The sequence below is a fragment of the Moraxella caviae genome (assembly GCF_002014985.1).
GTDB classification, from domain to species: domain Bacteria; phylum Pseudomonadota; class Gammaproteobacteria; order Pseudomonadales; family Moraxellaceae; genus Moraxella; species Moraxella caviae.
In genome coordinates, this window is the sequence record NZ_MUXU01000048.1 from 1 (window position 1) to 43,270 (window position 43,270).

Below are 43,270 nucleotides of genomic sequence, written 5' to 3' on the forward strand. Positions count from 1 at the left end.
TGGTGGTGGGAGTATGTCAATATGCACTTTGACCCAGTGGTTAAACAACAATTTGCACAACTGACGGCGAATTATGGCTTGACCGTTGCTCAAGCATTCAAATTGTTTGCCAATCAGTCCATCAAAACAGGCGTTTTACCCCTGTCTTTTGACTGGCAAAAACCAATAGAAAACAATGAATTAAGCATAGATAATCTAAACAGCAAGTGTCAAATCCTTAAATAAATGTCATAATATCTCTTGATTTTGTTGGTTTTTACTGGCATTATTCCTTTAATTAATGTCTTTTTTATCCCGTAATTGATGACATTTTCTTATATTCTACCCGTAATAAGCGTCATAATATTTTATGCTAAAACAAGTCCGAAAAATCAAACCCAATTACCGCAGCGTTACAGGTTTTGTCACTTACAAAGGTGAGTCTATCGCATACGAGTCGACCTTGGAAAGGGATTTTCTACTTTATCATGCTGCGTTGCCTAATGTGATAGATATCACCCCACAACCAATCAGCATCCCTTTTATAAAAAATGGGCGAACCTACGAATACACGCCTGATTATTTTGTGCAATTTAAATTAAATGATAAATTTAAACCTCGCTCATTAATGGTGGAGGTCAAACCCAAGGAAGAATGGCAGGTGAATTGGCGTGATTGGTCAGATAAATGGAAAGCAGCCATCGCTTATTGTAACGAAAATGACTTTCGATTCTCAATTTATGATGAAGATAGGATTCGCCATCACGCTCTGGACAATGTCAATTTTCTGTCGAAATACAAGAATCTAGCCGTTGACAGAAAAGAAATTAATGCCATTTTGCAACAAATTGAGATGCGAGGTGAAACTACCGTTGAAGTCATTTTAGAACTGTTCTTCAAAGGTGACATATATCGCCCTCATGGTAAGCGTGTGCTTTGGCATTTAATGTCACACAACCTAATAGGATTTGATATCTGGGAAGATATCACAAGTGAAAAATTGGAGATATACCATGTCGATTTTTGAAGATAGAGAGCTTAAAAAGCAAGATGAATCAGATCTTACCAGTATGAATAACAAAGGCGTGGTTATTAACCGTGGCACGTTGCGTCTTAGTATTGGCGGTATTTATAAGAAACAAGATAGTGATGAAGAATACCAACTGATTGAATTTGTCGATGCCAACCAAGCCTTTTTTAAAAATCTAAAAACTCTTAAAGTACAGGTGCTTAGCATTCATCAGTTTGAAAATGTACATGATGCAGATCATGCGGTGATGCGACTAGACATTGATGCAATCAGTGATAAAGAATGGGAACGGGCACAGGCTAAACACGCGGCTATTGAACCCATTTTACGATATGATGATGACTACGATGGTTATGCAGGGCTCGAAAGGCGCGCTCAAGAGTGCGGTGTGTCCGTTAGAACTCTTCAAAGATGGCTCGCAAGTTATGTAAAAACGAACTCTATTGCATCATTGATTGATAAAAAGCGTGGTTGGCAAGAAGGTCGGCGCCGTATCGACGTTGTGCAAGAGCTGATTATTGATGAAGTAATACAAGATTATTACCTCACAATTCAAAGACCAACAATTCAAGCAACCATACAAGAGGTGTTTAAGCGTTGTCATCTTTCTGGTGTAAAAAAGCCTAGTAAAAATGCCATTCGCTATCAAATTGGCAAAATTGATGAAAAAGAATATCTCAAGGCTCGCGGTTATAGATCGAGAGCGAAGAATAAATTTACACCTAAGGTTGGTAGCTTTCCGAATGTCAATGCGCCTTTGTCGGTGATTCAAATCGACCATACGCCAGCAGATATTATTTTGGTGGACGATAAGCATCGAAAACCAATCGGCAGACCGTACATTACTGTAGCCATTGATATTTATAGCCGAATGATTACAGGCTACTACATCTCTTTGGATGCACCTTCGGTGACTTCGGTAGGCATGTGTTTAACACGCAGTATCTTGCCTAAAGAAGAATTGTTATTAAGCCATGGCATTCAAGATGTCACATGGGATGTCTTTGGCATACCTAAGAAAATCCATGTGGATAATGGTTCTGATTTTAGAGCGGAGTCACTTAAACGGTCATGCTCTTTATATGGTATTGATATTGAGTTTAGACCCCTTGCACGCCCTGAATACGGTGGGCATATTGAGCGGATTATTGGGAATCTTATGCATGAGGTTCATAAATTACCAGGAACTACCTTTTCCAATATTCGCCAAAAGGATGGTTATGATTCTGAAAAACATGCCAGTCTTACCCTTGGTGAATTTGAAACATGGTTTTTAACCTACATCACCAAGGTTTATCATCAAAAACCTCACTCTGCTTTGGGTTGTAGCCCAGCCCATCAATGGCGCATCGGGATTTTTGGGGATGATGAGCACGAAGGCATTGGTATCCCAAGTATTCCAACCAGTCCGCAAACTCTAGTATTGGATTTTATGCCAAGTGTTGAGCGCACCATTCAACATACTGGCGTTACCATTGATGGGTTGCAGTACTACGATACGATTTTGAACAGTTATATCAACACCACTGATAACAAGACGGACAAAAAGCGCAAATTTATCTTTAGGCAAGATCCTAGAGATATCAGCATGGTATGGTTTTTCGATCCAAATATTAAACAATATTTTAAGATACCTTGTGCTAATCAAGCTTTTCCACCGATGAGCATTTGGGAATATAACCAGCTTAAAAAACAGGTGAAACAGCGCAGTGGTACAGTAAATGAGTCATTGATTTATCAGGCATGGGAAGAAATGCGTACAATGATCGATGCTGCTCAAAGTACAACTAAGACAGCTAGAAGACAAGCACAGCGAAGAAAAACACACATCCATGAAAAATTTCGACATATCGCTCATCTTTCTGACAAAGAGCGACTGGAATTTATTGGCTCCCCGCGTTGGATTGGTTATACCGCTGCCAACAAAGCCATTGATATTATGCAAGGCTTGATGAACACAGTCCGCCAACACCGTATGCCAAATTTATTAATCATAGGTGAGTCAAATAATGGAAAAACCACAATCTTAAATCAGTTTTCTCGTAAATTTGGCGATACTTATTTAGAGGATGATTTAGATTTGGTGATCCCTGTTGTGTTTATACAGGCTCCCCCAGCCTCAACTGAAAAGGACTTGTATATTGCTTTACTTGCCACCTTTGCACTACCAATCAAAATGAGTGATTCTGCTAGCGCTCTGCGTTATCAAGTGATTCACGCATTTCGACAATGCCGCGTAAAAATCTTAATTATTGATGAAATCCATTCATTGCTCAGCGGTACAGCCCGTCAGCAACGCCAGATTATGAATTGCATTAAATTTTTATGCAATGAATTACAGATTCCTATTGTGCTATCTGGTACGCCTGATGCGGTGAGGGTCTTACACACAGACCCTCAACACATCAGTCGTTTTGATGTGTTGCCAATTCCGATTTGGCAAAATGATGGTGAATTTAAACGTCTCGTCGGTAGTTTCGAGAGAATATTACCATTGAAAGAGCCGTCTAATTTAACCGAACCGGAAAAGCTAAATCTGATTTATAGCATCACTGACGGCAGAATTGGCAATGTAAGGCGATTGCTTAATGAATGTGCTATTGATGCCATCAAACAAGGCAAAGAAACCATCAGTGTAGAAATGATCAAGGGAAAATCATGGTTGCGTCCTACTCTGGGCTTAAGAAATCTCATGTAAAGCCTTTGTTTTTTAGAACACCGATATTTGATGATGAAAGTATAGCATCATGGTTGATCCGCGCAGCCTTCCGTCAAGGATGTTCAGTCACTACCTTTGCCAGCTATTATTGGGAAGAATATCGACTGTGGACCTTGGATGTTGATAAAGGTTTTAATTTTGTGGACGAAACAATCCATGAAGATATGGCGATACTTGCAGAAACGACCAGGGAGCGCTTTGATTTCAAAAATTTGACTTGGTTGTCTAAAGACATGTCATCCACTACAGGAAAATATCGCACCACCCCGTGGGTGTTGCCTTTATTTAAAAGAAATCGTCATGCTTTGTATGGTTATCATTATTGCCCAGTGTGCCTAGAAGAAGACAAAGTACCGTACATGCGCCTTCTTTGGCGGTACAGTTGGTACACCTATTGCCATGTCCATGCGGTTAAGATGGAAAATCGATGTCATAGCTGTGATGCTTTGTTTCAACCTGGTTTGTTGTCACAAGAGCTGCAAACAATCAATCATTGTCACAGTTGTCATGAAGTGGTCACAAATGACTACTTAAGCAACCTTTTGTTGATACCTGAAGTATTTGAATTGCAGAAACAAGCGATGCAGGTTTTAGAAGATAAACAAGCTGTTGTTTTTGGGCAGATAGTTAACGGTGTTGATTGGTTTGATCTGATTGGGTTTTTTATTACATTAACCAAAATTGCTGCGCGACATGCCGACAATCAATACAAGATGTTTAGATTGTTTAATGAGCTAGGTTTGGATACCTCAAGAGTATCGGCTTTTTCCTTAAAAGAAAGCGAGACAGGTCTTGTTTTTGAAAGCTTGCCGATCCATGAGCGCATTCGTTATCTAAGATATGCCAAAATGCTGCTAGATATACCGCTTGATAAGTGGGTTTGTGCTTGTCTGGCTGTTGAAGCCAACCAAAATAGTTTTATGTTTAATGGTAAAAAGTCTGTTCTACCTCGAGCGTTTATGCCGGTTATTAATCAACTTCCATTGGTTGAAGAACAGAAACGAGAAAAAAGACAGTTTGACAAACCAGCGACTTTGAATGCAGTGAAGAAATCTTGGGCTAGGCTTCAGAAAAAAGCAAATGCATGGGCGGAATATGAGCAACACCTCACTAGAAAATAAACAACTGACATATTGCGATGGTTGTGGCAATCTTAAGCCAGACATTCATCGCCGTTATTTAAACAAAGCCTATTGTACAGCATGTTATGTACGTTGTTTTGTCAAAAAACCATGCCCTAAGTGTGGTAAAGATGCACGCTTGCTTAAAAATGATACACACAATGTTTGTGAACGCTGCTTACGCAGTGTTCCTTGTATTCGTTGTGGGAAAGTAGCAAAAAGTACGGCCAGAACCCCGTATGGGATTGCTTGCCAATCTTGCTATCAGCGATATTTTACTGAAAAAAAGACCTGCTATGAGTGCAACAAACAAGCGGTCAATGTTTCAAGATATTCAGCCGTACCCCATGATGAACCAATTTGTGCACCATGTGCTCAAAAATACACCCATAAAACCTGCCCTTGCTGTGGTCGGTACCGAAAGCTTGTCCAAACTGATAAGGGTGAGATGTGCCAAAAATGCCATGATTTAGGGCAAATACCTTGCTCTGGTTGCCAAAAGCCAATGTGGGCGGGGCGTGGTCAGCGGTGCCATGAATGCTATCTTCGTGAACGACTGACACGAGAGATCGAGTTAAATAAACATCTGTTTAGAAATCCAAATATCAAAGAATCGTACGCCAATTTTATTGAGTGGCTTGCTGAAACTCGTGGGTATGGTTGGACGGTTGAGAAGCATTTAAAGTATATAGACTTCTTTGCACACTGTGACAAAACATGGGGTGAGATTCCAAGTTATAAAAAACTTGTCATTGAGTTTAAACCCGATGGACTAAGAACCTATCTTAATGCCCTAAGATGGCTTATCGAAACCAATCAAGTTAAGGTTGATAAGCAACTAAAGACCGAGATGGCTGAGGAACAAAGAATTGAGCAGTTGCTTGCTAAACTTGGCAAAACCACGCCACCAATCATTTTGAAATATCTTGATTATTTGCATACAAGAAGATTAGAACGTGGAACGTCCATAACAACGCTTAGATTGAGTTTACAGCCTGTGGTGGATATGTACCACCAATTTGAGCTTAAAGACGAAAATACGCCATCTCAGGCGCAATTAGATGCATATTTAGCTATCAAAAGTGGCCAGCGTGCATCTTTAATGTCATTTTTGCCATTTTTACGCAATAATTATGGCGTTGAGCTACGAGCCAAGGTTAAAGATACAAAAGACGAGTTATCCATCCAATCCAAACGCAAAGAAGTGGAAAAAAGGTTGATGGCTTTAATAAACTCGGAAAATCCCCTATCAAAGAAAGAACAGATAGAGTGGTTCATGCTCAGCATGTTATTTTTTCATAAGAAAGAAATCACCAAGAAAGCCTTAAAGAGTGCCACAATCACCGATTACACAGAGGAGGATATGTTTTTATTAGTTCATGAAAGTAAAGAGTATTGGATTCCAAAATACAAAGCTTGAAGTTGGCGTGCTATCAGATTTACTCAGCTTCGCTTAGCTTGCACACAAACTCTGTCGCCGCTCTGTTCAGCTCGTCTAGACTATCAAAAATTTCAAAATCACCACGTGCAAACTCGAGTTGTGACTGTTGTAGGCGAAGTTTGGCATACTCAGTTAAAACTTGATTAGCGCAGAGGTTGTTTTGTTGTTCCATAGTTCTATTCCCATAAAGTATTGTTGATTTATTATAACATCTTAGAAGAAAAGGTGAATAGGTCGAGGCGTGGATTGGTTTCCCTTTGTATTTAGTGAACCGCTTGACCCCACCCACCTTTTCATATATGATAACCGAAACCTTTTTCAAGACACCACCATGACCCAATCAGATGACACCCAACCCGAATCTCGTCCCAAATCCACTCATGGCGGTCGCCGTGCAGGCAGTGGGCGTAAGCCATCACCTTTTGGTAGTCCTGTGGCGAAGAAGATTCCCAGAAACTTATTACCGATGGTAGAGTCTTTAATTCAAAAGAATAAAGCAGGGAAATTGGGTGTGGTATTGACTACAGGCTCTGTACCATTAGATGCGCTTGTCGTACATCCTAATCCAACTAAGCTTGACTTACCCATCGCCACAGAGAAAATCCCTGCAGGCTTTGCTTCCCCTGCTGAGGGTTATATCGAAGATTATTTGGATTTTAATGAGTATTTGGTACGCAATCCTTCGTCCACCATCATTGCTCGCTGTGGCGGTTATTCGATGCTGGATGCTGGGATTGATAAAGATGATTTACTCGTCATTGATCGTGCCATCACCCCAAGCCATCGAGATATCGTCATGGCTGATTTGGGTTCTGAATATACCATCAAGCGATTGCATATTCTAGATGATGGATGTGTCGAACTACACTCTGAAAACAGTCGTGGTGATGAAAGCTATCCTAATTACACCTTTAGCGATGGTGATGAACTTGCTATTGTTGGTGTAGTGATGCATGTGATTAAGGATGTGCGTAAGCGATAAGCCATCAATATCACTTAACTTGTTCATATTGAAAAGAGTTACCAATTTCAAATTGCAATCTGATAAACTTTACAGTATCATATCGGTAACTTTTTTCAAGATGATACTTCATGTACGCACTGATTGATGGCAATAGCTTTTATTGCTCTTGTGAGCGGATTTTTAACCCTAAGCTTAAAAACAAAGCTGTGGTCGTTCTATCAAACAATGATGGCTGCGTGGTGGCTCGCACGGCTGAAGCCAAAGCACTTGGCATTAAAATGGGTGTGCCGTATTTTCAGATCAAAGAGCTGGTTCATCGCGGTAAAGTCATCGCCTTTTCAAGTAATTATGAGCTCTATGGTGACATCTCTGCTCGGATGATGAACACCATTGCAAGCCTTGTGCCAGCCGTTGAGATTTATTCGATTGATGAATGCTTTGCAGATTTAACAGGGATTGACCAGCATCAACTATCTGATTTAGGCAAATCCATCAAAGACAGAGTCTGGCAATGGGTTGGTATCCCTACTTGTGTCGGCATTGCACCAACTAAGACACTGGCTAAATTCTGCAATCACCTTGCCAAAAGCTATCCACAGCACTTTGGCGGCGTCGTGGTTTGGGATGATTGGTCAAAAGACATTCAACACAGAGCCTTAGCAAGCCAAAGCGTGGATGAAATATGGGGCATTGGCAGCCAAACGGCACTACAGCTTAAACAGTTAGGCATCAAAACCGCCAAAGACTTCGTCGATGCTGACAGACATCTTATCAAGCATCATTTTAGCGTCACCACCCAAAGAACTTGGCAAGAGATGAATGGTAAACCCTGTGCAGGACTTGAGATTGAAGAGCCAAAGAAACACATCATTAGAAGCAGAAGCTTTGGCAAAGCAATCACTGAGATTGAGCCATTGCAATCAGCCATCGCTTATCATATCGCTAGCGGTGCCCAAAAACTCAGAGAACAAAACACTCTGGCTCATACACTGACAGTCATTATCCGAACCAATCCATTTGGCAATCATCAGCAGTACTATGGCAAAAAGACCATTACCCTTACCAAAGGTAGTAACGATACTCGAGTATTGAACCAACATGCCCAAAAACTGCTTAAAATCCTATACAAACAAGGCTATCACTACAAAAAGTGTGGCATTGAACTTGGCGGGATTGAATCCATCCATCGTGTGCAGTATGATTTATTTGCACAACAAGATGAATTTGAGCATTTAGAAAATCAACATCTGATGCAAACGCTAGATGCCATCAATAAGCAATTTGGCAAAGGCAAGCTGATTTTAGGCTCGCAAAAGCTGTCTGATGACTGGCAGATGAATCGGGGCTTTATGAGCCAAAGGTTTACCACGCGTTGGGATGAGTTGCTGCCAATTCATTAAGTGCTTTAAAATGGAGAAGAATATGCCAAACAACAGCATGAGACCAATTCATGCGGGCGAGATACTACGTGAAGAATTTTTAAAACCTTTAGGGTTGTCAGTAGCGACTTTGGCTGAGTTTTTGGGCATTGTGCCTGATCATGTTCATGATATTATCAGTGGACGGTGTGGTATTATTGCAGACACTGCCTTGCGTTTAGCACAGTATTTTGGCAACAGCCCTAGATTTTGGTTGGAATTGCAAAATACCTATGAGCGACAACTTACTAAAACCGCCCATTTCAAATAACCTTAGAACCATCACAGCATAAAAAAGGAAACTCATATGGAACAAGCAAGCACCCAAAAGCTGACACTTCAAGACTACGCACCCAAACACTACATCGAACTATCAGAATTAGAAGAGAACTTTAATTACTGGATGGAAGTTGTTCAAAAAGATGTGATTGCTATCATAAAAGATGGAGAACCTAAATTTTGTATGATGCCTGAATTTATTTATGCACAAATAACAGCTTATACATCTTTAGATGATTGAGATGACTATCAAATTTATGACAATCTAAAACCCATGAAAGACCTACCAACGCGTATCTTTGATGCCTTTTATGAAGGGATATTGGATACTGCTGTGTTTTATAGCAGTGATGATGCGTATTTGTATCGATTGGATGAATATAGACAAGTCTTTGAAAGACTGGCTAAGGAGCAGGGCGTTTGTGTGGTTTATTATGATTTTAAAACCGCGCCTGTTGATGTGTATCCGCATTTTATGGCGCATTTGGTTCAGATAATAGATCCTTGTCAATCAAAGCCGTATAGCTTTTTAAGTGATGTCTTTAAAACCATCGCACAAGGCGAGCAAGCTTATTTTCTAATTTTGGATAACATTGAATATCTGTATCAACTTGCAGATACCCGACCTTTGACTGGATCGTTGCGCACTTGTCTTGATATTTATAAGAACAATATTTGCACCTCCGTATTTTGCCGCGATCGAACAGATTTTAACAAACTGTATTTTAGTTACAACGAGCCGTTTTATCGCTTTGGGCATTTGATTGATGTGGCAGACAAACACCCCTAAATGCAGCAAATGCAACTTCATTTAACACAACTCAAATCAAACAATCTGCCAACTTCTCAATCACCATAAATCATTATAAGCCAGTACTTCTGCCATCGTTTTTTTTGGTTCAAATGGCGGTGGCTTGGTGGGTGCCATAATTCTTGACATATCATCCAAAATCAGCCAAAGCCGTAAGAAGTTCTTCATGGAAATATGTCCAGCATCCTCAAATCGACGAATCGTTGGTGCTAGAAGCCTGATTTTTGCCGCCAAGATGCGTCGTGACATTATTTGCTCTTTTGCGTTTTTGTTTCAAATAAGCAGCTAAATCACGGCGTGCATCAAAGTCATCATATAGCTGCAGCACTATAACCTCTCTTCATCCAATGATTTTTGGATTGATAACATATTATCAAAAATGAGCGATTTTTGCCATTTTTTGATCATATATTACCAAAAAGCTGATTATGCTGTTTAGGCATTGAATGTTTTGCATTGAGGAAAGTGTATGAATTAACTAGGGCTTATGGGGTTGCATTGATATTCTATAAGCCATGCTTTAGACCAAAACACTCTGCAGGGTTTCAATTCAGCCCCTCATGGGCAATTAACTTCAAATAGAAGTATTTAAAAAAATCTTTGAAAAAACAATTAACCAAAAGAAATAAGAAATAACATTAGGAAGGATGGATAAAACCTGAAACCAAAACAGTCCAATGGATAAATTATTCACTTGTATTAAATAATCAAAATATTTAATAATGCCTGTCGTGATTTATTTGATGTGCATGCTCCATGAAAGAAGATATAGTAAAGGGGATCATTTCACGCAGGCTAAAGTGATAATTAACAACAACGCCCTTGTGGACGCCATCCACTACATCCCCCGACCCACTGCTTCTACGAAATTGTCTAACATTCCCAGAATGATCAAATATACCTTTAAATACATCAATATGATTATAGTAGAATTTTGTACCTTCCCCTGTTATACAAGGCCTATTTGATACCACCCACATAATAAAGATCGGTGCTTCCTCAATATCGCTTTGATCAATATAATGTTCCAGATCGGACCGGTTTAAAGCTACAGTCTCAGACGGTAGCAATCCGCTGTATGGTAAGTGCTTTTCGATAGTCATAAAAGTCCTTCTCTGCGCCTTAACCTCTAGAAAACACAGCAACTTCCCACCTTCTCGGTCATAAACCTCAATATCAGGGTATTGATCCCTTTCCGTTTCTACTGCATAATACCCACAATCATTGAGCTTTTCCCTAATTTTCTTTTCGTATTCTTTAGAATAATCCAGATCGCTTAAAAAATTATAAACCCCCTTTGACCTGCCATCACATTTTGTTGGACAGGTTGCGCAATTATACAAATAACTCATAGTCAACTCATCTCAAATTTTTGCCAGTTGGAAAAAGTTCAGATCTTAATTCTCTATACCTGTTATCATCAGACATTAATTTTTTGTACAGACGTGGCTCGTTTGCTTTAAGCTTACATAAGGCAGCGTAAATCTCATTGCTTGTATCGAAATCTGGAATTTGCAGTACATCTTGAGATCTTTCTATTTTGTTTCTTAATAAATAAGCGTAAATCTCCTCCCATACTTCTGGCCGATTAAATACTTCTATGAAAAGAGCACTACCATATTTGATTTCGGCAACAACATCTTTTGGCATATCATTAAGCATTTGCTCCTGGTAGTACCGTCTATTTTTAACTAAACTCTCGTCGACAAACCACATGACCGCAATAATCTGCTTACCAGGGTACTTTTCCTTTAAACAATTAACTTTTTTCTTAAAATTTAAGAATTGACCACGTTTTTTCGTACTATCGTGATCATCTCTAATTTTCTGTTCAATTAGATAAATTACATCGTCGCGTTGAAAAACTTGATCCGCACTCAAAGGGAAGCCATCTTCATCATTTCCAATATTTTTAAGGAGATTTGTGTATCCCATGTGCTCAATGTACTGAGTGATGATTTCTTCCATAAAATCCCCAAATTTAATCTCTTGACTCTGCGTGACATTCTGAATTATTTTGGTTTTTGCATTAGTTAGCCTGAAGACGCCAGTGTATCTGGTTGGGTTATTTATAATATTTATCAATAGGTTATAAATAAAATCATCGCCGAAATTACCCACTCTTTTTCTTAATATATTTGAAAACTCTTCATAAGGTTTAATCATTGTCTGCATCCGTAAAGAAATCAGCCACCTTGATTTGTAAGGCATCCGCTAATTTGTACATATTAATTAAACTAATATTCCTCTCACCTCTCTCAACACCTCCGATATAAGAACGATCGAGCCCACTATTAAAAGCAAGCTGCTCCTGACTTAGACCCTGTTTTTTTCTATGGGAGGATAGGGCTTGTCCGAACCTGATTTGATGAGGGTGTTTATTCATTTGAAGATTAAATCAAAATTATTGTGAGACATCTACGGACTTTAAGTACCATAACACTACTTTGTTAAGGAATAAAATACATGTTCCTTTATTTGGCATATAGCCACTTTATGATCATTAGTGGGTTGAGTTGAGTTGCCCTATGTCATATAATGAACCCTTTATCAAGAAAAGCTGGTTCCAACTATTTTCAGCTTCTAAATTAATAGAGAATAAAATGATCCTAAACCAAATAATAAACGGTGATGCCATCCAGAAACTCAATGAACTGCCCGAAAACTCAGTAGATCTCATTTTTGCAGACCCTCCCTATTGGATGCGCGTGGATGGTGTATTGCAACGCGTAGAAGGTACTGATTTTGATGGCTGTGATGATGAATGGGACCAATTTGATACACTTGAGCAATACGAGCAGTTTACTAAAGATTGGCTTTCTGCTTGCTATCGCGTTTTAAAGCCCAATGGTTCTATTTGGGTCATTGGTGGCATGCAGTGTGTCTATTCCATTGGTGCGATTATGCAGCAACTAGGCTTTTGGCTAATTAATGATGTGGTGTGGCATAAGAAAAACCCTACTCCTAACTTCAAAGGCACACGACTAAATAATGCTCAAGAAACCTTGATATGGGCCACTAAATCAAAAAAATCCAAATACACTTTTCACTATAAAACCGCCAAAGAGCTTAATACCGATACAGTAACTCCAGAAGAATATGCTGCTGGCGTACGCAAACAAATGGGTTCTGTTTGGCGCTTCGCAGTTTGTTCTGGCAACGAGCGCCTTAAAAATAGCTCGGGGGAGAAGTTACACACTACACAAAAACCGCAAGAACTGCTTGAGCGTATTATTGCTATTAGTAGCAATAAAGGAGATGTAGTGCTTGATCCGTTTGGTGGAACAATGACTACTGCAGCAGCAGCTAAAAAACTAGGGCGCAATTACATCACTATCGAACGCAGCTTAGAGTACTGTCACTATGGGAAGCACCGCTTAGATTCTGTTGTGTTTGATTCTTTTGAAAACCAAAATATTGCCAATGCTGTTTTTGATATCAAGCCTCTCAAGGTAACTATGAAAGATATGATTGGAGATGGCTATTTTATTGAGGGTGAATGGTTCTATTTAAAAACAGGAAACAAAGTTGCCACTCTACTCGCCGACGGCAAGCTTTTATACAACGATGAGGCAATTAATATGCATACATGTGCAGCACTAGCCAAAAAAGCAAAAGCTGAACGCTTAAATGGCTTTGACCACTGGTATGTGATGCGCGATAACGAACTAATATCCATCAATGAGATACGAAATTCTTATAGGTCTAAGCAGGCCATATAGATGCAAGGCTTGGCTTGGCCTACTTATCACCTCTAAATACCTAGCTCTTCACCATACAAGCAGAATGACACCTGTTTGTATGGTGTCATATCTCACTTAAAACCCTTATAGCAACCTCAAATCTTTCGGAACGGCTATATTCTTTGCAGTGTAAAGCGATTTTGATTACTCCCTCGCCATCCTTCTTCGGGATTAAAGAGTAATCCTCTATTCTTACACATTCTTCATGCATTAACTCTTTGAGATTGATGACGATTTTATTACCTTCTGTATAGTGCAAAAAATTAGGATTTGGTATTTTCTTCAGTACATGCATAGACTCATTGACTACCATATTAGGTGCCTTTACTGTTTTAAATACATCCATGACAGAGCTGTTTAAAATATCCAATGAACTAATTACGCTACCAGGATAAGACCTTTTACTCCTTTCATATTTCTCATAAGCTAAATCAATTGGATTTTTTATATTTTCAACCTGTTCTAACTTGTAATTCCAATCGGCGATAAGGGTGTTAATATCTTCATCCTCCTTAACGCTCACAATATCTGGGAATTCGATAATCACCTTCGTCTTTTCAGCCAAACAACTTCCTATGTTGGCCAAATCAATCACTAATGGTAAAGATTCATGGGTGTGTTTATGTAGTTCAGTCTTTAAAGCATCGTATTCATCGTAGTTAATACTTCCAACCTTATCATTGTACTCATCCACCATCTTTTGGGATAAAAAATCTTGGAGATACTCCGGGATTTCTGTTATCAGGTGGTGTCTAACAACAGTTTGATTGCAAGGCAGAGTTTTTAAGGTAATATCCTCCCCCTTATTGATCTTTAGCTCTAGTTTTGGTGTGCGCGGTGCTGGCTCGTTACATGGTGCTATTTGCGTGCCATCAGCTCGGATCCAGCCAACTAATTCATTTTCAAAATTCTTTTCAATATAGCGCAAACTTTTAAAAACAGCATTCTGTAGCTCGGTAGAATTTTTAAAAAATTCGACCATATTGTTAGTAACTTCCTGTCTGAAACCCTGTAGGAGTTCAGGATTGTCGCGCTCAATATCCTTTACAGCAAGGTTTGGGAGTAATGTCTCGTCCATAACGATGCAAAATGAAGGCTTTCCTAGCTTTTTAGCGTACTCATATTCAAGGTGTGTGTAACTCTTTCCAGTACTTGGATCAACCGAACCGTAACGACCGCCCAATATCAACATATAAATATCGGAGTCGTCAATCCATTTCTTGATTATTTCCCACTGACTTTGATTAGAGGCAGCAAATAATTCCATTCCTGCAGGAATATGTCCTTCTGTCAAAATTGCCTCGACAGCCGCTTGTCTTTGTTCTATTAGGTCAGTATATGTTGAACTAACAAACACTTGGTAACGTTTTTTCATCTCAAACCCTTAAACTTCCCCAGTCCACTCAACACCCAATCACTTGTTTCCTCATTCATGTGCTTATACTTGCCCACAACAATATTGCTTGCTTTTACCCCGTTAACACCAAACTCATCATAAATGCTTTGTTCAAGACGGCCCTTATTATCTTCGAGTATATTTACCAGCATTTTAAGCGTATAACCTCTGTCCCAATCAAGTAGAAACCTCTCTTCGTCCAAAACCTTAACAACAACTCCACTTGAGCTTTGTTTGTCACGAGATTCGCAATCCAGGAAGTAGTAAATAGAACTATCAATCTGCAATCTAAGAATGTACACAGACCGCGGAAAACTACCTTTGTTAAGAACAATCGGTTCAACTATCTCGCCTTGTCTTTCCCCGAGTTTATCGCAGCAATCAATCTTCACTTTATGATAACCGTGAAAATTAGCATTCTGCTTGAGATGTTGTGCATACTTCAAAAGTCTTTGGTATTGACTGTCAAATCCAGTTATACCAAATTCATCTTTTTCGCTATCAACCAGCGTAACTTGAAGCAGGCCAGTAGTGCCACCTGCACCAATTCTATGGCCATCGGTATATCCTTCAGGTGGTGGCTCCATTACCACTCTTGTGGTGTTTGCACGCAACTGTTCTTCTAAACTGATATTTTGATTTCGAGCTATTGTTCGTGCATCGCCCACGGTCTGTATTCCCTGTCTGACGACAGCTACATTTCGATTATCAGCCGTTTCATCCTTTAGCATGATTTCATTGTTTGCAATATCATGCATTAAAATTTTGGCAGTGTTGCTTTTGGGATAGTCATACTCCCCACTGGCTGTGCGTTTTGCTCTATCCACATCATAAAAAACCGTTTCGCCTTGTGGCATTGATATACCTGTAATTTCGGTACAAAGCAGTGTTTTGTCATCAATAGCAATGTAATTGCATAGTAGGTGAACAGGCTGACTGTGGTAAGGCACAACTTTAAGATAGCTATAGGAATACCCATGATTCTTTAGGTTGCTGGCGAAATTCTCACGAACGCGAGCATTGAGTTTTCTAACCACATTTTGCGTGTGGTGGTCATTTTTGAGGTGGTACAAAAATACAGAATCAGCCACCAAGAGTTCATCTGGAATAAATACCGATTTAGGGCATGATGGGTTCCTATAATCAAGATGCAATATATCGCAAACATCATCCCATAAGTATCCCAATAGAGTGTTTGAGATGCTTTTTGACACCCCGTAATGTGCTTGAAGAAATGTTAGTGGATGGATAATTATTAGTTTTTCAGCACCGTTAATTGATGCAGGGACGGTTAGAATTGTGTTGAAGTCTTGAAAAACAAATCGACTGTGACCTTTGTTATCTTTATTTTTTGAAATATGATAATGTCTTTTCAGGGATTCTGGAAAATCTTCATTGTGTAGATTTTTATACTCTATGTTTGTATCAACGGAACCCTCATACCCTACATCCCTTAACATAACAAGAGTGTCGCTAGATGCTAGTAATTTTGAGCTGCAAGTCCCATTAATCCAAACAGAGCCAATAGGCATCTTTGGAATAAGCTCAATAGGTATCACAGCTCTGGTATAAAATTCACTTTTTTGATTAACAAAATAAACTTCGACTCTGATACTACCATTTCTGATACTACCATTTTGTTTGTTTGTTAGTCTTCCATACCAACTAACAATATATGGAGTATTAGCTCGAAAATCTTGAGTTAAAAATTCCTGAATGTTAATTCTGTTTTCGTAATGATGATAGGGTAGTACTTGAAATCTTTTAAAACTGCTCATGCAACATCCCCTTCATGACATTTATTTTGGGTAAATGACATTAATTTAGGGATTTGACAGCTGCATTGTGGGCTTTTACTATGCAAGCAAAGCGCAGTTGCGCAACGAGTACAAGATAAAGCGTATCACCGCCCAAGTGCTAGAAAAAGCCGAAAAAACCATGCAAGCTGAACTTGACGCACTGGAAGATTGGCTAAATGGCGAAGTATATGCTTGGGCTATCAAAGACGAATGCGGCAACTACCTTGATGGTTGCAGTGGCTACCTTGATGAAGAAATTTGCCAAAGTGATTTACAAGAAGTCTTGTCAGAATATGGCGTGGAAGCCGCCTAAGTGATGATGGACTTATTGCGGCAAAGGTGATATTATGTTCAAAGATTTTGAAAAGTTCACTGCACAAAATTTGGAGGAGCTTGATAAAATGATAAGTATGGCAAAAATTCTAAACGATATTGAGCTTGATAAACAAAAATTCCAAGCTGAACGAGAAGCCGAGCGAGCAAAACTGGAAGCTGAACAGGAACAAAACAGAATTCAAATGGAATTGGCACGTCAAAGATACGAGATTGACCGCCAAAAGATTGAAGCTGAAGTTGCGCACATCAAAAAACAAAACCAGTTTTTTCCATGGATAGCTGTTGCGATTGCTATTATTGGTACAGTTGGGGTTACAATTAACGCTATTGGACCACAGCTTGTAGAACATTTTCTTAAGTAACCAAAACCCGCCCAGTGCGGGTTTTTTGTTGTCTGGCAGTTGTGCGCCTTGGGTGGATTGACTAAATAGCAGCCTGCGGTGATAAGCGATTGTGGTAAGCCTAACGGCCAATGATGGGGCTTGGATATATGGTTTTCTTTCTAGTGTCTTTTCCATCTTATTATACACCCATCAACCAAACAACCTTACGGAGCATACCCCATGGCTAATATTTCAACCGCTTACGGCACAGTAACCGTTAAATGCAAAGACCGCAAAGGTCTAGCCCTGCTTAATAAAGCCGTTCAATTCATTCATAATGACACTGTGGCAGGCAACTACGGCTTTATGATTACACACATTGACCCTGCCAACGTTATCCAGTTAGAAGACGGTGAAAGCTATCATTTTACTGGCGTTGGTCGATGGGAATTTTCAAACGTCATGAAATATTGGCTTGATTGGCTAGATGAAGACTTGCAAGCCAAACTAAAAACGTTTGACTGGGAATTGCAATTTGAGTACACCGATTGGGAGCCAGGCAATCTGCAGCTAGTGCAAGAACTTTTCATTTGTGGCAGTTATGAAGAAGACTACAGCCGAGTGGTTTATGCTCAGTTGGTAGAAGGTGAAAACCTACCTTACACAGCCGAAAACCTAAACAAACATGGCTTTGTAGATTATGCAATGGACGGTTCGCCTGCATTTTATAATGATATTGCCGAGCTGGCTCAAGACGTTTTTGATGTTGATGAAGTGGACGGTGGTAAGTTGGTACAAGATTATCCACAAATTTTTGAGAACCAGTGCTACCACGATTATGAAGAGCTGATGTGCGCACTAGAAGACATTAAGGACGATTATTTGAGTAAAATGGAGTAAATAAGAGTTTCAAACCTAAAATACAACAAACCCTAAGCCAACCGCTTGAGGCTATTAACAGCCCCTTGAAATCTACCTAAACCTACTCTTTGCAGACAACGGTGAAGTAGGAAGAAAACACCAAGCCTACATTGAGTAGATTTGGGTAGGTTTTTCGGAACGGAAATTCACCAAGCGTTGCAATCGTACATTGCAAGCGTAACTAATCAAGCGGCTGCATAGTCGCTTATGTGAAAAAAGGAAAAGCAAACCGCCCTATATGGGCGGTTTTTGCAGGCGTGATATATTTGCGCCATAAACATGATAACCTTCTCATGTTCAAGATTCGTCAAAACGTAAACATGATAGTCTAAAAAGGGAGCTTTGCTTTGCGTAGAACATGCGCGGCTATCACGTTCGTGATACGGCTTATAAGACATTGATTTATAACGCAAATCTTGTTTGGTAAACTCACGAAATTATCAGACAAAGGGAGAAATGCTTTGTTTTATTGAAATTTCTGCAGACTGGGCAAATCTAGCATAGACAACCTAAGCCTAACGGCAGACCTGAAGGGGTTTGGGCAGTTGTTTCGTCTTTCTGCGCTCTTTCTTGTTCTACTATATACCCATAGCGAACGACAACACCGCTATAAACCAACAACCAACTATAGGAAAATGAATCATGCTTAATCGTGTAACTCTAATCGGCAGCCTTGGCAAAGACCCAGTTATCCATAATACCCGTGATGGCAAAGGTAAAGTTGCCACACTTTCAATCGCTACCAGTGAGCGCTGGACAGACCGCAATACAGGCGAGCGCAAAGAGCAGACCGAGTGGCACACTGTAAAGTTTTTTGGCAATCTTGCAGAGATTTGCGAAAAATTCCTTGTGAAAGGTTCAACCGTTCATGTTGAAGGTTCATTGGTAACTAACCATTTTGTTGATAAAAACGGTCAAGAGCGCAGTCAGCTACAAATTCGTGGCACGATGATGAATTGGGTAGGTGGTAATCGCAGAGACCCAAAAGCACCAGCGAACTTTCAAGCGCAAAACGGATTTAATCAACAGCGCAGCCACAATGGCAATCAAGCACAAAATTTCAACCGCCAAGGTCAAAACCGTGGCTTTAATCAACCAATGCAAGCCCAACAAGCACAAGCTCAGGCAAATGCTTTTGTGCAAGGCGATGATGTTTGGGGGTGGTAATTATGCAATACGGCAAAACTGTTTTGGTGAGCATTGACGTAGAAACGCTAAGCGCAGACCCGCTTAGCGCAGCCCTAGTAAGCGCAGGCATGGCTGCTAAAGTATTGGGCGGTGAAATGCTGGACACCTTCTATGCAGAAATCGACCCTAAGTCTGCTTTGGGCTATGGCACGCAAGACGATGAAACGCTTGCATGGTGGGAAAAGCAAAGCGATGAAGCCAAAAGTGCGCTAAATCGTGGCACAGACAGCGTAGAAAAGGCGTTGACCGCCCTGCACCAAGCCATCACACGCATTGGCGAGCTTTCTGGCGGTGATTTTGTGGTGATTGCACGAGCACCGACTTTTGATTGTACGATTTTGCGTCAGCATTTCAAACAACTGGGCTTAGATACGCCTTGGCATTATTGGCAAGAACGAGACCATCGCACCTTTGAAAGCGCACTTACACTTGCAGCCAATTGGTCTACCATGACTTATAAGCAATTTGTACAAGGCAATGTGGCGCATGACGCACTAAAAGACGCTTTGGCACAGCTTAATTATGTTGACTATCTAGTAAATGCAGTAATGACTGTCAACGAAACCATCTAAATATTTGTACGCCATATAAGGACGATTGGCGACTACCAGCTTACTCATTGGTTCACAAGGACGTGGCTTGCTTTAGAAAATCCGCTAAAGCAAATGGTTGTGACGGTCGATTCACCGCCCATTAGTGGCGGTGTTTTTGTATTGATGATTTGTGGTGAGCGGTGCGCACCAGCCGCTATTGCATGACAGATAGCAGACATGGAAGCGCTAACGCGGTGGGTGGGATTTGGATATTATGGTTTTCCTGCTCTCTGTTTTGCGCTCTATTATGTCTATATCAACCAACAACGGAGTAACCGCCATGACAACCGCCCTGCTTGTTAAAGAGCTTAAGCAAAATCAAGAAGACTTTGAGTTTTATCCAACGACAGCCGAAATGATTGAGGCAATCAAAAATGACTTAGATACGGCAGAAATAGGCAGCCGGATAACCTTGTTTGAAATTGGTGCTGGCGATTGCCGTGTCAATCAGGCTATAGCAGATCACCTTGATGCGAAATCTGTCAGAGTGGATATTTTAGCCATTGAAAAAGCAATCACGCACATCAAAAACTTCCCAAGAAACGTTAAATTTGTGGGTGCTGACTTCTTTGAAACGAATTTAGTTGCTATCAAAAGCAGCATGGTATTTTGCAACCCGCCATACAGCGAATATGAATGCTGGATGGAGCGCATTTTAACCCAAACCAATGCTAGCGTTACTTACTTTGTTGTGCCACAACGCTGGCAAAACAACGACGCTATCAAACAAGCGCTATCTGAATCAAAAATGACCGCTAAAGTTATTTTTGAGGGGGATTTTTTAGAAGCGGATAGAAAGGCGCGCGCTAAGGTTCAAGTGGTGCGCGTATATAAGGCGCAGGGCTTGCCAAAAGGACAAAAATTTTACATTGGTTCAGCCACATCTGCTGATGTTAAAAGCACCCTTTTTGATGGGTTTGATGAAGCCAAAGAAATCAATGAAAGCCATTTTGATGAAGCGCAAGAATTGATTGCAACAGGCGGTTGCATTGATTCTATGGTGGCATTTTATAACAAGGATATGGATTCCTTGTTCGAATCTTATAATGCGATGGCTAAAATGGATGCACGCGTCATCAAATTGCTGAACGTTAGTAAGCATACGGCCATCGAAGCTATTAAGCAGGAAATCAAAAACCTGAAAAATGCTTACTGGAGTGAGTTCCTAAACCGCTATGAGCCGATTACGCGTCGTTTGACAAAAGACAGCCGTAAGAAATTGTATGAGCAAGTGCTCGATAACGCAAAAGAAATTGATTTCACTGCCAAGAATTGCTACGCAATCACCATGCTTGTGATTGACCGTGCGAATGAATATGTAGACACGCAAATCAAAGACTTATTCGTCAAGCATGCCAATTCTGACAATCTAAAGGCATACAAGTCTAATCAGCGAGTTTTTGAGAAAGGGGACTATCGTTACTGCCACCCTTTTGCAAACGATGAAATCATCAAACATTACGAATGCTCAAAGCTAGAATACAGATTGGTTTGTAACTGGTATATGTCGCGTCACAGTTGGGAAGTTAGCGCGGCTATGTACGACGTCATCAACGATTATAGGGTCGTTGCACGCTCTTTAGGACTTGGTGGCTGTTTGGTTTTAAATTCGCAGGATGATTTGTCAATAGGTAAAAAATTAGTAGTCAAGCGCATGGACTTCAATGTACCACAAGATGAAAACTTGTTTGATATTACCTTTTATAAGAAAGGTACATATCACATCCGCCCAAGCCAAGAATTTGCACTGCGCCTAAATATTGCGATTGGTAAATTGTTTGGGTGGTTGCATAGCGCAGAACAAGCAAGCCATGAACTTGATGTCGATATTGAGCAGGTTGCACCAATCTTTGAGAAGTCAAACAAAATCATGTTTGAGCAGTCTACAGAACTGCTGGGCATTGGCTTTGATGGTGAAGCTGCTTAAACTATTCACAAGCCCCATGCGATGCAAGCATGGGGTATTTTTTTGGGCGGTAGTAAATATTGTGCCAGTCATAGCAAAAAAGACATCGACGCGCTAACGCGGTGACTGGGTTATGGATTATGTTTTTAGTTTTATCCCCCTCTTTGGGCTTATCATAGCTACATCAACCAACCACAACGGAGCAACTGCTATGAACACTCAACTTCAAAACCAACTGGCTGTAATCGTCAAAGACCTAGCAAGCCATGTAGACGACAGCTATGGACTGGACGGCATTACCATTTTCCTTGAGCAAAGCGACCAAAACGTCAAAAGATTGGCGCAACAACTGGAAGATGGCGAAGAAACGTCTTTGTCTTATCGCTACTTTGACATTTCTATCCTAATGCTTGATAAGATTTGTGCGCATTTGGATGAAGACTATCATTTCAAGCACATTGTATCTTACATCATTGATGAGCTTTCATTCGCCAAATGGCAAAAACATAGTGCAGAAAATATCAAAGCCGCCATTCGCCTAGCCTATTTGCGTATGTTGGCTGATATGGTTGAAGAGCTTAGATACACTTATTACCAAGACCGCCTTCCCCTTGTTGCTGGCGTGTACCAAGGCAAAGCGTTTGATAGCATTCACGGACTGTACGAAATGCTGTTTCTTGATGGACGTGAAAGCTAAATGGTGGTATCATGGATAACGTAAATGATTTAGACCTAGAACAACTAAACATGAAGGAGTTGGAGCGAATGGCTGCCATTGTCAATATCAAGAAAATTCATTCTGAAAACATTGAATTGCAGGCGAAAACCAACCAAAGCCTAGCAACTATTGAGCAGATTAAGGCAACTGTAAATAAAATGCAAGCCGAAACTGAAAAAGCTAGAAAAGAGACTTCTTGGTTCCCTTGGGTACAAATTCTGACACTGCTAGCCACGCTTGTTACTGGTCTTTTGACTGGTGGTGTTGCCATGTACTTTTTAACCAAACTGATGCCAGTTTGACCCCACATTGCCACGCAAAGCCCTGCCTTACGGTGGGGTTTTTTGTTGTCTGCGATGTGCCAATGGGTGTGTTGCAATACATGGTAGACGAATACGGATTTGAAATTGTTGGCTATGGCTATCGCACTGGCGACCTTGGCGAAGCTCTTGCGATAGATATTTTTACAGTAGACGGCATTGTTAAAAGTGCTACTGAATGCAGCAAAGATGGGGTAGACGCGATTTGCGCCAGACATCAAATTGAGAGACCGTTGTACGAAATCTGTCAGTAACTTACTTGAAGCCTAGCCATTGAGCTGGGCTTTTTTTGCCTTTTGTTTTGGGTGATTGTGCAGTGATGGTAGGTAGACAAAGACAGCCTAACGGCAAACTATTGGGGCTTGGAAAATGGTTTTGCTCTTTGTTTGCCTTGCGGGTTTATTATGAACACACCAACCAATAAGGAGTGCAACCCATGACGAATTCAAGTGTTTTTGGCTTTTCAGTTTACGCTGTGATGTTCTTTGCATTGTTTTTTGTTGCATTAAAATCATGCGATGCAGAATACGAAAATCAACGAGCTTACATCAGCCAGTACAAGCAAGAACTTATGCAAGTGAGCGAGTAAAGGGGGCGAATTATGCAAGGTATTGATTATGATTTGGTGCCCTGCCACATCAGCGAGATTAAAAGTGGCGATACGGTTTTGGTGGATGGCAAGCTGAAAACCATCAGCCAAAGCAACATTAAAATCAAAGATGGCATGATGACTTTGTGCGGTGATTCTTATCATTTGGGCAACAAGCCAGTGCCAAGAGTGCGGATTAAGCGTGCAGTGTCTCAGAGCGTATCGCCCAAAGGTTTTGTGTATTGTTGAGCGAGAAAGCGGTTGTGATTGCAGCCGCTTTTTATTTTAGGTGGTGATGGTTTTGCAAGCTTTTAAGAGCTTTTGGGGACATGGGTGGGTGCGCAAATTGTGCAGATGGTTGTGCAAGATAGGATAGAAGTATTAAGGCTAACGCCATAGGTGCTTGGGATATTTTTGGTTGTTTTGCTTTGTTTTCTGGTTTATTATGTGGGCAAGGTTTGAAAAGGAGCGAATAATGAGCGATGATACTACCACACAATTAAGTTTTTCAGAAAGGCTTGGTGAGTCGTTTGGGAGGTTGTTGTTTATGAGAAACCCGCATGGTTTTTTGTGGGTGTTATCAACAATCGTGCACAGCATTACCGCAAATCCAAAGATGAGTTTGTGGCTGTATGTGAAGAGTTTTTTGGTGAGTGTGCTACTCGTTTTAGTCGCCCTATTCTTTCATGATGTGTTCACATCTACGTCAATTTATGACAGAACACAGTCGGGATATTTTTCATCATTGACTTATAATTTAGTCAAAGTCTTTGCATTTCCTTTGACAACTTTTGTGTGGATTGTGATGTGTTGTGGCTATTATAAAGGCAGACAAAATTATCAATTCATGCAAAGAGCTGGCATCAAAGATGAAGCTAAGCCAAGCAAAAACCAAAGCGAGCAACAAAACAAACCATCATAAATTTGAATTTAAAAAGAGGATAAAAAAGTTATGGCAGGCAAAGAATTTGCACCTTATGTAAGAAACGAAGAAAGGTTTAAGAACCATGAATTGATGCTTGATAATTTCAGTATTTATTGTACTCCGAATCTCGATTATGATAAAACTGTGGAAAAATCTGTGGACATCGAAGGCGTGGTTTTAGGTTTTCAAGTAGAGCCTACTGGCAACTTATTCACGCTGCAAGTGGGCGATGATTATTACAACGAAGAGGTGTATGTGCTCACAGAAAAGTGGGTGAGGAATGAATCTAAAGTGCGCGTTGCTGGTCCTTTGGTAGAGTATCAAACCACTCAAAGAGATGAGCATGGCGTTAAACATCCAGTCACTTTAAAAGTGGTTGTGCCTGATGAATGGGAAGTGCTGATGGATTCAAGGTTTGGTCTTTGTCATCTTGGAGTGCTCTTTCCAAAGGAAGCTGATTTGACTTGGCGCGTCAAAAGTCTTAAAGAAGTGATTGCTTATCAGTGCCAAGATTTGGACTGGTGGCACAAAGACATTGTGCTTAGTCTTCCACCAGATGATCAATGCACAGATAGAGAATTGTTGATCAAAGAGTACGGACGTGGCGTCTTAAAAGACAAACAAAAAGAGCTTCGTGAGGCAATGAAATCTCAAAGAAAATGTATTGAAGCGTATGGTGAATTTCTAGAAAGACGAGAGTTTTTTAGAACGCAATTAAAACAAATGATGGGTGAAGAATACTCTATTACAGACACTATCTATAAAGGTAATTGCCTAAAACGCATCGAACAAAGATGGGAAGGCATGCGCAAAGTTAAAATTTACCTGTAGGCTTTCTTGGAAAAGATTAAAGACTTTCTGTAAAAAGAAGGTCTTTTTTTATGCAAAAATGCGCTTAGATTTGAACTTGCAAAAGTGGGTGTATTCCCCCTGTTACATCGCTGTTTTTTACACCCAAAAATCTTCATAAAAAACACGGGTTTTACTCACTGCTACATAAAACGGGCTTTATACTACATAAAACCAGCATACGACTACACAAAACAAGCCAACTGCGTCATAAAACTGGCTTAATGCGTCAAAAAACGAGCATTCTGCGACATAAAATCAGCATTTTACTGCATAAAACAAGCGCCCTACTACATAAAATCAGCTCACCACGTCATAAATCAAGCCTTTTACAACACAAAACGAGCAGACAACGTCATTAAAACGGCTTATTGCGACACGAAATCAGCGCATCACGACATAAATCAAGCACACCACTACACGAAACAAGCCAATCAAAGCATAAAATCAGCCGTTTGCGTCATTAAATCAGCATAAAAAGACACAAAACCAGCTTATCACTACACCAATCAAGCCAAGCACGTCATAAAACAAGTTTACTGCACCATAAATCAAGCTCTGTAGTGCACAAAACCCGATTTTTACGTCTTAAAACCAGCAGCAAACGACCTAAAAAGAGCGGCACGCTACACAAAACCAGCCTACCGCGTCAAAAAGCAAGCTTTTAGCGCACAAAACCTGCAAAAATGGCTATTTTTTGAACTTAAGATATGCTAATATGTGTATGTAGTTATAGTGTACTTTGATACACCTTATTCAACTCAAAACCCAACCACTCATCTAGGAGTTTTTTATGCAAAAGCGATTTTTACCATTCGTGATCGGTGCTGGCGCAGTGGCACTGACTGGCTGTGCGACCACAACACATCACATCAATCAAGCGAACGTGCAGAGCTATTCACCCGTTGAAATCATCGCACAAGAATCACAAAAAGCCGCCACGGCAATGCAAGTTTTAACCAAATATCGTCAAGCACAATCTCGCACTTTGGACATGCGCCAAGCAAGTTTTGAGAACGATAAAGTCTATGTAGACTACATCGGAAAACCAAGACAACTGCTTGCAAGTGTGGCAATTAAGTACGGCTATCGCTTCATTGAAGTGGGCAATGTTCGTGATTTAGACACGGTGAATTTCACAAAAGTGCATGGCACACCAGAAGATATTTTGATTAATTTGAATGCGAAGCTTGGCGACACTGCAAGCATTGCAATTAACAAACAAGACAAAACCATCACACTGATTTACTAATCAAAACAGGCAAGTCAAAACATGAAACCAGTCAAAATATTTACAACATTATCGCTGTGTTTAGGTGCGATTTTTGCAACAGGCGCTTCTGCAAATTGGCATTTTGATTCAGGAAATCAAACTCATTTTTCAAGTGCAGAAGACTTTCTAAAAGCGCAATCTAAGATTCATCGCATTGCAAAATCAGCTGAAGATATGCAGCAGTCTGTGCATTTAAAAGCGATTGAAGATTATGCAAAAGGCGTAGCGATGCAAGCAAGTATTCGCAGCAACATGCGCCAAATTAATAATTTGATTGCTGCAAATGCACGCAACTTGGATGCGATTTATGACTTCACTCCGCTTATGATTCAGGGCCGTGTTGTGCCGCCAGTAGTCACTGAAGCGACAGGTTTATACAATCAAAATGGCAGAATGCAAGTGCGTCTTACTGACCGAGTTTATGAAATTGCCAAGCAAGCTCACATCAGTTCTACTGCTCCAAACTGGAGAGACTATTTGCAATTTTCTAATGAAGCAGACGCGTATCACGACTACATTTATCTAACCGCTGGACTAAAACCGAACGGCATTTTGGAAAGAAACGTTTGGGAAAAAGCCACAAAAGAAGGCTGGCAGCTTGGGCAAAAACAAGCCAATACCATCTTGCTAGAAGCAATGGATAGACTCAACCGAGACTACATCGGCATGGTGAGATTCCATCAACTTGCAGCTAAAGGCAAGTTAGATATGCCTGCGCTTTCCTCTTATAAGTTGTCAGACAATACCGATGGTATTCGTATGCTGATGGGTGAAGAGCTGCTACAAATTACTTCATTGCCAGAGTTCAAAGTAGAGCCAACTGGTGTTAGAAAAGGCAGTAGGTACGATTTAGATACCCAAGGTCCTTTACAAAATCTGACACTCATGGAACACGACACTGCGCTCGAAAAAGAAAACGATCAGCCAGTAATTGAACAAACAAATAAGGCGGTTAACGAACAACCAGTTGTTGAAACACCACCGCAATACACCATTGTTGATCAGTACGAAACCAGAGAAGAAGGTCAGTATTTGGTAAGCACAATTCGCACAACAGTCATTGGCACAAAACAAGATGTTGTAGAAGAAATGCCTAACCACGACCAGTCAGTAAGCGATGGTGTAACCCAAAATGACGTTCAATAATTTGCTAGAAAGTCATGACATTTTAGAAGAGCACGAAGAGGTGGCTGCTGTCACCTCCAATGCCGCTGCTGACCTTCCAAAGCTACCTTGGCTAACAAATTATCAAGACCCGCAGTTGTTCAAAGAAGGCGAACTGCAACCTATTTATGCGCTATTTAATGAAATATCGCACCAAAAAAACGTATCGGATGTAATCATTTCACCGGGCTTGCCGGTGATTATTAAAGTCAAACGTAAAGGCTTGTTTGCAATTACCAAACGCACACTTGACTACTTAGAAGCAGCAAGTTTGGTGCGTGTTATCACCAATAACCAACATGCAATTTCGACAGTTAAAGAAGGCATGCCGCTAAGTGGTATTGGTCGTTTGATTCAAGGCGATGTGGTGGATTTGCACGCAGCAGAAACATATGTTGAATATGCGTTCCAAAGAAAAACGCGCTACCGCTATGAAATTGTTGGCTCATCATCTGCTGAACAAGAGTCATCTTTTTCGATGGTATTGCGCCCTATTCCATCAGAGCCGCCAGTATATTCAGACTTAAATATTCCATTGGATTTTGTGAATGATTGTATTGTTACGCAGGGCATTGTGATTATCGGTGGTGCAACTGGTGAAGGCAAAACCACCCTACTTTCATCAATCATTCGCTACATTTTAGAGAACGACACACAGATTAAAGGCAACATCATCACGCATGAAGACCCAATCGAGATTGCCTATGACTTAATCAAAAGCCAACATTCTTATGTAACGCAATCAGCGATTGGTCCACACATTAAGACCTTTGATTTGGCAAACAGTGCTGCCATGCGTCGTTCATCAGATTTAATTTTGGTGGGTGAGCTTCGTGATAACCAATCGGTTGATAAAGCCGTTGAATTGTCATTAACAGGCCACCCAGTGTTTGCAACCACGCACGCAAGTAACGTTTCGGCCATCTTGCCACGCCTGCTTTCGCGCTTTCCAAAAGAAATGCAAACACAAAAATGCTTTGACATTATTGAAGCGTCGCGCGTATTCGCTTCACAAAAATTGATTTGGACAACGGACGGCAAAATCATGGCCGTGCGAGAACATTTAAAGTTCACTCCCCCGCTGCGCGCATACTTAAAACGCTATACAGACGACCCTACAATCGTTGCAAGAAAGATTTCAGGCATCATGGCTAGGGGTTTGTTTGGTGTGGTGAATTTTGAAATGCAAGGCAGGGATTTGCTTCAAAAGAACATCATCAATGTTGAAAACTACCGACATTTGGTAGACGCAACAGACCCATTAGACAAAGAAACTTTAGAAGCTTTAGACGAATGCTAACGATAGGAGACAGCAAAAATGAGACACGGTCATTGGTCGCAAAGCAGCCGCGAATTTACGATTTTTGGGCTACCAGCAGGTCCTTGTATCTTGAGTATTGTTTTTATTTTGATTGCAACTAGAGGCTTCCCATTGTTCTGGTACATCATGTTTGGTATGTGGGCTTACTATATTGTATTTGTTTTCATTTTGAAAATCAGACCGCGCTACAGCATTCATTTGATGAGAACTTGGCTGGTTGGCAAAGATAGAAACGCCAAGAACGAAAACAGTTACCTTCAATACTAAAGGATAAGCCATGCAGCCAAATGCTTTATCGGTCATCATAGTGCCACGCGTTGATGGTATTGAATTTTGTATGTTTGCAAAGGACAAGCCTTTAAAAACTGAAAGCAAATCAGTGAATATCACCACTGATATGCAAATGAAAAAGCTGTTGCCATTTGGGCAAGAGTTTAATTCAGTGATTGACTTAACAATACCAAACAGCGAATCGAAAATTCAATATTTGATCCACAACGCCCTGCCAGCAAACAAGTGTATTGAGATTGGTGAGTATGCCGGTGTGTTCTCATCTGCTGAACGCATTAAGGCTTTGGCTGCGCTTTGTGTAAAGCATTTTCCTTCTATGTTAGAAGCCTATTGCCAAGAACATGAGATAGCCAAAGATGGTTTGCAGCAAATATGGCTCTTAGTTGCATGTAGCACGCCTGCGCTGCCAGCCACTAAAGAAGAAGAGCAAAAGTACACAGACGCTATACAAGAGTTTATGGATCTGTGCACAGCTAATATGGGTCTGGCCGATACCCAAATCGTAGGTACAGTCGTATCATTACATACAACTATCATTCCCCATATCCTTGAGCAAACACAAGTATCACCCTATGGATTTATCTTGGTTGATGTAGCTGACTCGCAAGCAATCGCCATGGCTGTATCGCCTGATGGTTGTGCACTAGATGATTGCATTGTTATGCCTGAATGTGGTTATAAAGAGCTTTTATCGCAAGTCGCTAAAGCAGCCAATGAATCAATTGGACGCGATATTGCTTTCACTAGAAAGACGTTGACATCAATTTATGAGACTGGTGTTGTGGGTGCAGTGGGCAGCCCTTCTTCGCGTGATATTAAAGAGCAAATCAATGCCATCAACACCGAATTTTTTCAAAAATTGCAGCAAGGTCTAACTGCATTAAATCACACGCCAGCTTCTATTGGTGGTGTCGTGTTTTGTGGTTATAACCCGCAGATAATCCATTCACAAGATGAAAATACAACATATAACTTCATTGAATTTTCATATGCGCACGCATTAGCTAATTGGGTAGCGAATAATGTTTGAATTGCCAAAATATTTGTCTATTAAAATCCCGCAAAGCGAAAATAGCCTTATCGCTATATATCGTTTTAGATGTGCTTTAGATGAGATACCAACCGCCCTACTCCACCCTTGTGAAAAATTAGTGTATCAAAACACCTACCACAAGAATGTGCGCAGTAGATACTTTAGATGCATGGACGGCTTGTCTTATGCACTCATTGGTATGGCAAACCATCAGCAGACCTATACCGTGCTTAAAAAGGGTTCTGCGGCCAACAGACGTGCATTGAAGCAATTGGCTGATACCGTAGGCAGAAAAATGTCAAAGAACACCAAAGCAAGCAAGAACCTTGCAATGGTGACAGACGACAATAACTTTAGCCCTTTTTATTACACCTTGATGGGTGTAAAGCTGGTAAGTGCCCTTTTGTATTATGCCGCACAATCAATTGATAGCGGTGATTTACGCTATTGGAAGCATTTCCAAAAGCTCTTGTCATCACTAGGGTTATTCCAATCTAAGCGTGCCCCGGACTTATCTTTGCTTTCATTAGTGCGTATCAGCGCCAGCACAACCAATTATCTACCAGAGTTTTCATTCAGTATTCATGAAGTAGATGATAATGAAACGTTGGTCTGGCGTTATGAGCCTTCAGGAACGCCTTTATCGGTGGCTGATACTCCAAAAGTAGCACGCTCTGCTAAAGCAAGCACCATCGAGAAAAGCCCAAATAAAGCTGACAAAGCTAAAAAGGGCGCGCAGAAGCATAAAGCCAGTGATCAGAAACCTTTAGATGCCACACCTGCCAGTCCAACTGTGCCAAATCAAACACAGCAAGCAGCTGATGGCAAAACCAATCAAAATATAACCGATGTGCTCCCAATGAGTAAACCGCAGGGTAAAGCAATGGCAATACCAGCGGTATTCGGCCGACAAAACACAAAAGGTGAATGATAATGAGCACTGCGCCAAAACACAGTAGCAAGCCTTCTTCACCGCCACCATCAAGCGGAGGTGGTGGCGGTGGCGACAGCAACGATATTTTAAATATTGTTCTCGGTATCTTTGCATTGGTGGCGATGTATTTTTTAAATACGTCAATGTCAGCAATGACGCCATTCGTTTATTCGATCTTTACTTATCTACCGTGGATGGCGGCTCATTACTTGGGCAGAATAGGCTTAGTTTTAATGCTTCTCATTTACGCAGCCGTGTGTGTGATTGTAGAAGCCATATTCACCCATAGAGACTTAGAAGCAGCAAAAAAAGGACGCGTCTTATCAGCACAGCGTGGACGTTCAATGTTGTTTGTAGCACTGTACTTCTTTCTACTGGCAGCATGGCACACCTTCGCCAGCGGCCCACCGCAAGAGACGGGCTTACTATGGCATGTATCGGTACTATGTAACCCAGAAGACCCGGGCAGCCCTTATACAACCTGCCAAAACGGCATTGGCTCGTTTTTTGGGTCGGGCTTTTTATATGTCATCACTGCTATGTCTGTACCAAGTGTATTGCTGGTAGCACTTTTTGCGCCGCCACTTATTCGTGGCACGATTGCTTTATCTTCAGAGCACCCAGAACTCTCAATGCGCAAACAAATCAAAGGTTTTGATTCTTTTTTGGAGGCTTCAAGCGAAACTTTTCCGCATTTGAAGTTCTACAAAAAACTCAATCCTAATAAATACCCATTTTATGAAGGGATTTTTGCAAGATTGCTAAGAAGTCGTACCTTTGCTGTACAAAAAGGTTTGGTGATTGGTTTTATTCAAAGACCTTATAAAATCAGCGAGGTGCGTAATACGGGCACAAAGCCCCTGCTATCAGAAGATGGCGAAGAAGATTATAGCGGTAGAGACAATGACCTTGTTCCTATTTTGGATGACAAAAAATTCAATACTGAAATGCTAAAACAGCTTGGCAACCCTTTTACTGGTATTGAAAACCTATCTCCAGCTGAAACAGTGATTATGGGCACTATCATTGGACAATGCGCGTCAGCAGGTCCTGTGAATAGTGAAGATAGAAACAAAGCAAAAGAATGGGCTGAAAAACGCTCTAATGCGTTTTGGTCGTGGCTGGGTGATGTGGCACTAGAAAAAGCCAAAATACCTGCGAAAAAGTATACGGCAGCCATGAAAGCGAAATGGCCTGATGGTTATGATTTAAGCGCCCTACCCCCTATTGAAGAGTATCCAGAATTTAAAGAGTACCAAAGATACATCTATTATTGGTTTAATCGTTCTGAAGAAATCAAAAAAATCCGTAAGCAACATGCTTATACGCACACTATGATTTTAGCCATGTTGGTACGCTCAAGAGATGTGGGTACTTTGCAGCCAAGTATTTTTAGATGGCTAAGATTGTACGACAGAACCCTATGGGCTTTGGTGCAAAATTCGGGTCGTGGTGCGGTATTCGCTGAAAACATTGGTTCTGTGAGTCATTACCATGCAGAACTTAAAGCTGGCTACCGTTTGAACAAGCCAGATTTTAATGCCGCTTATCAAGGCTTGATGGAGCGTTTGTATTCTTTTTCATATACCAAAGAAGATTTGCGGTTGTTTGAAAAAGGTGAGCTGACGTACATCTTTAGAGAAGACCCGCCAATGATTGAATTTAAAGAAGGCGAAACCTACGAAAAAGAAAAAGGCGACATCAATATAGCTCATGATGACGATGACGAAGATTTGGATTATTGATTTTTTGAAAGTGTCCAGATATGGACACATCAAGAAAAAACGTTTAGGTAAATCTGTCCAGATTTGGACAGATTTCACAAGCCATCAAAACCGGTAGAAGTGTGTCCATATCTGGACACATCAACCAAAAAGTTAGCCACACTTAAAAGTGTCCATATCTGGACACCAAAGAACGAGAATCAAAATGTTTGAATTTTTAACATTACAAAATAGGAAGGCGCACCCTTCTGACTTCTTGGAAGTCGCACAAAAATATGAAAAAAGATATGAAGTTTTATCGTATCTTTTAAAGCTCAAAGTAATTGCTGAAACGGGGCTTTATACCAAAGACATCAAATTGTCAGTTGCGAAGCGTGAAAACCGTTTGTGCGTCGTTGCAGAAAGCTTAGGCAGTACAACCACCAAACAAGCTTCTGATGTGCTAAATGCTTACATCGACGACAGCGTTCAATACTATCATACATTAAAAAGCATGGTGTACGCTTACAGTAAGACCATCAAACCCTTTGCGTATGACTACACAGACCAAAATACATGGCGCAATCCGAAGCATTTGCTGCTCATGATGATTTTAGATGTGTACCTGCGAAATATTGACCCACACATTCAAAGTGCAGCGACCTTCCCAATTTATGAATTAGAAAAAGACAGTCTGTCTATCAAGTGCTTTAAAGGCATGGTGTTAGAAGGCGCAGAAATCACACGCAAAATATTTAATGGTACGCTTGAATATCGTCGCTTTGATTATGAAAGTTTTCCAGAGCCATTTTTACGCGGCAGATTACATAACTTTTCTCAAGAGCGATACGAAGAAGAATGCTCAAAACTTATCACGCGTATCGGACAAATTGTTCAAAACAATATGTTTGAATTGCAGGTAAACAGAACCAAAGAAAGCGACCAAGCATTTGCTATACTCACCGAACCTTCACAATGGGCATTGTTATTGGCGCATTGGGTGTCGTACAACCATACCTATTTTACGACAGCGGTTTTAGGCAAAGCTAAGCAAGCGTCAGCAGTTAGAGAAAGAAATCGCGGTTTGTATTTTGCGTTGCAATCACTAGTGCCAGCAGTTAATTGGATTTTTGCAAATATTAGAGGGAGTATTACATCATTAGCAGACACCATGCTGAGGGCTTTTGATGAATATGCCACAAGTGCCATTGAGCAAAGCAAAGAATACAATTTGCAGCCAATGCTGCTGCCAAATGAACTAATCAATCTTCTTGAACGAAACGATGGTTTTGCACGCCATGCAGCAGCCAACATATCACTTAATGATGAACCATTGCAATTTAAGCTATTGTTGGAAGCATTTGTGCAGATGATGAATATTTATCAAGACATTGAGACGCAGGCAAAACAGCAAAGCAAGAACGAGCCAGTTATCAATTTGATTGCAAGAAAGCGAGTGCCGCTGTATTACAAAGCACTGGGTGCGCAAAGTTTTCAAGAGCGCTTAGATACTCTAGGTGAGCGTCTTGCTCAAAATAAAACCCAAGACAAGCCATCCTATTGTCACAACCTTGCAGGCGTGCTAAATGTGCAAGTGATGTAAAAAGTGTCCACATCTGGACAGATGCTTTGGATCTGTAAAAAAAAAACAAACGCAATTTAGCCAGTGTCCATATCTGGACACGCAGGCTGAATCAAACCAAAAAATATAGAAAGGTGAAAGTGTCCACATCTGGACACAACCCAAAAAAACACAACATGTGTCCAAATCTGGACACGAACGCAGAAATCATTTTTTTATAAAAGAAGTGTCCATATCTGGACACTCACAAAAAAGGGGAAAATTATGACAGCAAAAACACTCGTCATTGTAGAAAGCTCAAAGAAAGCCAAAACCATTGAAGGCATTCTTGGTGCTGATTATAAGGTCATTGCTTCTGGCGGTCATATTAGAGATATGACAAAGGATGGGCTGGGATTTGATAAACAATCCTTGAACATTGAGTACGTCATGACTGGCAATAACAAAGAATGGGTTAAGAAAATTAAAAACGTGTTGGACCGTGGGTTGTTTAGCCATGTCATATTGGCAGCTGACCCTGACCGTGAAGGCGAAGCCATTGCGCAATCGCTCAAAGACGAACTGGGTTTGAATGACACAAACTCTAGCAGAGCCACATTCAACGAAATCACTGAATCAGCCATCAATAAAGCCATTAAAGAAAGCAAAGGTGGCAAGATCAACAGGCAGCTGGTAGACGCACAAGAAACCCGTCGTATTTTGGACAGATACGTTGGATGGGAGTGTACAGCAGCCGTGAGCGCACACAATGGCAGAAAGATGCCTGTTGGACGCGTACAGTCGCAGGCGGTACGTTTCATCGTGCAACGCGACCAAGAGATTGTGAATTTTGATGCCAAAGAGCACTATAAGGTGTCTGTGAAGTCAAAAACTGGTATGGCAGATGATAACACTTGGACGGCAAAGCTTGACCTTAAAATGTCAGAGCTGGGCGAAATTGCAAAACACAAAGGCAGTGAAACCCGCATTTGGACAGACCAACAAGCCGCAGATAATTTGGTTAAGCACATCAAGGCAGGCGGGATTGATTTGAAACTGGTGTCTCAATCTGAAAAACAAGAATCAAGCAAACCACCTGCGCCATTCATCACCAGTACGCTACACCAGTCTGCTTGGAAAAAATTAAAGCTACGCGGCAAGAAAGTTGATGAGATTGCACAGTCGCTATACCAAGAAGGATACATCACCTATCCAAGAACAGACAATGCCAACATGTCTGATGAAAAGTTCGCCATGCTTCAAGCTTATGGCATAAGTAATGGACTTTCAATCGTAAAAGAAAAGCGTGTTTTTTCAAATAAGAAAAGTGCGCAGGAAGCTCACGAAGCTATCTTACCAACAGATTTAAACGCCAAGCTGACTTTTGCGACTGATGAGCACAGAGCACTGTACGAGATGATTAAAGACAGAGCCATCATGTCGCAGTTGGAAGATAAAATCTATACCAAGCGCGACGCTGTGTTTGAGCTTGAATACGAAGGCAAGAAATACTTCTTCAAAGCATCTGGGGTAAGAATCATTTCTCAAGGTTGGGCTGGTTTCGGTAAAGACCTTACATCTGATGATGACGAATTGACAGACTCTTTATTGCCAGTCTTTGACGATGGACAGTCGGTAGAAATTGCTGACGCTGAATATGTGCACGAAAAAACTGCGCCACCGCCACATTTAAACCAAGCGTCGCTCAACAAACTGCTTGATGATGAAGGCATTGGCAGGCCTTCAACCTATTCAAAAATCTATGAAAAGATTTTACAGCACAAGTACATCCAAGAAGATAAAAACAATGCCATTATGGCTACAGAATTGGCGCGTCGTCTGGTTGCTTGTACTTGCGAAATCTATTCTATCATGGATCCGAAATTCACAAAGCAAATGGAAGACAAGCTGGACAGCATTGCCCAAGGTGAATTAAACAAAGCTGATATTCTTTATGCTTTCTTTGATGAGATTGATAAGAACAACCAAAGTGTTGTAGCGTTAAAAGCACCTGATGATTTACATCATTGTCAGAAGCCAGACTGTGACGGTGTGCTTATTATGGACCAATACAAACACAAAGATGGCGGCATGCGTGATTTTTGGCGTTGCAACGATTGCGCAGAGCTATATTGGTCTAGTGGCGGCAAACCATTCAATCCAGATCTGGACATATTGCAGTACCTAAACGAAGATGGCTCGCCAAAGCACCCTTGCAAGCAATGTGGCAGTGCTCTAAAACGTATCACATCAAGCAAGAACAACAAGGAATACTGGGTATGTAGTGGTAATGCTAAAGCTTCAGACGATAAGTCAGATTGCGGTGTTTTGGCAGATTTTGAAGGTGCGCCAGACTATGAAAACAACTCTTATGCTGCAAACTTTGCTGAAAATAGAAAACAGCAAATGCAAGCAAGACTTGAAAAGCACTTGGCTTCTAAAGCAGAGAAACATACTTGTGCAATCTGTGAAGACCACTTAGTGCCTGGCAAGACGGTTGAAGGTAAATATATGCGCTGGGATTGTGTCGGTTGTTATGCGAGCTATTACCACTCTCTCAAGAAAAAAGATGATGGTAAAGTTCATAAATTTAATCCTGAGTCAGTATTTGAGTGGCGGTTCGCAGCAATCTTGAGCGATGACAGAAAATCAGTTCGTATTGAGTGCCCAGATTGTCAAGGTGCATTGAATTTGAACAAAGATAAATCTGAAGTGGTATGTACCGGTATATGGGCTAAAAAGACCACAGGTTATTGCGGCTTCAATAAACTGTCGCCAGATGAAAAGGAAAAGCTAGTTGCGCTTGACGATGTTGAACGCATACTATTGCGTTGATTGTGTCCAGATGTGGACACGCTATTCTTTTATTGACTTTTTAGCAGAAATTTGCAATAATAACTGCGTGTGTTGAAAAACGCACTAACTCCGAAAGACCGCTGTGGACCCACATCAGCGGTCTTTTTTTTGCGAAATTAAAAAGTGTCCAGATATGGACATTCTACATATGTATAATTTATTGCACATTTATGTTGAAAAATAGCGTATTATTTTGTAGAATAAATTTGCTTTGATGGATTGGGTACAAATCTCTGCCAAAGCCTACAACACAAATCGGAGTTAGAAATGAAAAACACACGCGTTATTACGCTTGCCAACCATAAGGGTGGTTGTGGTAAAACAGCTACCGTTATCAACCTTGCAGCCGAGTTCGCAAGAAAAGGGCTATCAGTCCTAGTTGTGGATTTGGACCCGCAGTTCAATGCCAGTTACCATTTAGGCAAAGAACACCCTACAGATATGAAACTGTCTATCAGCGACTTACTACTTAAAAGAGACGCTGACTTTATGGATGTAATCCAGTTAGAGACAAATATTGAAGGTGTATCTTTGTTACCTGCTTCTATTTCTCTAACAGATGATGAAGAACTTATTAAAAAGATGTTTCCATCAAACCCAGTAGGGGCGCTGTCATCTGTGCTCAAACCTGGCATCGGTGTTTTTGATGTTATCTTGATTGATACACCGCCACGCCTAGGCTTCTTGACAGCAAACGCCTTAGCAGCTGCTACAGACTTTATCATTCCAATGGTTAGTGGCAGCCAATACAACCTAAATGGTATGGTAGACCTTCTAAAAGACGTTACCGAGACCACTGGTGAAATCAACGCAGATTTGAACTTTTTGGGTGTGTTGCTTGTTAAGCACGACCACCGCACAAAAATCTGCCGTACCATGAAAGAAATTGCTGAAGCAACGACAGATAAGCTAATCCCAATTGACATTCCTTCTAGCACCAAGACACAGCAAGCTGAAGCTTTCAAGACTTCAGTAGGTGATATTGACCCAACATCGCGCATTGCCATTGCATTTAAAGAGCTTGCAGAGTGGGTGGCTAATGAAATCAAACTAGATGTGAAGAAGGGATCTTGATATGTCGAAATACAGCCTTGCAGATTTGCGCGCAACCTTACAACAAAACGTACAACGCCACGAACAAGCAGACCACAATAAAGAAAAACTATTGAATAAAAGTGGTACCGAGCTTGTGGATATTGCCATTGACTTGTTGGTGCCTAATCCAGCACAGCCTAGACGACGTTTTGATGAAACCGAACTTCAGAACCTTGCAGATTCAATCAATGAAAATGGGCTGATTCAACCAATCTCTGTACGCAAAATTCCCGGCTCTAACAAATACTACATCATTGCAGGCGAGCGTCGCTATAGAGCGCACCAGTTGTTAGGTAAGCGTACCGTCAGCTGTGTTGTTATGCAAATTGATGAACAAGCCAACGCACTGATGGCTTTGGCCGAAAACACCAACCGCAGTGATTTGTCGGATTATGAAATCGGTCAAGCAATCACCATGTTTGAACACAATTTCCCAAACCGCAAAGAATACGCCAAAGCATTGGGCATTCCACGTCATAAGCTGTACCGCTATCTGTCTTTTGCTAAGCTGCCGCAGGCGGTACACGACGTGCTAGACGTTGCCCCTAAAACAATTTCAGCGGTAACAGCAGAGCAATGTCTTAATGTCGCTAAAACGCATGAAATTAACGACGATGACTTTGCAAACCTAATGTGTGAAGGCATTGAGCAGATTCGTGGCGGTCAGTTGCAGCAGTCAGCACTTGCAGAGTTTATTGAGCGCAATGCAGAGTGTCCAGATATGGACACATCCAGTGCGCCACGCTTAGCAAAAAGCCAAACGCTTAAACGCACCTTGCAGGTAGGTGGGCAGACGCTGGGCAAAATCAAACAAGACGCTAAGAAGCTTACGGTAGAACTATCTAATGAGTCTTTGTCAGCAGATAAAGAAAAGCGTTTGTTTGATTTCCTAGAGCAACTTTTGCGCGATTGAATTTTTTTTTCAATTCATCAAAAAAAGGCCGCGAATTATCGCAGCCTTTTTTGTTTGCTCTGTCATTACTCATTTCTTGCGTCGAAGGTGATATTCAGACCTTCATCGTGCTTACTTCCCGGTGTTTCTGATGATTGCGCACCACCTTGAGTAGGTGTAGAACCGCTATCAGTTACCGCTTTGCCGTGGTCGTCTTCTTTCACAATTTTCACGCGCTCTTCATCAATCGCTTGTTCTGAAGAGAAACTTCCCACAGTGCGCACTTCTGGTGAGCGGACTACTTGCTCGCGAACAACTTCAACGCGTGTCTCATAGCTGGCAGCACCATAAGGCATTGGTTGTGCGCTTCCTGCAGGATTCATTGCCTGCGGCTGCGCTTGGCGATGTTGTTGCTGTCCGCCATAACCATAAGGACCTCTCTCATTGAGTGGGTTGGTTGCCGTGCGTTGTGTGCCATTTTGTACGCTTGGCTGTGCCTGTGCATTGTTTGGCGCACTTTGCGGTGCTGCAACTGGAGCTACTTGAGCCGTTTGCTGTGCAGGGCGCGCTTGTGGGGTAGTCTGCTGCGCACTTTGCGGTGCAGCCTGCGGAGCACTGTGAGACGTTACTTGAGCTGCTTGCGCACGACTTACTGGTGTGAAAGTAGCTTGGTTTGCATTGCTGCCATGACTTACTACTGTATCTCTTTGAGAGACTACACCGTTACCACTTCTGACAGTAGGCGTGCTATCGCCAACATTCCTGCTGTTCGTAACACTTGCACCCATCACTTGCGCAGACTGGCTTTGGACGTTTGCCGTGCCTTGAGTAGGGGCGGCTTGCGTTGCTGCTTGTCCTTGCGGTGTATGTGAAGTGTTTTGTGTTCCCGCAGTATTCATGCTTGGCGTTGCTTGAGCAGGCGTGCTACCACCGGCATTCACTGGCGCAGATTGCGCTACATTGTGTCCAGATGTGGACACGTTATTTAGCGGTGCGCTCGTAGCAGTGGTTGCTGCCGTATTTTGAGCGGCCGCCTGTGTTACGTTCACAGTCGCACCTTGTGCAGCATGTGGTGCATTTGCTTGCGGCATAATCACGGTGTTCAACTGTGCGGTTGCAGCAGCGCCAGTTTGTGCTGTGTTGCCACCAGTTACAGATTGACCGCCTTGCTGATTATTACCCAAATTGCTTGCGACAGCTGCGTGCGTATCAGCTGAAGGCATGCCATTCGGTTGTACTGTGCTAGAAGCAAGTGTCGTACTGCTGTTTGCAGGCGCGCTGTTGTCATGCGCTTTTCCAGTATTGGTGATTGAGCCCATATCAGCAGGTGCGCCCTTAGCGGTAGCAGTTGCAGTGAATGGGTCATTCTTACCAGATGCTACTCTGTCGCCAGCCACAGTGCTTGCTACTGAAGTGCGACCAGCTTCATTTGCAGCAGAACCTGCCGGTGAACCAGTAAACTGCGCATTTTCATGGCCAGTGCCTTGGGTGTTGGCATTGCTAGCTCCGCCTGTGGCTTTAGAAGCTGAACTGCGTTCCGCAGAAGCTGCACCACCACCGATAGTTGTATCTTTGGTTGTGCCTTGAGCGGCAACACCCGTAGTAGTTGCTGAAGCACCTTTTGACACATCTGCCACTTTAGCCATTTGTTGTGGCTTATTGGCATTCAACATCGTGTTTTGAGTTTGAGACACTTGGTCTTTGCTCATTGCTTTCATGTTGCCCAAATTAACGGTAGGCTGTGCCGCACTCATGCGCTGTACTGCCGACCAATCAGGAACTGCACCAGCAGATTCTGCACTATTAGGTGCGAAGTCTCTATGGCTTGCTTCCAGACCGCCATCATTCGACATGAAGGTGCTGTCTTCGCTGCCAGAAACTTTACCATCAGGTGTTGCAGTCCAATGTTGTTCTGTTTGCTCAATAGAACCGTCTGCCCACTTGTTAGTAGCCGTTGAATCAACATGAACGTTACCGTCTGCGTCAGTAGACCAAGTGGTTGTGCTGGTGTTGCCGTTCGTATCCTGCATGGTTTCTGAATAGCTAACCAAATTGCCATCTTGATCTTTGATAGACTCTGTAGACATCATATTGCCGCCAGCATCTTGCCAGTTGCTCGAAGTTACAACGTTGCCATTGTCATCAACGTTGGTTTGTAGCTGCAACTTAGAACCATCAGCGCCCGTATGAAGCTCTTTAGCACTTGTTAGGTTGCCGTTAGCGTCCATAGTCATATCGCTTGTACTTGTCATAGCAGAGCCATTTGGACCGTCCTTCATTGACATACGAGACATGCTGGTAGAACCATCAGCGTTTTGCGTGGTTTCTTGCATGTGCGATACGCCATCTTTATCAACCCAAGTAGACGTTGCTGAAGCAATATTTTTACCATCTTTGGCTGTGTTAGCTTTGCTGGTAAGCTCTGTTTTGTCTTTAAGTCGGCTGTTAAAGGCGTTGCCTTTGGTTGCAAGCGCAGCAATACCAGCTTTATCAGTATCACTAATAGCGCTTGTAGCGTCATTAATATCACCGCCAGCAGGCGTGTTGCCAGGCGCGCCAGCAACAAAGTCTTTGCCGTCTTTAAGAGCATTTTGATTGTCTTGCTGTTCTCTCATGGTGTTGCCAAGTGCGCCACCGTCAGCTATAGTGTTATCGCCAGCAGTCGGTGTTTGAAGCGAACCATCAACAAGATTATCTGAGGTGTTACTGCCTTGAAGATTATCAGCATTCTCGCCTGCCGCATTGTCAGTGTTGTCATTGATAGTGCCATCAGGAACGTTTGTATCCATAGGTGCACCGTCATTATTGTTGAGTTCTGCAAGCGTTTGCGTATCGTCATTGATGGCGTTATTGTCCATGCCCACATCAGTAGCTGCTGAAGTGTCATCAGACAAATCACCGCGATCAGCAAGATAACCGCTAATATCTGAACCGCTACCGCTAACTCCAGCACCAATAGGTTGCGTATCTGCGGTATCTTGGAACTTAACTTCTTGCTGCACGCCACCAATGCCTTTTGGACCTTCATCAGGCTTAACGGTGTTTTCTGAAGTAGCGTCCGCAGAAGTAACTGATTTGCCGCTTTCTTTGCCGCTGGCGCTTAGCTCGTCGCTACCGCCACCATTGCCACCGCCATCTGGACCTTCAGGACCACCGCCAGCACCTGCCCCAGCAAGACCTGCTTTAGTTGGGGGACCGTCAGCACTATCTTTTCGCTTCTTGCCTTTCATGGCAGCCAGACCTCTGTCGCGCGATTTATCATGTTGCTGCTTGCCAGCTTTAGTGCTTTGTGCCATGCCTTGCATCGCTTTTTCGCTATTCATATTGCCAAAGTTTCTAAGCAGGTTTGTGCCCAGCCAATCTAGCACATTATCACCTAATTCTTGCACCAAACCAAAGATTAGGTAGGTCAGCATGATGAGCAAACCAGCATACATATACCAGTAGCTGCGCATTGTAGATAGGGTGATGAAAAAATCACCAATTGATGTACTTGCCGAAGCGGCTGAAACTTCTTGGCGGATTGCAAAGAATGCTTGTGTGAATAATATCACGATAGGCTCGTAGATCAAGAACGCTAAGAAGAATGCCGCAATGATAAGTATTGGTCTAAAGAACAGCGCCAAAATAGTAACATACCCTTGTTGCTGCGAACCCATGAATCTATCACCTGGTAAGGCGTGCATAACCAAGAAAATTGGCATAGCAAAAACTGTTTGGATGATTTGTAAAATCCAACCAATGCCCGCTAAAGTTAGCAGGCTATGTTCAAAACCGAG

General features: G+C 41.6%; 43 protein-coding genes. 34 read left to right on the forward strand and 9 right to left on the reverse strand.

The annotated features are described in order from the left end of the window. The 5 genes from B0181_RS07765 to B0181_RS11920 form a co-directional block, all read left to right on the forward strand. On the forward strand, positions 1–225 hold a 225-nt coding region (locus tag B0181_RS07765; protein WP_143821583.1), incomplete at its 5' end, for a type II toxin-antitoxin system RelB/DinJ family antitoxin. A 124-nt stretch (positions 226–349) separates the two neighbouring features. Further along, positions 350–1,006 (forward strand): TnsA endonuclease N-terminal domain-containing protein, encoded by a 657-nt coding sequence (locus B0181_RS07770; RefSeq protein ID WP_078276945.1) that lies wholly within the window; start codon positions 350–352, stop codon positions 1,004–1,006. Next, entirely contained in the window at positions 993–3,707 is a 2,715-nt protein-coding gene (locus B0181_RS07775; RefSeq protein WP_078276946.1) for a TniB family NTP-binding protein, read from the forward strand. The genes B0181_RS07770 and B0181_RS07775 overlap by 14 nt, the downstream gene beginning before the upstream one ends. After that, complete coding sequence (locus tag B0181_RS07780) at positions 3,668–4,849, forward strand: TniQ family protein (protein ID WP_078276947.1); 1,182 nt, start codon at positions 3,668–3,670, stop codon at positions 4,847–4,849. The genes B0181_RS07775 and B0181_RS07780 overlap by 40 nt, the downstream gene beginning before the upstream one ends. Next, entirely contained in the window at positions 4,824–6,269 is a 1,446-nt protein-coding gene (locus tag B0181_RS11920) for a hypothetical protein (RefSeq protein WP_143821584.1), read from the forward strand. Before B0181_RS07780 ends, B0181_RS11920 begins: the two co-directional genes overlap by 26 nt. Positions 6,270–6,288: 19 nt before the next feature. Here the strand turns inward: B0181_RS11920 and B0181_RS12110 are convergent, their stop codons facing one another. Then, complete coding sequence (locus B0181_RS12110; RefSeq protein WP_158078952.1) at positions 6,289–6,462, reverse strand: hypothetical protein; 174 nt, start codon at positions 6,460–6,462, stop codon at positions 6,289–6,291. 159 nt (positions 6,463–6,621) lie between these two features. Here B0181_RS12110 and B0181_RS07800 point away from each other — a divergent pair, with 159 nt between their 5' ends. The 5 genes from B0181_RS07800 to B0181_RS07820 all read left to right on the forward strand — a co-directional run bounded on the left by B0181_RS07800 (position 6,622) and on the right by B0181_RS07820 (position 9,741). Then, entirely contained in the window at positions 6,622–7,272 is a 651-nt protein-coding gene (locus B0181_RS07800; RefSeq protein ID WP_078276951.1) for a LexA family protein, read from the forward strand. Between the two features lie 110 nt (positions 7,273–7,382). Then, entirely contained in the window at positions 7,383–8,654 is a 1,272-nt protein-coding gene (locus B0181_RS07805; protein ID WP_078276952.1) for a Y-family DNA polymerase, read from the forward strand. A gap of 22 nt (positions 8,655–8,676) precedes the next feature. Next, positions 8,677–8,943: a HigA family addiction module antitoxin gene (locus B0181_RS07810; RefSeq protein ID WP_078276953.1), complete on the forward strand. Its 267-nt coding sequence runs from the start codon at positions 8,677–8,679 to the stop codon at positions 8,941–8,943. A gap of 36 nt (positions 8,944–8,979) precedes the next feature. Then, positions 8,980–9,192 carry a hypothetical protein gene (locus tag B0181_RS07815; RefSeq protein WP_078276954.1) on the forward strand — a complete coding sequence of 71 codons (213 nt, stop codon included), beginning with the start codon at positions 8,980–8,982 and terminating at the stop codon, positions 9,190–9,192. A 33-nt stretch (positions 9,193–9,225) separates the two neighbouring features. Continuing rightward, the gene (locus B0181_RS07820) at positions 9,226–9,741 is read left to right on the forward strand and encodes a hypothetical protein (RefSeq protein WP_078276955.1); all 516 of its coding nucleotides are present in this window, start codon (positions 9,226–9,228) and stop codon (positions 9,739–9,741) included. 60 nt (positions 9,742–9,801) lie between these two features. Here the strand turns inward: B0181_RS07820 and B0181_RS11925 are convergent, their stop codons facing one another. The 4 genes from B0181_RS11925 to B0181_RS07835 all read right to left on the reverse strand — a co-directional run bounded on the left by B0181_RS11925 (position 9,802) and on the right by B0181_RS07835 (position 12,148). Beyond that, entirely contained in the window at positions 9,802–10,011 is a 210-nt protein-coding gene (locus B0181_RS11925) for a hypothetical protein (RefSeq protein WP_143821585.1), read from the reverse strand. A 467-nt stretch (positions 10,012–10,478) separates the two neighbouring features. Beyond that, the gene (locus tag B0181_RS07825; RefSeq protein WP_211276077.1) at positions 10,479–11,114 is read right to left on the reverse strand and encodes a hypothetical protein; all 636 of its coding nucleotides are present in this window, start codon (positions 11,112–11,114) and stop codon (positions 10,479–10,481) included. 7 nt (positions 11,115–11,121) lie between these two features. Next, the gene (locus B0181_RS07830) at positions 11,122–11,928 is read right to left on the reverse strand and encodes an HpyAIV family type II restriction enzyme (protein ID WP_078276956.1); all 807 of its coding nucleotides are present in this window, start codon (positions 11,926–11,928) and stop codon (positions 11,122–11,124) included. Then, complete coding sequence (locus B0181_RS07835; protein WP_078276957.1) at positions 11,921–12,148, reverse strand: helix-turn-helix domain-containing protein; 228 nt, start codon at positions 12,146–12,148, stop codon at positions 11,921–11,923. Before B0181_RS07835 ends, B0181_RS07830 begins: the two co-directional genes overlap by 8 nt. A gap of 142 nt (positions 12,149–12,290) precedes the next feature. On the opposite strand from B0181_RS07835, the gene B0181_RS07840 reads away from it, so the two are divergent. After that, positions 12,291–13,484, forward strand: coding sequence for a DNA-methyltransferase (locus tag B0181_RS07840; RefSeq protein ID WP_211276078.1), 1,194 nt, complete (start codon positions 12,291–12,293; stop codon positions 13,482–13,484). A gap of 85 nt (positions 13,485–13,569) precedes the next feature. Here B0181_RS07840 and B0181_RS07845 read toward each other — a convergent pair whose 3' ends face one another. Both B0181_RS07845 and B0181_RS07850 read right to left on the reverse strand, forming a co-directional pair. Beyond that, a complete protein-coding gene (locus tag B0181_RS07845) occupies positions 13,570–14,880 on the reverse strand; it encodes a DUF4062 domain-containing protein (RefSeq protein ID WP_078276959.1) in 1,311 nt (436 codons plus the stop codon). Further along, positions 14,877–16,679, reverse strand: coding sequence for a hypothetical protein (locus B0181_RS07850; RefSeq protein WP_078276960.1), 1,803 nt, complete (start codon positions 16,677–16,679; stop codon positions 14,877–14,879). The genes B0181_RS07845 and B0181_RS07850 overlap by 4 nt, the downstream gene beginning before the upstream one ends. A 97-nt stretch (positions 16,680–16,776) precedes the next feature. Between B0181_RS07850 and B0181_RS07855 the strand changes: the two genes are divergently transcribed. The 16 genes from B0181_RS07855 (at position 16,777) to B0181_RS07925 (ending at position 29,105) form a co-directional block, all read left to right on the forward strand. Then, a complete protein-coding gene (locus B0181_RS07855; protein WP_143821586.1) occupies positions 16,777–17,013 on the forward strand; it encodes a hypothetical protein in 237 nt (78 codons plus the stop codon). A gap of 34 nt (positions 17,014–17,047) precedes the next feature. Continuing rightward, positions 17,048–17,398, forward strand: coding sequence for a hypothetical protein (locus B0181_RS07860; RefSeq protein WP_078276962.1), 351 nt, complete (start codon positions 17,048–17,050; stop codon positions 17,396–17,398). A gap of 201 nt (positions 17,399–17,599) precedes the next feature. Further along, positions 17,600–18,259 carry a hypothetical protein gene (locus B0181_RS07865; RefSeq protein WP_078276963.1) on the forward strand — a complete coding sequence of 220 codons (660 nt, stop codon included), beginning with the start codon at positions 17,600–17,602 and terminating at the stop codon, positions 18,257–18,259. Between the two features lie 663 nt (positions 18,260–18,922). Continuing rightward, positions 18,923–19,447, forward strand: a complete 525-nt coding sequence (locus tag B0181_RS07870; protein WP_078276964.1) for a single-stranded DNA-binding protein — start codon at positions 18,923–18,925, stop codon at positions 19,445–19,447. Beyond that, positions 19,441–20,040, forward strand: coding sequence for a 3'-5' exonuclease (locus B0181_RS07875; protein ID WP_245953289.1), 600 nt, complete (start codon positions 19,441–19,443; stop codon positions 20,038–20,040). The genes B0181_RS07870 and B0181_RS07875 overlap by 7 nt, the downstream gene beginning before the upstream one ends. A 301-nt stretch (positions 20,041–20,341) precedes the next feature. Further along, positions 20,342–21,988, forward strand: coding sequence for a class I SAM-dependent methyltransferase (locus B0181_RS07880; protein ID WP_158078953.1), 1,647 nt, complete (start codon positions 20,342–20,344; stop codon positions 21,986–21,988). A gap of 190 nt (positions 21,989–22,178) precedes the next feature. Beyond that, on the forward strand, positions 22,179–22,664 hold the full coding sequence (locus B0181_RS07885) for a hypothetical protein (protein WP_078276967.1): 486 nt from the start codon (positions 22,179–22,181) through the stop codon (positions 22,662–22,664). An 11-nt stretch (positions 22,665–22,675) separates the two neighbouring features. Continuing rightward, positions 22,676–22,987, forward strand: coding sequence for a hypothetical protein (locus B0181_RS07890; RefSeq protein WP_078276968.1), 312 nt, complete (start codon positions 22,676–22,678; stop codon positions 22,985–22,987). Further along, positions 22,984–23,259 carry a hypothetical protein gene (locus B0181_RS07895; RefSeq protein ID WP_143821588.1) on the forward strand — a complete coding sequence of 92 codons (276 nt, stop codon included), beginning with the start codon at positions 22,984–22,986 and terminating at the stop codon, positions 23,257–23,259. The genes B0181_RS07890 and B0181_RS07895 overlap by 4 nt, the downstream gene beginning before the upstream one ends. A 182-nt stretch (positions 23,260–23,441) precedes the next feature. Then, a complete protein-coding gene (locus tag B0181_RS12115) occupies positions 23,442–23,594 on the forward strand; it encodes a hypothetical protein (RefSeq protein WP_158078954.1) in 153 nt (50 codons plus the stop codon). Positions 23,595–23,606: 12 nt separating this feature from the next. Further along, positions 23,607–23,843 carry a hypothetical protein gene (locus tag B0181_RS07900; RefSeq protein WP_078276970.1) on the forward strand — a complete coding sequence of 79 codons (237 nt, stop codon included), beginning with the start codon at positions 23,607–23,609 and terminating at the stop codon, positions 23,841–23,843. Between the two features lie 340 nt (positions 23,844–24,183). Further along, positions 24,184–24,516, forward strand: coding sequence for a hypothetical protein (locus tag B0181_RS07905; protein ID WP_143821589.1), 333 nt, complete (start codon positions 24,184–24,186; stop codon positions 24,514–24,516). 30 nt (positions 24,517–24,546) lie between these two features. Continuing rightward, complete coding sequence (locus tag B0181_RS07910) at positions 24,547–25,350, forward strand: hypothetical protein (RefSeq protein ID WP_078276972.1); 804 nt, start codon at positions 24,547–24,549, stop codon at positions 25,348–25,350. Between the two features lie 811 nt (positions 25,351–26,161). Next, complete coding sequence (locus B0181_RS07915) at positions 26,162–26,620, forward strand: DotD/TraH family lipoprotein (protein WP_078276973.1); 459 nt, start codon at positions 26,162–26,164, stop codon at positions 26,618–26,620. A gap of 21 nt (positions 26,621–26,641) precedes the next feature. Further along, positions 26,642–27,787, forward strand: a complete 1,146-nt coding sequence (locus B0181_RS07920) for a type IV secretory system conjugative DNA transfer family protein (RefSeq protein ID WP_078276974.1) — start codon at positions 26,642–26,644, stop codon at positions 27,785–27,787. Next, on the forward strand, positions 27,774–29,105 hold the full coding sequence (locus tag B0181_RS07925) for an ATPase, T2SS/T4P/T4SS family (protein WP_078276975.1): 1,332 nt from the start codon (positions 27,774–27,776) through the stop codon (positions 29,103–29,105). The genes B0181_RS07920 and B0181_RS07925 overlap by 14 nt, the downstream gene beginning before the upstream one ends. A gap of 69 nt (positions 29,106–29,174) precedes the next feature. Here B0181_RS07925 and B0181_RS11930 read toward each other — a convergent pair whose 3' ends face one another. Beyond that, positions 29,175–29,432, reverse strand: a complete 258-nt coding sequence (locus tag B0181_RS11930) for a hypothetical protein (protein WP_143821590.1) — start codon at positions 29,430–29,432, stop codon at positions 29,175–29,177. Here B0181_RS11930 and B0181_RS07935 point away from each other — a divergent pair. From B0181_RS07935 to B0181_RS07965, 7 genes are all read left to right on the forward strand, one after another. Beyond that, on the forward strand, positions 29,404–30,447 hold the full coding sequence (locus tag B0181_RS07935) for a hypothetical protein (RefSeq protein WP_078276977.1): 1,044 nt from the start codon (positions 29,404–29,406) through the stop codon (positions 30,445–30,447). The genes B0181_RS11930 and B0181_RS07935 overlap by 29 nt on opposite strands. Further along, complete coding sequence (locus B0181_RS07940) at positions 30,440–31,381, forward strand: hypothetical protein (protein ID WP_143821591.1); 942 nt, start codon at positions 30,440–30,442, stop codon at positions 31,379–31,381. Before B0181_RS07935 ends, B0181_RS07940 begins: the two co-directional genes overlap by 8 nt. 2 nt (positions 31,382–31,383) lie before the next feature. Continuing rightward, positions 31,384–33,129, forward strand: coding sequence for a secretion/conjugation apparatus DotM-related subunit (locus B0181_RS07945; protein ID WP_078276979.1), 1,746 nt, complete (start codon positions 31,384–31,386; stop codon positions 33,127–33,129). 184 nt (positions 33,130–33,313) lie between these two features. Further along, positions 33,314–34,690 (forward strand): hypothetical protein, encoded by a 1,377-nt coding sequence (locus B0181_RS07950; protein ID WP_078276980.1) that lies wholly within the window; start codon positions 33,314–33,316, stop codon positions 34,688–34,690. Between the two features lie 243 nt (positions 34,691–34,933). Further along, on the forward strand, positions 34,934–37,483 hold the full coding sequence (locus B0181_RS07955; protein WP_078276981.1) for a type IA DNA topoisomerase: 2,550 nt from the start codon (positions 34,934–34,936) through the stop codon (positions 37,481–37,483). Between the two features lie 288 nt (positions 37,484–37,771). Next, on the forward strand, positions 37,772–38,578 hold the full coding sequence (locus tag B0181_RS07960; protein WP_078276982.1) for a ParA family protein: 807 nt from the start codon (positions 37,772–37,774) through the stop codon (positions 38,576–38,578). 1 nt (position 38,579) lies between these two features. Continuing rightward, a complete protein-coding gene (locus tag B0181_RS07965) occupies positions 38,580–39,512 on the forward strand; it encodes a ParB/RepB/Spo0J family partition protein (RefSeq protein ID WP_078276983.1) in 933 nt (310 codons plus the stop codon). A 65-nt stretch (positions 39,513–39,577) separates the two neighbouring features. Here B0181_RS07965 and B0181_RS07970 read toward each other — a convergent pair whose 3' ends face one another. Beyond that, positions 39,578–43,045 carry a hypothetical protein gene (locus B0181_RS07970; RefSeq protein ID WP_143821592.1) on the reverse strand — a complete coding sequence of 1,156 codons (3,468 nt, stop codon included), beginning with the start codon at positions 43,043–43,045 and terminating at the stop codon, positions 39,578–39,580. Positions 43,046–43,270 lie beyond the last annotated feature (225 nt).

Bases quoted from the DNA above. Each gene is read 5' to 3' on its own strand.
- B0181_RS07925 (WP_078276975.1), top strand. From the start codon at position 27,774: ATGACGTTCAATAATTTGCTAGAAAGTCATGACATTTTAGAAGAGCAC.
- B0181_RS07920 (WP_078276974.1), top strand. From the start codon at position 26,642: ATGAAACCAGTCAAAATATTTACAACATTATCGCTGTGTTTAGGTGCG.
- B0181_RS07820 (WP_078276955.1), top strand. From the start codon at position 9,226: ATGAAAGACCTACCAACGCGTATCTTTGATGCCTTTTATGAAGGGATA.
- B0181_RS07865 (WP_078276963.1), top strand. From the start codon at position 17,600: ATGGCTAATATTTCAACCGCTTACGGCACAGTAACCGTTAAATGCAAA.
- B0181_RS07890 (WP_078276968.1), top strand. From the start codon at position 22,676: ATGGATAACGTAAATGATTTAGACCTAGAACAACTAAACATGAAGGAG.
- B0181_RS07845 (WP_078276959.1), bottom strand. From the start codon at position 14,880: ATGAAAAAACGTTACCAAGTGTTTGTTAGTTCAACATATACTGACCTA.
- B0181_RS07940 (WP_143821591.1), top strand. From the start codon at position 30,440: ATGTTTGAATTGCCAAAATATTTGTCTATTAAAATCCCGCAAAGCGAA.
- B0181_RS07780 (WP_078276947.1), top strand. From the start codon at position 3,668: ATGGTTGCGTCCTACTCTGGGCTTAAGAAATCTCATGTAAAGCCTTTG.
- B0181_RS07960 (WP_078276982.1), top strand. From the start codon at position 37,772: ATGAAAAACACACGCGTTATTACGCTTGCCAACCATAAGGGTGGTTGT.
- B0181_RS07880 (WP_158078953.1), top strand. From the start codon at position 20,342: ATGACAACCGCCCTGCTTGTTAAAGAGCTTAAGCAAAATCAAGAAGAC.
- B0181_RS07965 (WP_078276983.1), top strand. From the start codon at position 38,580: ATGTCGAAATACAGCCTTGCAGATTTGCGCGCAACCTTACAACAAAAC.
- B0181_RS07800 (WP_078276951.1), top strand. From the start codon at position 6,622: ATGACCCAATCAGATGACACCCAACCCGAATCTCGTCCCAAATCCACT.
- B0181_RS07870 (WP_078276964.1), top strand. From the start codon at position 18,923: ATGCTTAATCGTGTAACTCTAATCGGCAGCCTTGGCAAAGACCCAGTT.
- B0181_RS12110 (WP_158078952.1), bottom strand. From the start codon at position 6,462: ATGGAACAACAAAACAACCTCTGCGCTAATCAAGTTTTAACTGAGTAT.
- B0181_RS07915 (WP_078276973.1), top strand. From the start codon at position 26,162: ATGCAAAAGCGATTTTTACCATTCGTGATCGGTGCTGGCGCAGTGGCA.
- B0181_RS11920 (WP_143821584.1), top strand. From the start codon at position 4,824: ATGAGCAACACCTCACTAGAAAATAAACAACTGACATATTGCGATGGT.
- B0181_RS07910 (WP_078276972.1), top strand. From the start codon at position 24,547: ATGGCAGGCAAAGAATTTGCACCTTATGTAAGAAACGAAGAAAGGTTT.
- B0181_RS07815 (WP_078276954.1), top strand. From the start codon at position 8,980: ATGGAACAAGCAAGCACCCAAAAGCTGACACTTCAAGACTACGCACCC.
- B0181_RS12115 (WP_158078954.1), top strand. From the start codon at position 23,442: ATGACGAATTCAAGTGTTTTTGGCTTTTCAGTTTACGCTGTGATGTTC.
- B0181_RS07830 (WP_078276956.1), bottom strand. From the start codon at position 11,928: ATGATTAAACCTTATGAAGAGTTTTCAAATATATTAAGAAAAAGAGTG.
- B0181_RS07860 (WP_078276962.1), top strand. From the start codon at position 17,048: ATGTTCAAAGATTTTGAAAAGTTCACTGCACAAAATTTGGAGGAGCTT.
- B0181_RS07840 (WP_211276078.1), top strand. From the start codon at position 12,291: ATGTCATATAATGAACCCTTTATCAAGAAAAGCTGGTTCCAACTATTT.
- B0181_RS07835 (WP_078276957.1), bottom strand. From the start codon at position 12,148: ATGAATAAACACCCTCATCAAATCAGGTTCGGACAAGCCCTATCCTCC.
- B0181_RS07850 (WP_078276960.1), bottom strand. From the start codon at position 16,679: ATGAGCAGTTTTAAAAGATTTCAAGTACTACCCTATCATCATTACGAA.
- B0181_RS07825 (WP_211276077.1), bottom strand. From the start codon at position 11,114: ATGAGTTATTTGTATAATTGCGCAACCTGTCCAACAAAATGTGATGGC.
- B0181_RS07950 (WP_078276980.1), top strand. From the start codon at position 33,314: ATGTTTGAATTTTTAACATTACAAAATAGGAAGGCGCACCCTTCTGAC.
- B0181_RS07900 (WP_078276970.1), top strand. From the start codon at position 23,607: ATGCAAGGTATTGATTATGATTTGGTGCCCTGCCACATCAGCGAGATT.
- B0181_RS07810 (WP_078276953.1), top strand. From the start codon at position 8,677: ATGCCAAACAACAGCATGAGACCAATTCATGCGGGCGAGATACTACGT.
- B0181_RS07805 (WP_078276952.1), top strand. From the start codon at position 7,383: ATGTACGCACTGATTGATGGCAATAGCTTTTATTGCTCTTGTGAGCGG.
- B0181_RS07885 (WP_078276967.1), top strand. From the start codon at position 22,179: ATGAACACTCAACTTCAAAACCAACTGGCTGTAATCGTCAAAGACCTA.
- B0181_RS07770 (WP_078276945.1), top strand. From the start codon at position 350: ATGCTAAAACAAGTCCGAAAAATCAAACCCAATTACCGCAGCGTTACA.
- B0181_RS11925 (WP_143821585.1), bottom strand. From the start codon at position 10,011: ATGTCACGACGCATCTTGGCGGCAAAAATCAGGCTTCTAGCACCAACG.
- B0181_RS07775 (WP_078276946.1), top strand. From the start codon at position 993: ATGTCGATTTTTGAAGATAGAGAGCTTAAAAAGCAAGATGAATCAGAT.
- B0181_RS11930 (WP_143821590.1), bottom strand. From the start codon at position 29,432: ATGATGACCGATAAAGCATTTGGCTGCATGGCTTATCCTTTAGTATTG.
- B0181_RS07945 (WP_078276979.1), top strand. From the start codon at position 31,384: ATGAGCACTGCGCCAAAACACAGTAGCAAGCCTTCTTCACCGCCACCA.
- B0181_RS07955 (WP_078276981.1), top strand. From the start codon at position 34,934: ATGACAGCAAAAACACTCGTCATTGTAGAAAGCTCAAAGAAAGCCAAA.
- B0181_RS07935 (WP_078276977.1), top strand. From the start codon at position 29,404: ATGCAGCCAAATGCTTTATCGGTCATCATAGTGCCACGCGTTGATGGT.